Here is a 55,944-nt window from a genome sequence, read left to right as displayed (position 1 = left end):
TACAGTGATCAACATGCTTCCGGTTTGAGGAAGGCGAACGTCTGTTTGGGCGGTTTTGCGTTCCGTGGTCATGCGCACTTGTTCTTGAGTCATTCTCGACGGAGCCAGGCGGTCCTGCCTGCCAGTGGTTATCCACTTTATCCTGAAGCGACTTAAGCCTTGCACGTACGTGAAACGACGCGAAGGTCCACGCTCGAAATTAGCCCCAGTGCAAAGCCGATAGAGGCGTTGAGTGCCCTTTAACCTCGCTCCACCCCCGCGATCTCGCACGTGCGGCCGCTCATGAGCAGCGTCGTCTTGCGAACGGACGATAGCAGCCGCCGGCAAGGTGCTCATCGGAAACGGCCCGGGTGGTCAATTGTATACTTTGGTATTGTCGCCTCAGACAAATGCGGTGCACAGATCGACCTCCGTGCAATGGTCCGGTCCGTCTTTCCTGACTACGCTTGGATAAGACGGAACAGTCGTCTGGAACTGCCGTACGAGAACGGCCAAAACGCGGGAAAGAGTGATGGGCTGGATGTTCGACTACGTCGAACGTTTGATCGCCCGGCTGCAGAAGCCGGCCAATCGGTGTGAGCCCCTCACCTCGGACGATGCAACGACCGCCCTACGCCACACCCTTCAACCCGGTGACGTCCTGCTGGTCGAGGGCAAAGGTCGTATTTCTAGCAGCATCAAATATATCACTCAGTCGACATGGTCGCATTCGGCGTTGTACGTCGGACCGATAGCGGACGTCACAAATGGCGGCGAGCCGCACGTCCTGATTGAAGCCAATATCGACGAAGGCGTCGTGTCGGCTCCTCTGTCGAAGTATTTGCATTGCCAAACCCGCATCTGCCGGCCAGTCGGCCTGAGCGATGCGGACCGCGAACAGGTCTGCCGCTACGCATTCGAGCGCATAGGTTTCAGCTACGATTTCAAGAACGTCATCGACCTCATGCGCTATCTATTCCCTTGTCCCTTCACGCAACGTTGGCGTCGACGAACCATCGCGCTCGGCTCCGGCGATGCGCGTCGGATCATCTGTTCGTCTCTGATTGCGCAGGCATTCGACGCCGTGCGTTACCCGATCCTGCCCAAGATCACGCAAATGGAGAATAAGTCCGGGCGGAGCGACGTCGCCGAGATCCGTCATTCATCTCTCTATGCGCCACGCGATTTCGATCTATCGCCGTACTTCCTCGTGGTGAAGCCCACGCTACCCGCCGGCTTCAACTATAAAAACATGCGCTGGGCCGATCTCCAAGTTGACGCCGCACAGGCCACACTTGCGCCGGAGATAGAACGCACAATCGAAGCAGTGGTATAGCCCGACATTACGTAAGGTGAGGGACAGACTATTAAACTCGAAATCGATTGTGCCGTTGTCATAAGTCGCCATCGTGCTCTTTTGGGGACTTGAACTGCGACACCACTCATCGGCAAATTCTTCACTGCTCTCGAAGCTTCAAAGCCACCAGCGACCAGTTCGAAATAGCGCGCCATGACCAGCGGCTAATGACGCGCCGGCAGCCCTTGACCCGGCGTCCGGTCAACCGGTGGGTGTGGTCTCGCTACCCGACCGTGCTTTCCGCGATGCGGATACAATCACTTGGCTACATCAACACCAAACCAACGATTGTCTCGCGGTTGTAGTCCATTCGAACGGGCCTCCGACCATCTCCAGCCGCTCGCTCTTTCTTCCAATCGGCGGTGGCATGCATACGCTGCCAAGCTCCCGTCCGCTCCGGCCAGCATCTGCGATGCCTACTCACGAGCCCATCGTCAAACGAGCCGAGAAGATCCTTACCACGACACGGATTATTTAGACCGATGACGCTACGCCTTCTCCGAGACCGTGCCGAAAGTCCAAATTACGTGTCCACGAATCCGCGGCCTCTATTTTCTCTTTGACGAACGATTCGCCTGCGCCTCAATTACGGGCCGAGGGCGGAAGAAATATCCCTCGTAGCATCGATTAAGGCACAAGAATTTGCACCAAATCCTAGCGCGAGATCGAGGTTCAGCCCGCCAAGTCTTCCGAACCTTGCGAGATGTGATGTAAAGGAAAGCGGCATGGAGCAGTCTCCCCGGATCGGCGACAGGATCACGGAAAAATCAGAGCAGCCCGATGACAACAATGTCCGGGATTGGGTTGGGGTGAAGGCGTTCGTACATTGGGTCGAGTTGCGGAATTGGATCGGAGCATACTACCCCGGTGTTTTCGCGCCGGATTGGCTATATGGCGGTAAGAAGCGCGGTTGGTCCCTGCGCTACAAGAGGTCCAAGGCATTCTGCACCCTTTTACCAGAATACAGGCGGTTTACCGTCCTGGTGGTCTTAGGGAGAGCAGAGCGAGAGAAGTTTGAGGAGCGGCGCTATGGCTGGCGCTCGCATCTGGTCAACCTCTACGACCAAGCCAAAACATACCCAGATGGGAAATGGCTGGCAGCTGCCATTTCGTCCGCAGCTGATCGACACGATGTGACAGAGCTTTTGGCTATGAAGCGCCCTCCTCCATCACGCGGTTGAACGTCAACGACAAATTACCGAATCGGCAACCAATACGGTCTTCACGAAACGTGTTTCAACTGATCCGGCGACTCTTAACATTGTTATAACCGAGGCTGTTCATGGAGCTCGATTTTGGGTGCAGACGACATTCGCTCGCACCGCAGGCAGGGCCGCGAAGGGTCAGGCACGACAAGCCCTGCGATTAGCCGTGACGTTTCACTCAGTCGACCGGCGAGTCCCGCGAGATCAGGGCTTGCTTGTCAAACAGCTTGTAGGCGCCCCCTGGTGTTCAGAAATATAAGCGGAAGTACCTTGCTTTGGAGTAACGCGGAAGTCGGGATCGAGACAGTCCGGATCTAAGAATCGGCGCTCTCGCCTGAAATCTTTGCGCAGGAATTTTGCAGAACGCCGTTTGTGTCGATGCCGCGCTCTTCCTATGCGCGCGTGTAGATCGCCCCAAGAAGATCGAACATGCTACCGGTCAGTGTCGCCGTCGACTTGTCCGACATCGGAAGCGCTTTCTCAACATAAACTAGATAATTAGGAATATAGCTGAATGCGCACCGCTTCCCCTTGCCGCGCCTAGGGGCGATTTTCCCGAAGGGTCATATCAAGCAAAACTTTTCGCGCCCCAGCTCCTTATCTGAGAGCTGGCATCGTTTTCGCTCCAAGGATTGGGGCGGCTTCGGCCGTTTCGCCCACCTGCGCCGTACGCCGTACGTTGCGGCCGTCCTGGCCCTGATCGCCCTCCTCAGGCTATATACCGGGTGGCCTGAAGATCACCGCCTTGTAGGCTCGCCACTCATTCGATTTTCGCATAGGTTGAATCCTGGACCAAGCTCGAACATAGCCAAACTCTCCGCAGAGACGAGATGACCGATCGCCTCCTTGCTCTAACACTCTTCGTCCGTGTCGCACATACCGGTAGCTTCTCACGGGCCGGCAAGGATCTCGGACTTTCGCAACCTTCGGCGTCCCGACACATTGCGTCGCTCGAACGCGAGGTAGGCGCTGCCCTCTTCGCGAGATCGACAAGGGCGGTTGTGCTCACCGAAGCGGGGGCGGACTACCTCGCGAAGGTCGAGCCCGCGCTTGCCATTCTGGAAGAAGCGACCCAAGCCATTCACGGCAAGGGCGTGCTTCGCGGCGTGCTCCGGATAGGCTTGTCGCCTAGCATGGCGATTCGGGAGGTCATACCGCGACTTCCCGCCTTCATTTCGAAGCACCCTGCACTGCGGATCGATTTGGCGATGGACGACGGTCGCCAAGACCTCATCAGGAGCGCGATCGACGTCGCGATCCGGTCCGGAAAGTTGGAGGATTCTTCCGCGACTCTAAGACGGGTAGGATCAAATCCTCTGCTCATCGCCGCCTCGCCGGCCTACCTGAAACGGGCTGGGTACCCGAAAACGCCGAACGATCTGTCCGGACATCCTGTGTTGATTGGTGTCCCGGGTTCGAATGGCGTCTGTTGCTTCGAGAAGAACGGAAGAACCCTTTCGATAAAGGTGGAAGCTCCTCTGTCGGGGAACATCAACGAAGCGGCCGTGGCTGGCGGCGTCGCGGGAATCGGGATCGTGGCCTGCAGTCTCTGGGGCTGTCGCGCCGAGCTCAAGTCGGGCGCGTTAGTGCAGATCCTCAAGGATTGGGACATGGGTGCCGCCGAGGTCAACGCTATATTCCCGGCCGGACGCGGAGCGAAACTCGCGGCCCGCGCGTTCGTTGAACATTTCGCGAAGAACCTCAAGACCAATCCGTGAGTCCTGCCGAGCGTCGACCGATCGTCGTTCGCATGGAGGGAAATCGTGGAATGTGTCCAGCATCCGATGAGAGCATGTGGCGCATGGGCTCACTGTGACTACTTCAAAAGCCACCTAAATGCGTTGCGCAGCTCAGCGGCGCCGTTTCCGTCGTGCCGCCGGCCGTGCGCGAAGATGATGCGCTCGGGCTCCCAGGACAGCATCCGTCTGGACAGCCGCCTCCAATTCATGTGGGTGCCGCCACGTCAAATCAGCCGCAGATCACGTGACACCCCGCTGTACGGGAGTGCGATGCCGCCGATCGGCGCGTCAATCAACTGACGCGGTCGCGAGCTGCCGGCGGCTGGGCCTGCGCAGGCGCACGGTCGAATGCCGCGCGTCCGGTCCCCGCCCCTAGGGAAACGCCAGGCCGAAAGCTGCCGGATCGGGCTTCTCGCCTTCCCGGGGGACCAAGAAGCGCTCCAGCCCACCCGGCACGAAGCTGACAGCAGCGTCGCCTGGTCGCCGAGCACCTCGATCGTATGAGGCACACCGCGGGGAAGAGCAGCGTAGGCGCCGGGCCCCACCTCGACGCGGGCATCGCCGACCCGCGCGATTAGCTGCCCCTGCACCACGTAGACCAGCTCGTCCTCGCGCGAGTGGGTATGCAGCGGCGGCTCCTCGCCGCCGCGGACCGTCCACAGGACAGCGCCATAGTCACCTCCGGACTGGCGGCTCTCCACTTTCATCTCGACGCTCGAGCCCCCGCTCGAGGTCACCGTCTCGCCGCCGTGGGGCGACGTGAGAACCGGCTGCTGGACTGACATTTGTAGCTCCTAGTGTGTTGAACATGACGAGAATGACATCGCAACGCCCGCCGAGTGAAATCACCTCTCGCCATAGAGTCGATAGAGGACCGTTATTGGCGGCGGGCCGCGTACTGCCGTAGCGAGGAATGCCACCTGCCTCTGCAGAGACTCGTAAAACCCGTGGCCGCCCTCGGTCAATCGAGTTGCGCATGCCAGCGCGCCCCGCCGTCCTCGACTCTGACGCAGCTCCTACGATGGATTTGCCGACTGGGGGTCCGCAGGGTTCTGCCCGCACCTTCAGCGAAGCGTCCCATCCGTATCGCTCCTGCCGGACTGCCTGGAGCATTGGATAAGCGAGGACAACGTGGCCCATGTGACCGATGCGTTCGTTGAAACGCGCGGCCCGGAAGATTGTCTACCAAGGTTTCGTCCGTTTGCGCACGCAAAGACCCATTGCGGAAGTGGTCGGCATTAAGGGGGAGCACCCTAAACCTTCGTATCGTTCCGTGACACCATTTAGATGACGCGACGACTAAACGTTCAATTGAGTTGCTGATCGGCTGTCCTAGCATGCATGCGTTGGAAACGCGCATGACCTCATGAAGTGCGATCGTGAAAACGGATGATCGACGAACAGTGCGATAAAGCCAAGAGGAGAGTACAATGCCCAACTGCTCCGAAAGTCCTCGATCCGGCAGTGCCGCGCGATGCGCAGTTTGTGATGGCAAGTTTGGTCTCCTCCGGCACTACTCGTGGCGAACACCTCTTTGTTCCAAGAAGTGCGTCGATCGCTTCAGAGCTCGCAGGGAAAGTGACCGCAATTGGGTGGGCTGGCTCCAGATCACCCTTAACCAGCTGCCAGAGAACCGAGCGAGGCCCTCGTGATGGTTCAGATCTCACAGCGAGGCAAGACTTATTTAGAAACAGCATGGACTTGGCTCCGCGCAGCCCAAACCATGACCGACTCAGCGATCGCGAGACACCTTAAGGTCCTTGCCGACGATTACGAGCGGCGAGCTGAGAAAGGTTCGCATGCTGATGCGGCCAAACATTCGTCCGATAGGCGGAGCGCATGACTGGGTGCGCAGCTTCAAACATGATCCTCGAATCCTGTGCGTTTGAAAGTCGAACTTGCGCTCCGGCTCACAGGAGCTGGAGGCACTCAACGTCGAGCGTGTGCGCGGCAACTCGTTGGCTATCGGTCCAAGCCTCGTCGGGCGATCTGCATGGATGTCTCCTCAGCGCGTCTGCGACGCCACAGTAAGTCTGTGCGCATTGCGACGTTGAAGGCTCGTCCGCGGCCTAGCTAGCCTCCAGCCTTCGGCCCATAGCAATAGCTCTCTGCCGCGCGGCGGACGTCCTATTTGACAATAAGCCATCCAGCCAACTTGTATCGCGACAACGGCAAGATAGACCAAGAGCTGGATTTGCGTCGGCTGTTCGGTATAGCCGATCAGCGCGTGCAAGGCGCGTCCGGGGACGCTGGCTTATGACAACAGCCAACCCGAGTCCCACAGGACGGTGTCGAGCGACGTTAGCCAATTGGCGCGCTCCAGGAGAGCAACGGCCTGCGCTGCCATGCCCGCCGACGGCCGCCGCGGCCTCATCTACCGTTCACGACGACGTAGCCGAGGAGTTATCGAACGCATTCCAGAAGAGAATTGGCGGTTTGCCGTGGCTCGTCACAGCATGGACGAGAGTTGCCGAAGCCAATGACCCATCAGCAACTCGAGTCCGCGAAAGATCAACACGGTGGAGAAGGCTCTCCACGCCTATTTACGACCTCAATAAGACTTCGGTCGACTTCGGATCGAGGCGCCGGAAGGAAAGGTCGAGACGATTGGCGCAGACTTCTGTGATTGGGTCTTCAATGCAGAACAAGACGGAGTACGGCGAATGCCGACCTACAGGAAAAACCCCGAAGCGGTCTCGAAGTTGACCCCCGAGCAGTACCGCGTCACGCAGACTGACGGGACCGAGCGTCCCTTCGCCAATGAATATTGGGACAACAAGGAGCCTGGTCTCTACGTGGACGTAGTTTCCGGCGAGCCGCTCTTTGCGTCCTTCGACAAGTTCGACAGCGGAACGGGATGGCCGAGTTTCACGCGGCCCCTCGAGGCAGCAAATGTCGCCGAGAACGTTGACAGCTCGCATGGCATGACGCGGACGGAGGTTCGCTCCAAGCACGGCGACAGCCATCTTGGCCACGTCTTCCCAGATGGGCCGCGCGACAAGGGCGGGTTGAGGTACTGTATAAATTCGGCCTCGTTGAGGTTTATCCACCGCGACCAATTAGAACGCGAGGGATACGGCAAGTACTCAACCCTGTTCTCAAAACAGGAGGCCTGACGATGGCAGCGACTACAGAGCCCGCGGTCCTGGCAGGAGGTTGCTTCTGGGGAATGCAGCAGCTGCTCAGGCGCCTGCCCGGTGTCGTCTCGACGCGGGTCGGCTACTCGGGCGGCGACGTCAAGAACGCCACGTATCGCGACCACGGAACGCACGCCGAAGCGCTCGAGATCGTGTTCGACCCGAGTCAGACGAGCTTCCGAGAGTTGCTCAAGTTCTTCTTCCAGATCCACGACCCGACGACGCTCAACCGGCAGGGAAACGACCGAGGCACAAGCTACAGGTCGGCGATTTTCTACACGACCGAGGAGCAGCGCCGCGTCGCCGAGGACACCATCGCCGACGTCGAGGCGTCAGGGCTGTGGCCGGGCAAGGTTGTGACCGAGATTTCACCCGCTGGCGAGTTTTGGGAGGCCGAGCCTGAGCACCAGGATTACCTGGAACGCTATCCGAACGGCTACACCTGCCATTTCGTCCGGCCCCAGTGGAAGTTACCGGTCAGAACTAGGGCCTAAGGAGAATAATTGTATGACTCGCCCGCGATCGCCGAATCTCTTCCTTATACCGCTGGTGCTGCTTCTGTTCGGGACTCTCGGAATAGAAGCACGCGCTTCGGAGCTTGTAGGTCATGTCTACGTGCAGACCAATGAAACCCAGAACCGCATCATGCACTTCGGTCGCAACGCGGATGGGAAACTCAAACTACTCGAGAGTATCCCTACCGGGGGCGCTGGGTCGGGCGTCTTCAAGCCGATCAGCGGTCAAAAGAGCGCGCCCAACGCATTCGAGGGCGCTGGCAGCGTGATCCTGGCCGAATCCAACACCCTGCTGTTCACGACGAACGGCGGCGACAACAGCGTGACGAGCTTCCGAGTGAGTCCAGACGGCAAGCTGACAGTGATCGATCGGCAACCGACTGGCGAGCCCGTAATCGGGCGCAGCGGAACAGCGAAGTCGCTCGCCTACCGCCCCCAAAGTCGAACCCTATACGTGCTCCATGCCTTCGGCCCCAACCACCTACGGTCATACACGGTTGCCGAGGACGGCAAGCTGAAGCTGCGCCCGGAGCGCGCTTCGGTAAATACCGCGACAAAGACCGATCGGGTGTCGACACAAGCTGTCCTGTCGCCCGACGGCCGCTTCCTGCTAGTCGATATCCTCTTCGACGCTCGTCCAGCCGTCAATCCGGACGGGTCGCCAAATCTGGTCGTGGCGAACGCCCCCGATCCAGACGGGCTCGTGATATTCCCGGTGCGCGACGACGGCGCACTCGGTGAGGCTTCCTTCGCCAATGCCGGCAGCGCGGGGCCATTCTACATCGCCTTTCTCAACCGGAGTCGCGATACCTTCCTGAACGGCTTCGCGGTAGGAGACGGCGTGCTAGTGAGCCGCATTAATGGCGAGGGTCGCGTGGTCGACGGCCCGTTGGCCCCGATCGACACCGCGCTCGGGAAGCCATCTGAGCTCTGCTGGCTGCAGGTGACATCTGATGACTCGCTGGTGCTCGCGACCAACTTCGGCTACGGAACGGTCTCCACCTACCGGCTTGAAGAGGGCCGGTTGAGTCTTCTCCAGGACCCGGCCAACAACGCGATACCCGGCGACGGTAGCTTCCGCGCTGTGAACGGCCTCGTCAGCAGCGGACCCAGCGACAGCTGGTTGACTCCCGACGACCAGTACTTCTACCAGATCTTTGGAAATGCCCAGGTGCTTGTCAGCTACTATCTCAACAAGACGAGCGGCAGACTGACGGAGATTGGTCGAAACCCGATCCCCTACAACAGCACCCAGGGCCTCGCGGGATTCTAACCACCGACGGAGAGCGGTCGACCAAGCAAAATCCAGCTACTCACACTGTAATCAGGTCTGGCAGACGCGCGTCTCGTCCCTTCGCAGCCTTGCCGCACAATCAGTCAATCGCAAGATACCGCGGCGCAGGACGCTCGATCTGCTGGAGCTTAACGATCTCTGAGCATCGCGACGGTACCACGGCGCGCTGTGCGCTGACGAGCGAGAGGCCAATGACTACACCCTCGCGAACAGCACCGAGGCAACTTTCAGAAGGGCCGCTACGGCCAGCTTACAAAGGTCGATTTCACTATGATGGCGTAAGAATCCGTGAATGGCCGCTCAAATCCTACGTACCGGTGGCATCCGACAAAAGGAGGTCCGCAGTGCGCCGCCCCCTCCCGCGAAAGCCCGCGCTCCGGTAGGAAGCTTTAGCTTGAGGCTATCGCCTTTGCCCGAGGCTCTAAAGCTTCCGATAAGTGACATGCGCCGTCGCGAACGGAATGCCCGCTCGCCCGGCGCTTCCGCGAGCGATGCACGCGCGATCATCAATCGCATAGAACCAATCATCGAAATTGAGCTTGAACGACTTGCCATCGCCTTGCGGTGTGTCGCGCGTGTACTTCCAATGGAAGGCACACCCCGCTTGCTCGCCCGTAGCTTCACCTTCCACGCGATTTTCGTGCCCGGTGTATTGACCTTCACCCGTTTTATGGATGGTCCAATAGGGTGTCACTGTGACCATCATCAAAGGTGTACGTCTCGGTGAACACAACTGTATCGGTGTCCGCATCCAATTCGCCGTGACCGGATATAGTTGCTCGCTTGAGAAGCCCGCCGACAAGACTTTCGACCACCGCCCATCCTTCTAAGCGACCGGCGAAGAAGGTCTCCGGTAGAAATGGTGGCGTGGTATCTCTGAATGCGTCGATGGCCATAGCGAAATCCCTCGACAACATAAGTCGCCTCTCGGAGCCAAGTTCCTCAGCGCGGAAACATGCTCGGTTCGGTGCGCTCTACCATCCGCAACACACTCTTGCAGGACGGACATTGATAGGACCGGATTTCGTATCGCTTCACGGCTGGCTCGCTACTGATGAACTTTCGCGGCGTGTCGCAAGCGGTGCAGAGGTATTGATTGCGGTCCATGGCAGACCCAAATCGCAGCACGAAAGAGAAAATAAGGCCGCCCGCAACAGTCGAGCGGCCACCGGGACAAAAATCAAGCGGCTGACCTGAGCCCCAGCGCATGGATCATAACTTCGAGGCGGGCGGAGAAGAGTCGGAAATCCGACGCTCCTAGTAGGAATGGCCGAGCTAGTGGCGTCTCAGACACACTGTGCCGCTTCTCCCAACACAGCAGGCGGCAAAATGTCGTGGTCTCGAACTGTCGCAGCCTTTACTTGAGCTAGGTATCCGCAACAGTCACAAATCAGATCGGCGCATTTGAAAATTGTTTTGGAAGGCCCTTCAGCGTCTTCGGCCTTTTACAGTTTGGGCAGCCACACAATTTCGCAACTGCAGCTTCTCCGAAATCTCGGAGCACTTGACGGGCGGTTGCCGTAGATCCCCCCTCTTACATCAAAAGCCTATTGGATTTCCGATTCTGAAGCAGTGGGCTATTAGCGGGGGAAGAGAAATAAGCGAAAGCTCTCGATCTAGTGATGTTTCGTTCTTCGGTTCGTGGAAGGTTTTGCCCGTTTTTGGAAAGAATTTCCGGGCCGAACTAGCCGCGAACGCATCGTGCTCGATGCAGTGCGAAACGGGCCAGTGAAGCATGGTCCATCCTCCAAATTTGGGCGCGTCTTCCAGCGCCTGCTGAAGGCGGCCATCCAATAACAACCTTCGCGGGAGTCAAGCCCCGCTTGCAGGCCGGGCGTCTGAACCGGCAGTGAGGCCGCCCCTGCCCTTCGCAGTTTGATGCGTCGCAGCGAAATGGCTGTCTTGCTGCGGTGCCTCTACGCTCCCGCTCCACAAGGTCGGTATGCAATCACCGTTTTCCTGACGCGAACGCGTATTGAGGAACGCGGCCTCACGAGCTTGCATTGTCGGTTTGATCTTCAATTTTTAGACGAGACCAACAATGCATCCTGTCGTCAGAATGGTCGCGATTGTGACAGTCCCAGCTTGGATCGGATTGTCCCCGGACTCCGCCGCAGCACAGGATTTCAATGACCGATGGTCCATCATTCCAAACGCCCACGCAGATCCGGTCCCTCAGGGACTCGAACAGATGAAGAAGGACGCACCGCAAGCGCAACCTCCGGCTGGACAAGATACATTGAAGGACGCTCGAACTTCCAATCGAGTCTTTTCTGGAAAGGCTTCCTTCTATGCGTATTCCATGAGCAAGACAGCGAGCGGTTCGTCATTCAATCGCAATTTGCTAACGGCCGCCCATCGCAACCTGCCGTTCGGTACCAAGGTTCGCGTAACCCATGGCCGAAGCAGCGTCATCGTCACCATCAATGACCGAGGCCCATTCGTTCGTGGCCGTGTCCTCGACCTTTCGCTCGCCGCTGCGCAAAGCTTAGGAATTACGGAGCTAGGGGTCGTCCAGATTCGTGCTGAGGTGTTGTAGAGAACGACGCCGATGGAGGGCGTGGCCCTTGCAGGCCAGTTGACCTCGGACCACCGCAACGTGACGCACTCCTTCTGACGCATCCCGCTGGCCTATTAGCTTTTCGTCGAACTGATAAGGTTTTGTTAGAAACCTTATCAGTTGACGAACTGGCTCCGTTTACCACCAAAGTCTATCAGTTCAGGGCGACTGCACATCAATCTCCCCAACAGCTCCTGATCAACTACGCATGCAAGGAGATGCGTGTCGGCTCATCGGTAACGTCCGTCTGTTCGCGCCGAACTACCTGCTCGACAGCTAGCTGGACCATCTCTACTGGGACACGAAGCTGGATGCGCTGGCGCGCGTATCACTTTTGTTGTGCGGGGACTCATAAGAGTGTCAAAGGACACAAAAGAGTGTCACGTTTTGTGGCGCTCATGGGCTTACAAATTTGCAACCACACACAGGCCCAGCAGCGAAATCGGCTTAGATCGCTGCGGATTGGCTCTCGCTGCCGACAGATGCCCTCGCTTACTTTCGGACTGGGGCGGGTGCCGCACGATGCCAGCAACGGCGCAGTGTAGGCGCGGAAGATTATGCGATCCTTCGGTCCGGAAGCTCTCGTTTCGCCGCCAATCTGATTAGGCGATCGACCGCGTTTAGAACGGCACGCTCGTTGACCAAGCGCTCTTCGGCCTCTGAGAGACCAATCCGTCCTTCATCGCGCTCGGCGAATGTCTCTCCAGACTTCGCCTGTTCAGCGAAGGCCAAAATGCTTCTTTCCGTCTCGGCGATCTGGGCCTTCATCTCCTCGATGACGCGCGGGCCATCCGCTGCCATCCGTCTGATGCGGTCGATTTCCTCGGCGGTTTGAGCCTGCACCTCCTCGGAGAGTACGTGAGGGGGCAGCAGCGCGCAGAGTTTCTCGAACTCATTGCTTTCGCTCTGGAGTACGATCGAGGAGTAATCGGAAAACACGATGAGGGCCGCGACCAGTTCGTCGGTCTCGTCTCCCCCGAACCTGTAGTCCAGAAAGGCCGCCCCGAGGGCGCTCTGCCGCCCTGTAAGGATCGCTGCGCCTATGCCGGTCAAGGCAGTTCTTCCAAGCGTACGCCCAACGCGCAGCTTCGTTTCAGCGGCGGTTATTGCGACGCATCTCACTTGGTTGGCGGCATTGTAGCGGACCGAATCCGAGCCGGACGACGCGGGCGCCGTCCGCCAAATGCCGATAACCGGGTTCTTGAAGAACACCTTGATAGAATCGGCCGATTCCACCGGGGCTCCATCGCCCTCGAACGAGAATATCTCTGCCTGCAGCACGGGCATCTTCCATCCGGAGCGCAGGTCGTAGTCCGACATGGTTAAAGCGGGATCGCCGGTCGGACTCTTCGCCAGGCCCAGTGCCGAATGCTGTGACATGGAGTCCAGCGCGGACTTTCGCGGACCGATCAGCGCCCACACGAAGAAGCCCAGCCAGCCGAGCACGGTGAATCCAAATACGACGTTCAGGATCGCCAACACCCAAGCGTAGTGGTGCCGAACTTTGAAGGCAATGATGGTTGGCAGAAGGTAAACCGCTAGACCTAGCGGGATGAATCCGACGGGTCCGATGGCCATGCCCATCAACGCGGAAAGCGCGACCAGGACCATGAGAAGTCCTATTCCGAAATGCCGGTGCTCCATAATGTTCGACGAGCGCCTGAAATCGCTCCCCTGTAGTGCCGGGGCCGGAGCGCTCGCATTCGCATCCAATGTGCGGCCCGTCGATGCCGCCTCGGGCAGCGGGATCGGCAAGGCTGGCGGCTCTTCCATTATCGGCGCGGGGCGCTCGGGCTCCTCGGGGTGCAGGGCCTTGTCCTCGGAAGGCGCCATGATCGAGGGTTCTATGGGCTTAAGGTCCATGAGCGCCGGCGCCGGCGCAGCTGCGGGGCTCGAGATCGGTCCAATCTTCTTGCGCCTGTCGAAGAGCAGGAAACCGACAGCGCCGACGAGAATGAGGACGGCCGCGACGAGAGCCCATTGGAGGTAGTTGGTTTCGGGTGCCTTCGCCGTCGGCTGTATCGCAATCGGTGGACCGACCACGCGCGGCGGGGCGGGTTCGTCGGCGGATGGCGCTTCAGTAACCTGTCGACTGACCTCCGCAGGTTGGTTCTGCGCTGGCGGCTCCGTCTGGACTATGACGGCTGGCTTCGGCGATGAAACAGGAGCAACCGTTGCCGGCGCGACTTGGGTCGGGAGCGGCTGAGGCAAGGATTCGGATTTTAAGTTCTCGGGCTGAACTGGTTGTCCAACGACCACCGGCGGGGACACGGCTGTGGTCGACGTCGGCGACGGCTGGAAGGACGGCTGCGGTGCGGGCGGGCTTGGCGGCGCCGGCGCGGCCTTCAAGGACTCACTTGCGGACGGCGGATTTGCAGGCACGCCTGCTTGATTGGACGAAACCTCCTGGCTGACGTCGGGCGGGCTCGGCGCCAGCTTCGAGGCGTCGATGGTCAGGAAGCGAAGCGTACCGCGACCGGCCTGGTCCCAGCTCGCCGCCCAGACGTACCCCGCGCCGCCGGTCACCCGGTAGACCGGCAGACCGATGGTGGCGGAGCGCTGGAAATTGCCGATGTGGTCGACCAGTATGCCGGCCCTGACGTCGCGGCCGGCAGCGAGGTCTGCCAAACGTGCGCGATCGAGCGGCTGGAGAGATACGTCGCCCCAGGTAGCCATCAACGTGCTCGGCCCGACCGAGACCGGCGAGGAGATGTAATGAGGCTCGCCATACTTGGCTGAGAGCCGTCGGACATCGTCCATCGCCTCGGTGCCGGCGAAGAAGGCCGGCTCCAGGTAGCGGTTGACGTAGAGCGCGGTCCCGTCGTTCGAGTGGATGATCGTCGTCGTAGAAGTATACGCCCCTCGAGGGGACGTTTCCTGGCGCCGCTTTTGGCACCAGCTCAGACCTGCGAATTGGTCGCTGGGATTACAGCGGTACTCCAGATAGGAAGGGCTGGCGAGCGAAACGCGGCCACCTAGATGCAAGCCCTCGACCGCGTAAATGGCTTCCGCCACGGGCGTCTGCATCGCGGCCCCAAGTGCTGCAGGCGCCGCTTCCGCATCGGCGATGACGGCACCGCGCCGCTGGAATTGTCGGATGGCGGAAAGCTGGGCGCTCTTGATACAGCCGACGTCGGACTGGCAGGCCCGACGCGCGGCCAGTAGGGGGGCTGCAACGGAGCGGGCGGGCCCTTCCCCGAATAGAGCAACCAGATCCTGGTAGCCTTGACCGATCAGCCGATCGAGGCGAGCGAGTTCTGGATCCTGGCAGACGGCAATCTCATCAGCGAATCTGGCCCGGCGACAATCGAAGCTTGGCCCGGACGCATTCGACTGATTACGGCATTGGTTGCGGAACCCCGACACGCGTGGGTCCGACGGAGATACGCCCTGGCGGATCATTTCGTTGATGGAGGAGCCGCGCTGGCGGAGAGCTCCATCAACGCAAGCGACTTCGGACCCCGGTAAGCGCTCCCAGTCCGCCTGGGTAGCCGCTGCCATTCCAGACCTAATCATGCCTCCGAATAGCTCGAAGATCTCCCGCTGCTGGGCAAAGGCCCCCTGCGGAACGCCGGTCAAAAAAATGAAGAGAATAAACCTGACGAAACGGATCAACGCGGAATCCCCCAGCAATCAGAAGTCGATTATAGCAACCTCTGATTGGTTCATCAGGATAAAAACGTGGATTGAACAGGACTTTTGTAGCTATCCTTACTCACTTGCCGAGGGGGAGTGTTCAACGCGGTTAACCGCGCAATTGTTGGCACTGCGGCGGGGCCTGCTGGAGCTCAAACATAGCTCGACTTGTAGAACCCTGACGACCAATACGCGGCGATCGCGGGCGAGTCACTTCGAACGAAATGACCGCTCTCTCTTCGGCATCGAGTCCGGGGGCATTCAAGGATTCGAAATTGAAGGTTCTCTTCCGAACTATAGACGATTTCTCGTCCTTCAGAACCGGCCCCCAGTAAGCGGCCGCTAGAATTTTAGCGACCTCCGGCCGGACCTTTCAAGGATTCGAATTATCGTGAGCCCATGAGCATCACGATCCACCTCCTGTCCGCACGTCTCGCGCCAACGCCTACGCCGTCTCTCAAAACCTAAGAACGGCGCGCCCAAGAGCGAGCTCCCGAACAGTCTCCTGATCTCATCGAACAAACCGAGGGCGCTCTGGCCTGCGAACGATAATTCTTGTCTGCAGCGGACGACTCGCTCGTCCGGACGCGGGCGCAAGGGAGAGACCATGCGCGTCAGTGCCCCTCAATCCCCGTACAGGGACTGCGATATCGCGATCGTGGTGCCGGAGGATCCGGCGATGCCGGCAAGGATCGTGTGCACCGATGCCGAGACTGGTTTGATCATCGGCAGCCCGTCGATTCTCGCCACGATGTCAAGGATGCGTCAGCCCCGCGCCTACGGCACCCGCCCGGAGTCTGAGGCCTCCGCGCCGGCCATTCATTTTCGGCCCCATTAATCAGACTAACGACGCGTTGACGGTGGATCCTCGAATCTTGCATCAGGAGCTAATTTCCCCTGCGACGCCGATGCGGTCAGTAGTTGGACAATGGGCGAGATGGAGCAAAGACAATGAGAAGCTTGGTGCCTGCGATCATGGCAGCGGTGATCGCCGCCAGTTCTTCCGGGGCGCAATTGGCCTTAGAGCAAGCGAGACGCGGTCCCCTGCGGAACTCGGTTGTCGCGGAGTGTGTGTTGTAGCGTAGAAGCTGCCAGATGTTGCTCCCCGACCCGCCCCAACTGTACGGCACCCTTAACAGACTTGAGCACTACCTGGTCGCCGAGCGCCTTGGTGTGATCGCTGCATCGGGCGATGAGTACGCTGGCCAGGCGAAAACGTTGCTACAGCTCTTGCTCGATGACACCGAATTCGAAACAACGATCTATGCCACCCTGTTTGACCGCTCGTTCGTCGACGCAAAAGGTTGGCGGGCACGCCGGTTGGAAGTCGGCACGCGAGAAAAGAAAAAGCGCATCACCGTGACGGCAGAAATGACCTCGTCCGGCCACCTGTCGGTCCGCATAAGCCCGCGTCGCTACGCCGGCTACGGAAAATGGGGCTGGGCAGGCGAATGGCGCAGCGACCGCTCCTTTGCGTGCGAACAGGCCGGGCAAGGGAACCGCCCAGCTGACGAACTCCTGTTCTTCCGTGACGCACGTGAGCTCATCAAAGATTTCAGCGACGGAATTCGGCTTCGCACCCGGAACGATGATTTCGACGAGATACGACGCCTGCACGCTCAGACGATCGTGTTGCGATTCTGGAAGGCGGCCCTACGACTCGCGTTCCATTTCGAGGTCGCGGTCGAGAGCTACCCAACTGCCGCCCCGAACGGACGCCCGCGCGGACCGGCACTGGAGGTGATCAACGCCGTTGATGCCTATCGCCAGCAAACCGAGGCAAACTTCGAAGCTTTCGAGCGGACGATTGGGCACCCGCCCGACCGCGTTTGGGAGATTTGTGCAAGCCGTCGCTCCGAGCGTGGGCTTTTTTTTCGCGACGAGGCTGCGAGGGCTCTCAACAGCGTCGGCGGTGCCCATCTGCGCCCCATGGAAATCGAGCGGGCATTCAGCCTGCTTTGCACCGCGGCAGGCTTCGGAATTTACGTGCCGCCGGCCAGCCTCACCGAATATGCGCCGCTGATCAAAAGACCTCGACTCGCGGCCACATCTCCTTACAGGCAGATTACACGGCGCCCCATTACTCTGCCAAAGGCGTCGGCATCGTCCGGCCTACTGTCCTATACGCGGATGCGCTTGGCGCCCATCGAGCCAACTCTCGCGGCGGATTTGGATGTAACCTCGACAGCGGATCTGGTCGACAAACTCAACGAGATCTGGAAATCGCGTGGCGAACGGCCATTGCCGCAAGGCAGCTATCCGACCAACAAGGACTCACTAGCCCGGGTGGTGAGGCTTTACCGCAATGAACTCAAGGCCGGTTCCGGCGCGAATCCCATGAGCGCAGCACCCGAAGACATAAACTTTTACGTCCGAAAGAAGTAGCAAGCAGTGTTTGGATTTTTTCGCCGCAGGAAAATCTCGGAATTAGGAATGCGGGCCAGTGCGGCTATCGACAAGTACGGCCGGCTGAAGGCCTCTTGTCCAGGCGCTGCCTACGTGTTTGCCAGCACCCTGCGGAGAACACGTGACCTGGTGGGAGATCAATCGCTCTCATCAGAACAGAAGCTCTTGCTGGTCGAGCGCAATATCGAGGCTGCTACTCCAGATCGCGGAGCCGATGGCGGCATTTCGCTCGCCGCTTTACGGTTTGTACGCCTCGCGCTTGCATCCGACAGCAATCCGGACGGCATAGGCGCCTTAATGGTGAACCGCGCGTATGTGACCATTGCAGACGATGGGAAGAGCTATCGAGACTTGGAAGAGCGCGACCGCCTACCTCCGCAGCATCCTAAGGTGCAGGTACCACTTCAGAAGAGCGGCTTCAGAACCGTCGCCGAACTTGTCGCGGCGATGCGCAATCCAGCCGATAGGATCAGCGACTCCCTTGGCGCCGTGCAAGAAAACATTTGGAATGTACTTGCTATCATGGATTTACGGGAAATGGACCAGGAGGGCTGGACCCTGGTGGGTGAGCTCCAAAGTGCCATTTCAGGACCGTTCGCAGGCGCTTAGACTGTGCCTGCTGACGGCGTGCGTCTTGCTCGCTCAAAGGCCTGCGTTTTCTCGCGGGCGGGTGTTCGGGGATCATTAGCATAGGCCTTAAAGTGCGACTCCCACTCTCGCACGGAAATCGACGCCAGCTCCTTGGGAATAGGCGTCGCATCACCCTTTCGAAGCAGGACGGCGGTCGCCCCTTGGAACGTCCCTGGATTGCCGCCGAAGCCTCCAAGGACATCGGAATCGAAATATCCCAACTGCGCCTGTTGAAGTGCAGGGCCATTGTGATCCAGCCAATCTGGATGGATGATATCGTCTGCTGACAGTAGGACAAATCCACCGGATTTAACGAGCTCGCCCAGGGAAGCAATTAGCCTCGGATGACTAGTCTGCGGCACATGGTGCAGGACGTCTTGGCAGAACACCAAGTCAAAATGAGTTTCACTCTTCCAGGGCAACACAGCCCGAACGAATTCGACATTCGGCAAACCTGACGAAAGCTTCCTCGCGGAATCAATCGCGGCGCCCACGGGATCCAAACCAATGATCCTATTCGAGATGAGCTTGCCCAGAACGTTCGTCGACACTCCAATATGACATCCAGCGTCGAGAACCGGACCGCCGAGCTGGAACCGTTGCAAAATTCCAATTGCCAGTGCGACCCCGTCTAGAATGTAGTGCCGTCTGGCCGAGGCTGCGACCGCAAAGAGGCCTGGGTGGGCCAACAGTCTGAATAGTTCCCGCTCGTCGACGTCTCTGCCGGGTCCGGCCTTTTGTGCAGCCCTCGCGTGAGCATCGTCATACCGTTGGAGAAGGACCTCAGTATCGGGAAATTTGGCGCTGATTGACCCAACGTCAGGTTGGAAGTCCAAGAGCCATTCCTCTCGCAGGATTGCGTCGATGGAACGAACTGTCTCTACATCCGGCCAAAGGGCCGCCGCGTCAAATCGCATCTCAAGTTCCGCTCTTGTCGTCCTAACTGGACCCACTTTGGGATCGCGCCCTTATGTCGTGGGACGAAGAATGGTGTCAAAGAAAATAACCGTGGGGCAGCATCTCGCGTTTCTTCGCGCCCAATGAACAAGCGTTCAGAAGTCCATTAGAATTTTATCGATCTCCCGGACGGACCTTTCAATGGTTCGAATTATCGTGACCCCATGAGCATCACGACCGACCTCGTGTCCGCACGCCCGCCGTCCTAGTGGCGTCGCCCCTCAAGGATTGAGTGTGGCGGCCCGCAGCGCGAGCTCCCCGAACAGCCTCCTGATCTCATCGAACAACCGTGGGCGCCCTCGCCCGCGAATGACAACGCTCGCCTGCAGTGGACGACGTCGCTCGTCCGGACGCTGGCGCCAAGGGAGAAAGATCATGGCAACGGCCCCGCTGCGCGTCAGCGACCCAGCAAGCATGGCCAGGAGAATGATCGGATGCACAATCGGCCAGATACGGTGCCAAACTTTCATGCCTCACCTCCTATTGCGCCTTCGTGCGTTTCCGCGGCGTGCAAAGTTCTTCCGTCGTCCCTGGTGGCGTCTCCGGGCCGCAGCGGGCATTCCCGCATGGTGCCGCAGCAAGCAACGCGTCCACGCAGCGCCCGCCAGAAATCGTCCACCAGGACGCGCCGGCGATGCTCGAAAATGATCGGACAGCCGAGCCCGTTGCCGTGGCAATCCCTCCGGAGCAGAGTGCATCCCCGCCGGTCTTTGCGTCCGCAGATGCAGGTGCTTCGCCCGTTGCGCAGCCTCCCCGTCCGCGCGTTGATCCTGCGCATGCCCAAGGCGATGACGCCCGTGCCGAATGCGACGGCTTCGCGATAGGCGGCTCGCAGCCCCACCTGATCGGCCGCGTTCTCGGCCGCGAGCTCCACTTCGCCGGCTTCGCCATGCGAGAGTTGCGCCTCGCTGGGCCAGAAGCCCGTCTCCTCCGCCGTCTCCTGCCACAGTGCGAAAGCGTGCAGCTTCGTCCACCATGCAGGCGCCGTCTCGTCGGTGATGCCCTCGCCGGCGCGCAGGCCGATGCAGAAAGATCCGCCCGGGTTGATGTGCCGCTCAGGGCAGCACGCCGGTAGCGTGCTTCCGACCGATCGTTCCGACACGATGATCTCACCGCCGAGAGAGACGACCCTCAGCTGGAAGACTCGGGTGAAGGCCTTGCTGCTCCGCACCGCAACGACGTCGATGTCCGCCTCACGGGCGTGGACAGACCGGAACTCCGCCCAGGTCGGACAGCATCGTGCGAGCGCGTCGAGCGACATGATCGGAGATCATCCCCGCGACGGCTTCGGCGATGCCGCGTGGGACCGTGCTGCCGGTTCGCTGCGCAGGATCTGGACCGCGGGGGCCTGCGGCGTCATCAGCAGGTCCGAGGCCGAATCGAAGGACATCAGCCGCCCGGACGAGAAGTGCTTGCGGACGGTGGGATCCGCGATGGCCGCTGCGACCGCACCGAGGCGGATACCGCCATGTTCGATGGCCTGCTGGGTGCGTTCGGCGTTGATCGTGGCGCGACTTGCGGCGCAACGCACGCTGTCGTCACCACGATGGCCCAAGCGCGTCATCGGGGTCGGCCCATACTCGATCCCGACGGCGAGGTCGATCGCAGCATCTGGTTGGACGGCTTCCAGGCAGAGGTCGAAAGACGACCTCATCGCCGAGGCACACAGCGCGGCTTCGCGTACGCTTGCGGCGGCATCGTCGGCGCGTTCGCCTTCGGCTACGCAGCCGTGGATGCAATCCCCGATGAAGCGCACGCGCTTGCCGCCGAAATCATCCTTGAGCACGGAGTTGAGCTCTTCGCGGATGACGTGGACGATCTTGACCGCGTCGCGGATCTTCTCGGAACCGCCCTGAATCGACTGGTCTACGAAATTGGTGAACCCGTCGATGTCCGCGAAGATCGAGGCCATCCCCATGCGGATCGAGTTTGCGGGGGAGAGTTCGCTGAATTTCACGGAGGACAGCGGCAGCGTGGGTCGCTTGAAGCGGAACATCGGCTCCGAGGAATCCGACGCGATGGCCGAGGCGATGCGGTCGATGCTGTCGAAGGCGTACTTTTTCGCGGCGGTCGCGATGTAGGCTTCGTCAAGCGTCATGATACCACCTGCATGCTTGCGGATTGCCGCTGCAGCGATACGCTTTTGGGCCGTTTCGGTGAGGAAGATGCCCTGCTCGGATCCGGATGCGACGAGCTTCGCGGCGTGGTTTGCGGGCCGCCCCAGAAATAGCGTGTCCTTTTCGTGCGCGCCGCGCCCCGTGGTCATCGCCAGGCACTTGCCGTGATCGATGCCGAAGCGGATGCGGGAAGGGAAGCCGTGAGCCTCGCCGACTTTCTGGGCGGCTTCCTTGAGCTTGCGTGCAAGTGCCACGGCGCGCTCGATCTGCGCGGCGGGGTCGCCGACGGGCGAGGCGACGACGGCATGAAGGCGGGCGCCGTGATAGTCGATCCGGTCACCGTCTTCGCCGTCGACGAGGGAATCCCACACCCGATAGTGCATGTTGAGGAAGCGCAGCAGGCGCCGGTGCGCGGCCTCTGTCTCCTGGCCCTGCTCCGTAACCAGGTCCTCGAAGTCGAGAAGCTGGCCGTAGAGATGGGCGCCCTCGACGACGAAGGCTTCCCTGAGCGGCATGCGGCTGAGCAGTCCGCGTTTGGCTAGAACTTGGCTGTCCAGCGCGATTTGGCGATCGACTTCCGGCACCGTTTTCAGATGTTCGCGGATCCTCGATTTCGCGCGGTCTTGATTCCAGGTCATTACCTTCTCCTCAGATGGAATAGACGTCTAATTCGACGCCGTGCTTCGCTTCCACCTTCGTCGGGCCCCGGAAGGTGTCGGGCTCTGCACCCGACCCGACCATGAGGTCGCGCAAGGTCGGGCTGATTCTGATCTCGCCGAGTTCGGGAGATTTCGCTTGTTCGTACCTGGCCGCCGTGTTGACGGCGGCTCCGAGCAGAGTGACGGCGATCCTGTTCTCCGCGCCGAAGTCGCCGAACGCCACGTCGCCGGCGTGCAGGCCGATGCGCAGGCCGAGCGGCAAGCCGTGCTTCTCGAAGTAGGCGCGGCATTCCGAGGCCACTTTAAGCACGCAGGCGAGCACGGCGGCCGGCTCGCATCTCTCGCGGTCGGCGGAATCAACAAACCAGTAAGCCATCGCGCCGTCGCCCATCAGTTTGTCGATCTGACCGCCGCAGTCGCGCACGGCGTTGATCTGGATGGCGGCGAGTTCGGTGAGGTGTTCGGCGACTTCGTTCGATGACCTGGAAGCCGACCAGACGCTGAATCCCGCGATGTCGCTAAAGAAGATGATCGCTCGACGATTCTGGATCGAAGGTCGCCCGCCGCGAGTCGCGATCTTGATGAGGCCGAGCGCATCGCCGTCCGAAAACCGGCGGAGGAGGCGTTCGTGCTGAGTGGCTAGGCTACGCAACTCGGATCGCATCCCCGTAGCCTGCTCGAGCTTGTGGTTGACGACGCCCGCCAGCGTGAGCGTCCAGATGACCTTTTCTTGATCCGCCAGGCGCTCTTGGAAGGAAGCGTCGATGCACAAAAGCTTGGCGGCGCCGGTAGCCTTCAAGTCCGCCGTCCTGGTGCCATCGCGCCCGGAGAGCAGGTGAAGAAGTCCCTGTTCGCCGACGATCTCGCCCTTGCCGCGGAAGGCGATCATCTGGTCGTTGGCACGGATTTCGACTTGGCCGTCGACCACCAGCCAGCATCCCTGCACGCGGTCGCCGCGTTCGCAGATTGGCTCGCCAGGAAGGAAATCGAGGACGGTGGCCAAGAGAGTGCGGTCGAGGGCGCTGCGGATCGCCGACGGATCCGGACAAAATTGCTCAAGAAACAGGCTGAGTACCTTTTCGACGTCGGTTGGCAGGGCCATATCAAGTTCCCATTGATGGAACAGAAAGCTGCAGAAGGTTTTTCCGCTTTCGCACTACATTAAGTATGTCTATTCCGAACTTACTGAGGGCTTTGCCGCCAGTCAAGGACGAGTTATGCTGCTACACCGAACAAACCGCGGAAACGAGGGTGCAGCGCGTGACAGAGACGATCCGGGATCGGATTAAAGCCCTGAGAAAGAAAGAGAAATTGACACTGGATCAGGTCGCCGAGCAGGCTGGATTGAGCAAGTCCTACCTGTGGGAGCTTGAAAATCGGGACCTGCCGCGACCGTCGGCTGAGAAGCTTGGCGGTCTGGCCCGCGTGTTCAATGTGACGATCGATTATCTCTTGGGTGGGGAGCAGTTGGAGTCCGCCGAGGACAAGGCCTTTTTCCGCGAATATCAATCGATGACGCCCGAGGCCAGGGCTCGACTGCGCCGCATGGCGAAAGCGCTGGACGAATGAGATGAACTTCGACGGGTGGGGGCTTCAGAGGTGGGCAAACCACTTCAATCAGATGCTGAATCTGGCGAACCCACCCGACAGGTACCGCTTTGACGTCGGTCGCCTCGCGATGGAAACGAGTGCCCAGTTGTTTCCGGGCGATCCAATCTCGAAGGTCGAAGAACAGGACCTAGAGGGCTTCGCCGGCGCTCTCGTCCCGGCCGAATCCAGAAAGCGCTGGGGCATCGCCTACGGCAAGGGTCAGTCGCCTGGAAGATGTAGGTTCACCGTGGCCCACGAATTCGGCCACTATCTGCTGCACAGGAAGAAGTATCCTGACGGCATCCAGTCGAGCGAAGCCGACGTGGACGGCCGCACGAAGCTGCAAGTCGAGCGCGAGGCTAACGAGTTCGCGTCGTGGCTCCTGATGCCGTTGGACGATTTCCGGAAGCAGATCTCGCCTACTGACAAGCCTGACTTCGATGCCATCGGCGCCTGCGCCAGTCGTTACGAAGTTTCGCTGGTCGCTGCGGTTCTGAGGTGGCTCAGATACACGGACAGGCGGTCGGTCTTCGTCAAGTCAGTGGACGGCTACGTCGATTGGGCGTGGTCCAGCGAAGCGGCTTTTAAGACCGGCGTCTTCATCCGCACCAGCCGTGGACCGGTCGAACTTCCGGCCGGATCGGCGGTTGCGCAGGCACAGTTCACGCCCGAAGTCCGTAGCGGCGTCGATCACTCGGCGGGAGTGTGGTTCAACCAGCGAGTTAGAGAGCACTCGTTCCGGAGCGAGAAGTACGACACCGCCTATACCCTGCTGCATCTGCCGGATGCGGAGCCTAAATCGTGGTCCGAAGGAAAACCGCTCGAGGACACGTACGAACGTTTCGTTCGCCGCGGATGAGATCACGCGTCGCTTCGTTATCGCTCACCCCACCCACGTGAAAGCCTCTGCTTGACGTCGTGGCGCGCCAGCACCTTCTCGCAGAGCTCCCAGCGCTCGCCCTTCGGGACGACGTCGCCGGCGTAGCGGAGGTCGAACGCGTTGGCCCGGGCGCGACGGTTGCGCATGAAGCCGGCCGACTTCTTCCGTTTCCGCAGCACTTTGGTGAACTTGTCCGCCGCCTCATAGGCCATGTCGAAGGCATGGGAGGTTCCGAGCCCAAGGCCGCTGAACATCGGCGGCATGTGCGATCCTGGCAACGGATGGATGTCGACCGGGATCCTGGGGATCAACCCCATCCGCTCCAGCGTCGACCGCTTCCGGAGCACCACGTGGCGCACCACCGGATTGTTGCGCTGGAAGAAGCCCAAATCCTCCTTCGGCGTCAGCACGTCGTCAACGAACTGGTCACGGCAGAACGCGTCGTTGATGTCGCTGAAGCTGGTCTGGGTGACGAACCGGGTGGCAGGCAGCTGGATCGCTTCGCGAACGAAGCCAAAGATCACCTCGTTCTCGGCTGCAGCGGGGAGCGGGTTGCGGAACAGCGACCAAGCCTCCCGTTCCGTGGTGACCTTCTGCTTGCCGGTAATCACTGGGACGGCCTTCTCGGTGGTCCGCCATTCGCTCCAGGCATCGCCGATTACCTGTTCGGCTCCCATCCCGAGAATCTTGAGCAGGTCCCACATGTCCTCGACGTTCGTCTGGATCGGCGTAGCCGTCCCCAGCAGAACGTGTCGCGCCCGCTTGGCGATCTCGAACATGAAAGACAGAAGATTGTTGGCGGCCCGCTCCTTTTCCTCCGGATCCTCCTTGCCGCGAGCCCGGTGAGCCTCGTCCAGGATCACCATGCCCAGCGACCTGGACATGAGATGCTTCCGCTCTTCCGTGTTGTGGAAGATGAGGCCGGTCGAGACGATCGCGATCTGGCGTGGGCATTTGACGACGCCCGCAGCTCCGATCGATGGCATCGGTATCTCGTCCGGATCCAGCCGCCATGCCTTTTCGGTCGAGAGCCACACCGCCGAGGGCATGTTGAGCCGGTCCTTGAGTTCGATCTGCCACTGCGTGGTGAGCGTCGCCGGGCAGAGGATGAGAACGGGCCCATCCCCTAGCAGGGCCGAGACCAAGGCGGCGCCGGCGAGCGACAGGGTCTTTCCGACCCCGACCTCGTCGGCCAGCAGCAGGCGGACGCCGCCGTACGTTTCACGGTGCTCCAGGAACAGTGCGACGAAGGCTCGCTGTCAGGGCATCAACTCCTCGCCCTTGCGGTAGATGTCGGCTTCCACCAAAGCCGCGGGCGCCACCTCCGTCGGCTTCAGATCTGTCAGTTGGACCTCAACCCGGCGGGCGCTGCGGCCGATCTCCTCGATGATTGCGTCCGGAAGAGGTTTGCCGAGCGTCCAAAGGTACTCGAACTCGTCCTCCACCCAGGCGACTCCGTCGGCGGAGGTATCTTCCCAGACGAATTCGTAGTTAGCCGACCAGCCTTCGCGGGTCTCGTTAAGGCTGCCCATGAAGGCCGACGACGTCCCGTCCGGGCGGTAGATGACCCCCGCCTTGCCGTGCACGAAGGGCGCGTGCTTGCGGGAAACCACCCGGATTTCCACGTTCCCGCGAGTGGGTATGTCGTAAAGCCGCTGGTATCGTGGCCGGCGATCTGCGCAGCCACCTCGGCCTTCACCTCTTGGACGATCTCATCCTTGTAACCGGATGCGCTTGCGGAGCGCTTCCTCAACACAAGTATTACCGTTCCTTGAACGTAGCCGCCCTTCTTCAAGTCGGAAGTGGTTTCCGTTGCAATGTACCAAGCCGCCATAACTTGTAGACCAGCGCCCCAAAATATCTGAGCCATGTCGGCCCAAACCGACGCTGACTGATGCGTGAACATGATGATCTGAATGCCATTGTCAGGCATGTGATTGGCCATCGCCGTGTAGGCGTCGACCATGTTGCGGCGGAACTCGTCTCCCACCCCTTTGATTGCAATTTGACGGCGCGAGTCCCAACTCCACGCGTCAAAAGGAGCAGGCGGATTTCTGCGAAGCCATGCGATAAAGAACTCGGTGATCTCTTCGTAGTTTACGGCGTCGGCGTACGGAGGGTCCGTAATGTAAAGGTCGGCCTCGACACCCACCATTTTTGCCTCATGGGTAGCAACGACTGCGTGGTCGTTTGTTTGAAAGTGGGGCGGACGAAGACTCCCCGACTTCAAAATCGATAGCGATCCTCGGACCCCATAATTCAGTAGGGTGTTTAGCGCCTGATTGTAGAACACCTGCGCAAATTTCACCGCGCCGCCCTGCTCTGCCGTACTGTCAATCCGACAGAGCTTGGAAGTTATGTTCAGCATCCCGCAAAAGTCCAGGCACGCCTCGGCTCCTTCCATTTTCTCTCGAATCAAACCAAGGACGAGTAGATGTCGGGGAGGAAAGAGATGATGCCAATAAGTCCATCCTCGTTCCCGGATGGGCTGCGATGTGTTGTCTCCAGGCTCGATGCGCATGTCAGGAATGAGACCCGATGCCTGCCACGAAGATAGACGTTTCTGAACAAACGCCTCCACCTTCCGCTCACGCTCGATATCTAGATGGGTGGGCGCCGCGAAGAACGTTTCTTGGCGCCCCTTCTTCAGCGAATCCTTAGTAATCCATTGAATGCAGTAGAGTCGTTCTTGGAAGATATCGCCGGGCGCAGGACGAAAGTCGTCCTTCGCCCAAGCACGCAAATTGCTTGCATTCGATCCGTCAGGGGCCTTTCGGTCGCCCCTAATGGACTTGATGGATGTGGTGTATCGCTCGCCATCAAGCTCGTAGGTCAACGCGCCGTCGTGAACTGTGCCGTTGGCAGCTCGCTTCAGCTCCGCCGCGGATACATTTTCATCGATCTCGACATCAAACCGCTTGTGCGAATGATTTGGCTTGAGTCGGACGATCGTCTTCTTGTTCTTTGAAATTATCAGGGTCGGCAGCAGCGGGACTCGCCAACCGGATTGTGGGCATTTTGTTTCAAGGCAGTATAGAAAGGCCTTAGCGCGATTCCCCTGCTCGTCATGCTCAAAGCCGAGCTCGGTGATCTTGTCGTCGATCTGTTTGACGAGTCGCTGTTGCGAGGCTTGTATCTCGCTGCGCCTGCCTTCACTTGAGCCGATCACATTGAGAGCGCCCCAACTGAGCATTGCCGCGATTGGATTCAGATCACTTGCGTATACTTCGCAGCCTAATCGAGCGGCGGCAAATGGGATCGAGTCGCCGCCACAAAAAGTATCGGCAACCTTAGGCGTATGACCAAAGCGCATGATGCCCAGTTGATTAACGAGCTCGACCATCGTAGTTGCATTGGTTCCGAGGCGCGCATTGATCTTGGGCAATCTAGCTTGGATCAAAAGATTAGGGCTTACCTCTTCAGGACGGCTCAACGCCGATACGCGCTCTGCATAAGGCATGCGCGCAAAGATGAATGCGGCAGCCGACTTGCGAGCTTCGCGCGGAAGCGACCGCAGCCTTTCTTTTATTTCGCCCTCGTCCTCATATTGTTCGATGAGCTCTGCACGCTGCTCGGCACTTGCATATTTCTTCACCTGCTCCAACGTCGGACCGGCTTTCAGCCGGTCGGCGATCTGATCCTCAGTCATCCCGAGCAGAGTTTCTAAGATCTCAAGATCGGCAGCATCGTCTCCCGTTGCTGGAAGTAGCGCACCCCACAAACAGGCCTCCGCGAGGAACAGTGGCTTTCTTCCCTTCCAGTAAGAACCCAAAGAAGTGAGCGTTTGGCCTTGACCAGCCTTCCGTTCCTTCTGTGCCTCGACCGAGATTTTTTGAGCGGGCCACACTCGCTCGATCAATGAGGGAGCGTCCTTCAGCGAAAAAGGCACGATCTTTGGGTTCGCGACCTTGGCGTCCATGCTCACACTCTTCACTTCATGCGCTCAAAGAGAGGAAGCTGGGGGCGCTCCTCGGTTTTCGTCGGCCGCTTGGCACGGATGGCCACGACCTCTTCACCGGTCGGATTCTCGGTCAGCGCCACACGTAGTGCCTTCCGCCAACCGATATCGACGTCCTGCGAGGTCCCGGTCATCAAGGCCGCCATGGCGAACAGCCACCAGCGTTCTTCGGGCTTGAGCCCGCTCCAGTTGCGGACGGCGTTGGGAATCGTCTCCTTTGGCGCGGCCTCGATCGCCCACAGCAAGACGCAGAGTTCGCGGCCGAGAAGCCGCTCCACCTGGTTCTTGCCGCTCTTCCAGTGGCTGGTCGTAAGCTTCTTCTCCTTGAGGCGCTCGTTCAGCACGCGCTCAAGTTCCTTGCGGACCGCGTTCCAGACGTCCTGACCAAGCCGGCACCGCTCGAGCGAATCCGGCATGCCGTTGGACCCGCCGGCCAGGCCGAACTGCTCGGTAATGACGACCGGGTTGGCGCGCGCAGCGGGGATATCGACGACGAAGTGATGCGGGTCGATATCGTTCGGGAAGCCGAAGCCTGTCGTCTTACGTTCGCTCACGCTTGTTCAACCTCATCCGGCCCGACGGCCCATCCGACGGTCGCTATGAACTCTTCCATCTCCCGGCCCGTTTCAAAGTGAACCTCCGTAAAGCCGATCTCGGCCTCCGCCGTGTCGTTGCCGAGCGCGCTGCGGCCCGCGCCGAGGAATGCCTCCACGGCGTCGGGCGCGAGCGTGGTCTGCGGCCCGAAGCGGGTCGTTGCGTTGACGTCGCCCTGTCCGACCGTGACGGCCAGGCTGCCTTTCAGTTTCGCATGGGCAACCTTGAGCGCCTTGAGCGTCGAAAATACGTCCGCCGTCGAAGCTATTTTCTGCCGTTTCCGGATGATCACCGGCTTGTCCAGATCGAGTTGGATAGCACCCGCCTTCGCCGGCCTGATCGTGAAGACCTTCGACGTCTCGACGCCCTCGTCCTCGGCGTAAGCGTACACCTTGACCTCGTCGTCGCCTTCGATGGGGACCGGGCCGGTGTAGGGCTTTCCCTCGCGAGCGTTGGTGCCGTCGGTATTCCAGCGGATGGCGCCGCGCGGCTTGACGGTCAGCGCCACCGTGCGTTTGCCCATCACTTCCTTTGGTTCGTAGGTCAGCGTCAACGTGTTGGCCCACTTCACCGGCTCGCCGACTTCGTGCTTGCCGTCGGGATCGACCGCCAAGAACCAAAGAACCGTTTCGTCGCGCTCGATGATGAGATCTGGGACCACGGGCGATTTCGCCGACACGTCCGCGGTCGCGGCCCAGTGGACCCGCCCGTTCTCGCAGAGCACGTGCTTTCCGATCGCAGCCGACCGGAGGACGTATTCCTTGTGCATCGAGTTCGGCAGAACGATGTAGACGGCTTTGACGTTTCCCTTTCGCGCAATCGCTCGAGGTCATCATAGCCGACCCACCCCTTGTTCGACGCGTCGACAGAGGACCGGGCGAAGCCGCCGACCTGAGCAGTCGCTTCTCCTCCCAAGAGGTGGAATATTGTAGGAATTAGTAAATCTAGCGCTCAAGACGGGCTTGTGAGCGTCGAAGACATCGAACGTTGACTGCTCCGCTATCGAGGGAATACTCGATACGGATTTCCGCAATCTGGGAAGTTGGCCGGATTTCCATCCCATCCGTATATTCTCTTGTAAGCGTCTTTTGCAACGCCAAGCTTCCTCACAGCTTGCACTAAGCTGTCTGCCCCTTCGCCGGTTAAGTTATAGCCGGCTTCTATCTGCCATTTCCCCCCGTTCGGACTCTCTGATCCAAGCAGCGCAAAATTCGTGTTGGGAAACTTGCTGCACAATTGGAGAAGCTTTTGCTTGGCAGCGTCAATTGAATCAAAAGAGGCAACCACCACACCGTATCGGCTTCCGCTTATGGGCGAATTAGTGCCGGGAGCAGGCTGCAGGTAAAATTTGGTCCATTGGCTGCGATCGACTGGTGTGCTGGGCTGCGCGAACGTGTCCGAGTCCTCCACCTCGACCTCAGGCGGCGTCCTCGGGCCCTCGGCTGAGTTCTTGGGGAAGAGAACCTGAAGTTGGCCAATCACCAACGGAACGTATCCTGCCGAATACTGGGTCCTCTCGGGCGTACTATATACTCCGCTCGCAACACCTAGGAGCTGACCGTTGCGACGATCGAGCCAAGCCCCCCCACTCTCACCGTGACGCGACGGTAAGCTTGTCTCGAACACTCCTGAGGATTTTGGTACACCAGATGTAGACTGCCAAGGAGCACTAAGCTCCCGTCGGCCTTTCTGAAAGCCCAACAACATTACGTCATATGCGGTGTTAAAATTGAGCTTCGGCTTTGGAAGGAGGACGGCTGAGTAACCTCGTTGAGGAATGCTCAAGACCGCGATGTCGATACCGTCTGGAAATTGAACCGGCAACACATCAGCATCTTGGTTGAGGACCCCTAAGGCACCTTTCGAATCCAATCCTTCGACCTGTATCTTCCTGGCAATCTTACCGTTATCTACCATCCAATCTGGGTTACTCGTTTTCGAATTCGATCCGATCACGTGCGCAGCGGTCAAGATCAGTGTGAAGTTTTTAGAATAGATAATTACACCAGAACCTTCCGCGGGATCTTTCTCGCGATTATTGATTCCCTTACCGGTGACGGTGACCTTCACTATGGCCTGCTCATAGCGATGAAAGAGGTCTTGCTCCGTTGCCGAGTGGGATGGCGCGACTTGTCCAATCAAGCAGAAAGTCAGCAGAGACTTCAGCAACAACTTTGAATCGAAACGGACCACGACCCAACCGCCTATTGTCGTTCCAAAATTAAAATTGGTTCGTCGAATGCCGCAAAACCAGGGAGGTCGAAGACAATTTTCCCCGATCCTGGTCCCGGTGGTACCGTGAAAGAGAAGACAATCTTTCGAACAACATTTGCATTACCTTGCGCTTCGTCTGACTTCACGATCGAGGCACGATAATTGCCGTCCGCGTCGATGATTGTCACGTTCAGGTGCGATAGTTCGGCCTGACGGAGCCGCTCATCGCCGAAGAGCGTCACGGCGAATTCATTGGTCGAATCAACCTCGACCAAGCGCGACGAAGCGCTAAAATCGAGCCCCGAGAGGGTGTATTTTCGCCGAGATGCATCCTCCAGCAAAACCGGAGATCGCTTTGATGCCGATGTCCAGTCGCGGTCACTCAGCGCCGTCTCTAGCTTCTTCTCCGGATCTTGACCTACGAACAGTTCGTCATGCTCCCTGTGGGAAGGGAAAAAATTGTCGGGATCACCATTCGCCGCACTTTTGAGCAAGACTCTCTTGTCGCCCTCAACTTCTGTGTGGTCGAAAATTATTCCTGATGTCGCATCGAAATAGAGCCTCGACCACGTACTAATGTATGCGTTGGCAATGAAGATTGGTTGCGCGTGATTGACATCGCTAAAAATCGGCTTGGCAGCGAGTCGCGTCATTTCCTCTGCCTCTGACAAACGCCGCTCAATCAAAGCGAAGCCTGGTCTGTTTCTAATGTCCGGCGGCAGCCAGGAAAATCGCATCCATGCTGACGGATCGTGAGCAAGGAATTCGTCAGACTTGTTGTTCTTTCTATCCTTGAACGTACAGCAATGCTCATATGTCGGGAGAAGTTCATAAGTACTTTGGAAGGAGAGAATCGTCCGCTGAATTTCAGAAAGACCTCCAGCAAACGAGTCTGGCCAACTTTCTAGGCCCTCCGTCAGCCTTCGAAAGATCTCAACCGAGCCCTGATGAGGCGTCCCGAGAAAAATCAGCTTATGCACCCGGGGGGCGCCGCCGAAAGCTTGAACATAAGCGCGCGCGACAAGACCACCGGCACTATGGGCAACTATATCGACCGTCTTTCCAGGGAATAGTTCATCCATACACTTCTTGAGTAACTCCGCATTCCTAATAGAGGAAAGGCGCCAGTCGTAGCCGAAATCTATGAGGTTGAATTCCCCTTTGCTCGGAGACGAGCAATCGCCACCAGATCGATAGCCCAATGAGCGGAATTGAGTGCGAAGTGGAAGATATACGTTACTTTCCCAAAAGAGTGGGATTATGCTTACCTGATCCAGGACCCCACACGGAACGATAGCCAGATTTTTGGGATCGAACGAAATAGGCAACCGCAACAATTTGAGACGGTTCGCTGTGTAAGAATAGCGATCACCCCATATAGTGGCACCAGCGATATCGCAGAGCCTAGTCCCCATCAGGCCTGGGATGAATATTAACGGCCGATGCTCCGCCGCGGCCGTGTTCACATTGAACATCGCCCCCATAATCAAAAACGGAAATAGCCTCACAAGAAATCGGATCGTCATTGGCGCGGATCAATGCAAACAACCTATGTTAGAATCACAATTTCGTTTCCGCAAGGCGATTGTTGGTCATATCATCTGCAAAACTGGCGATGGATAGAGCCGTGGGTCAAAGCATCTATTCCTTGAAGCAGTTTAAGCGAATTGGAAATCGCTACTCCAACGCACCAAGTTACTGGGAAGGCCCGCCAACAAAGGAGGTCCCCTAAGCTCAGACAGAGCCAGGATTGAGCGCCCATTGCCCGCGTCGATCTTCTCTGGACAGGGCGAAGTTTGAGGTGCTGCCCCTAGCGCTGCGCCGGCGGGCTACGACCCAGGCGGCGGTCTACGGGCGAGCGCGTCGCAAGGTGATCACTTACTTGCCAGAAGAGAGCTGTCGAAGCAGGCGAACAGCCCGGCGGGGCCGGTATATATTTCTGCGCAACCGGCCCGGCGCAGCGTCTCCTCAGTGAACCCGCCGCATAGAACGCCGATCGCGGCGATCCCGGCTTTTCCGGCCGCGATAGCGTCGTACGGTGTGTCTCCGATTGCCATGGCATCGCTGGCTTTGATCCCGAGTTTGTTGAGTGCGATTTCGAAGACGTCCGGGGCGGGCTTAGACTGCTCGACGTCGTCGGAAGAGGTGGCCACGTCCACCAGATCGGTGATGCCTGCGATATCGAGGTACGTCGCTAGTTCATCCTTCTTGGCGTGGCGAATCCGGCGCAACAAGTCTGGGACTGCCAAAAACGGGCGGACAAGCGGCAGATGTGCGGTCTTGAAGCGATTGCCGCGCCACTCCTCCATTTCTTTGCCGTGGTCTCGCTGCTCGTCGGCAGACAGAAAGACTGGATTGAGCTGGTCTCCTCCCTTGCCGATCTGGCTGCGAGCCTGCTCGAAGCTGACGTCGGAACTTCACCATTGCTTTGTGCCAGGCGAGGGCATGAAGATCGACCGAGTCGATCAATGTGCCGTCGATATCGAAAACCGCGGCTTTCAGCATTCAGAACCCTCCTTGGCGCGAGCGGGTGACTCCCGCATACCAGTCGGCATAGTGCGTGTTCTTCGCCATGTGGCGGTTGAAATCGGGGGTGCCATCGGTCCACCAGACTGGTCCGCGCTCGCCCAGAGCGCGCTTCGCGGCATCAACATTTCGGTGGGCTGCTGCTTCCGCTTGCGGATCGGCAGCGACCTTGGCGTTGCGAACTGCCCTCCTGGCAGCCATCAGGCGCTTCACCAGCTCGGACCTTTCCTGCTCGCCAAGGTCCCGTCTAGCCATCCGCCACAGGCGTCCGCGTACGACGAAGTACCTGCCGTCGGGCGTCACCGGATGTTTCACGTTCTTCACGCGGACTTTCGGCGCGCTCCGGTCGCGGGTTTCTTCGCCGCTTCCCTCGCGGGATTCTTGCCTGCGATCGGCATCAACATCTCCTTCTGGCCAGCGGCCTCCTTCTTGGCTTTTTTGGAGCACTCTAGCGTACGGCCTCTTCCAGTTCTCCCTTTGAGCTTGCGGAGCTTTTTCCATCGCCTTTCGCTTTCGGCAGCGGCGGCAGCTTCGTCCACCTGAATTCCTCAAGCGCGCTGACCACGTTCTGAAGCAGAATGTCGCCGTAGTTGGTGATTAACCGCGCGCATACGGTCGCCGCAATGCCGCCGTTCGAAGCCGTGTAGAAAATGAGCTTCGGCTGGCTCGGTTGCATATAGGCCTTTCGGGTGACCTCATCCGTTGCAAGCCATTCCGCGAAAGCGAACCCCACCCGGGGCGACCGATTTTGTGACGCGCTGAACTCCGCCGGGCTGCCTTTCCATTCGACGCCATAGGGCACCTGACTGAACGTCACCGGGCATTTTTCCAGAGAGCCCGGCCCAGCGATACTACTCACGTTGCTGATGATGAGATCATAAGGCTCGCCATCAACGACAGCCTGCTTCGCCAGCCGCTGCGCATCCTCCAGGGAAAGCGATCGCTGCACGGCGATGTTCATGGCTTCGAGGGCCTGCCGTTCGATGACGTTGTTCGAGAGGTTGGTGTCCAGCCACAGAATGCGTGCGCCGGAAACCGCTTCCCCAACACGTGCGGCCCGCGCCACCGCACCTTGCGCGAAGCTCCTGCCCAGCTGCGAGACCGTCTTCAGCTCGCTGACCTTCTGTTCGGCGACAGCCCTGTCGAACTTGATGCCGAAGGCTTCGCCATGCGTGATGGTCGACAGCCACTGTGACAGATCGGCCCAGTGGAAGGCCACATACGCAAAAGCCATGAACAGGAAACCGACCCTGACGAGGCCGGTGCCGTAGCGGAGTCCCCGGTCCAATGCGGTCTCAGGCGAACTTGGCGTTCCGGAAGTTTCGTCCTTCATGTTTTCCCCCTCGGGCCGTATCGGAAACCTGGTGAAAGGGTACCGAGCCCATCCTCTTTTCCGCTGCCCCACGTCACACACCCTCTATCTGCAGGCGAGCTGCCGCGCGCCAAGGCGAGCTTTAATTTTTTACGCTCAGGCTGATCGTGGTCAGGTCCACCTTTTTGCCCGTCTGTTCAATCTTGCCGCTTTCATACGCCAGCGTCAGGCCGATGTTGTCGGTGAAGTTGTAGGTCAGCGAGGGATTGAAGTGATCGAAGGTACGCCCGCTGTAGAAGTCGCGATACCAGCTGTAGGTGAGGTTAAATAGCCATTTGGGCGCTGGAGGCGGCTTGTTCGGATCGACGTCCCTGTCATCCTGCGGCACGAAGTTGAGTGAAATGACCGGGCCGGCGCGCAAGACCTGATCGCGAGTGTCGAAGATCGGATCCTTCGCCAGCTTGCTGGCGCGCTCGAAATACTGGGCCCGCAGCAGCGGAACCAAAAGTAGCCGATCTGCCCGACCGGGATGTTGCTGCCGATGCTGTACGTGTCACTGAGCGGCTCTATCTCCGCCGTGGCGGAATAAGATTTGGTCAGACCGCTAAAATCTGAAATCACATTGGCGCGGGCCCGCGTATAGACCTGCCAGATCCCGTTGCCGAGGTCGGGGATACGGGCGAACAGCGCCTCGCTGGAGAACCCGTACGTCAGCACGTTGGCGTTCTGTGCGGCCAGGGCGGAATTGCTGTTCGTCACCCTCTGGAAGGTCACCGTCGGCGCGACGGCGAAAAGGTTCATATAGGGCCCGCTCGGGAGCGGATCCGGATTGATCCAGATGAGCTTTTCCGCCATTGCGCCTTTCGCCGCCCATTGATCATTGAACGCGACCCGGTCCCGCGCCCAGGAGAACTGCGCTCCCTTGGCGAGGGCGCCATTGCAGTTTGTCGTGTCGAGGAAATTCAGGTCGTTGAAGCTGTCGCCAATGGAAAGATGGGCGTTCCAGCCGTCGTGGCAGGCTTTCGATTCGAGCGGGTTGGACAGCAGACGTAGCGCGGCGAAAGCGGGTGCTGGTGGTGGCGGCGGCGGTGATATCAAGACGACTTTGGTCGACTTCTTCTCCCGCTTCTTGCTGGCAGAGACATCGAGCGGCTTGGCCTCTTCCTCGAAGCTCGCCCGTTCACCACCGTCCTTCTCGCAAGCCGGGTAGTAGCGCTTGACTTTGTGCCCCGGCAGGACACACACCGCGTCAATTGTCGTTTTTGCCGAAGATTCCCTGGTAGACACACCAATGATGATCGTGGCCGCCAGCGGCAGCCACACATAACGGCTCCTGTCCATGTCGCCTCCGTCAGGTGTCCGCGCGTTCGCTATCGAGTGCAAGAAATCCCGCTCTGCCGGTCCGCTGGCTGGCCTTGTAATTCGCCATTCGCCGCCGTGAGCTGACCAGGACGTCCGCGATCTGGGCCACGGTCGCGAGACGATCCATGTCGGTTGCGCGCAAACCATAGCCGAACGCGTGGATGTGAGGCAGAAACGAGATCGTGTCCGCGAGCAGACGCCAACCCGCCAGATTGAAATCGTATCCGCACAGATGGCGGACGTTCGAGGTCTGGTTTTTGATCAGGTTGGCGTTGGTGCAGCGGCTGCGGAAGAAATTCAGTAGATCCTGGACAACAAAGTCCCTGTTCGAAACGGGCATGTGGCTCCCCCAAGCCGTTGAAATGCACCATTTTGATCAAATCAGCGGGACGGTTGCAACTTGATTCTTGCGCAACTCCCGCTCCGGGTGCGTCGCAAGCGAGCGGCTCTACGCGCGATGCGCGCCGGGCCGAGGTCCCGGCCTCCGGTGACGATCCCGCTCGCGGGGCTCCGCCCCCGCCGCCCGCAAGGGATGCTGCGCTCGCCGTGGCCGTCTCCCCGGCCCTCCGCGCTGCGCTTGTGCCGGCCCGGTGATCCCCCTCGGCAATGGCGCCCCTGCGGACGCCAACCCGCTCTTCGAGGGCTCGGCAAGACCTTTCAGCGCGTAGTCTGCGCTGAACGTCAACACCGAGAAGGAGAATGGACATGCCCAAGAAAACCCAACCAAAGACGTCGCGGAATTCACCGTGCCGCTGAACAGGTTGAAGAAGTCGCCGAAGAACGTGCCGCATCTGTTGCGCCGCACGCAACCTGTGGATCACACCATCCCTGGTTGAAATTCCGCCGTCAGCTGTTACGCTCCAATCTTTCATCTCGATGTTTTCAGCCCCTGGGCGCCAAGAGACTCTTTCGATGGCCGTGAAATTCCTGAAGGACTACAAGACGTATCCCCGGATGGTGCATTGGTTTAATCCCATCCTTCTCGTCAAGCTCCTGAACAATGTGATCACCTCGGCGATGTTCGGCCAGTACGCCGACCGCCGCCTGATGGTGGCCGCCCTGGATAGCGTACCGCCCGAGGTGCATCTGACGCGCGCCACGGCATTCGTAGACGGTCTGAGCCCGACGCAAGACGGACCCGTATGGCTGGACTTTGTCGCCGATCTCGGCGACGGCTTTGACAGCACTTTCGCCGTCGCGTGCCTCCTGGCGCGGAAGGAGCTGGATCTGGATGGCGTGAAGCTTCCGAGGGGGCAAATGCTCATCATGGGCGGCGATGAGGTCTATCCTCTCGCCAATGCCCAGACCTATAAGAACCAGCTCCGACAGCCTTACCAGTGGGCGTCACCCGACCACGACCGGAAAGACGTTCGCGGCGTTCCCCTCTTCGCCATACCAGGCAACCATGATTGGTACGACGGGCTGGTGCAATTCCTCGCCTACTTCACGCGCCCGACCCCCACACACTTTGGCACCTGGCGAACCCAACAACGGCGGAGCTATTTCGCGATCCAGCTGACAAAAAGCTGGTGGCTCTGGGCGATGGACATCCAGCTGGCCGAAGACATGGATCAGCCACAGGCCGACTATTTCAACCTCATAGCGCAGTCAAACCAGCTGCTACCGGGTTCGAAGATCATCCTGTGCACCGCCGAGCCCGGCTGGCTCTACACGGACACCAACACGAAGTCCTGGGAGATCGTCGACTATGCGCTCTACCTTGCCAACAGGGCGAACAAGAAACTGACGATCCCACTTTTGCTTTCAGGCGACACCCACCACTACAGCCGCTATCAGGCCACCGACGGTGCCCAGTTCGTGACGTCCGGCGGCGGCGGCGCGTTCCTTCATCCAACGCACCAACTGGAGAAGGACGTCAGCGTCAGGTGGAACGGCAGAAAGGTACCACTCACTCTCGCGAACAAGGACCAGACGGAGGAGCCGGCGGTCTACCTGCCAATGGAGACAAGCCGGCGGCTGCTTTGGCGCAATCTGTGGTTTGCCCTCACGAACTGGGATTTCTCGGTGTTCATGGCGTTGGTCTATTTCTCGGTCGGCGTCCTTGTCGGCCTGCGGGACGAGATCGACATCTATATCCTCGTCGCACTGGCCCTTGGCAGCGGCATCATCGGATACACTACGACCCAGGAAAACGTTTCCCTGTCCGACATCTATCGAAAATGGCGCAGGCGCCGGATCAACCCAGGCGACTTCGACGCGCTCGCCGGCGAAAAGCTCTGGCTTCAGTTCAAAAAGGCGACGGTAGTCGTCGGCTCGAGCCTGATACACGTGGCCGCGCACGTCGGGACGGCCATCGTCACGGCGCGCTGGTTTGCCTCATTCAATGCCGGTCACTTCGTTCTGTCGGGTTCGTGGTACAGCGTCTGGAAGTGGCTCGGTATCCTCAGCGTTGAAATGGGCGTCGTCGGCTTCGCGCTCGGCAGTACCTACTTCGGCCTCAACATGCTTCTAACGTGCCGCTGGTTGCGGATGAACCGCAATGATGCGTTCAGCGCGTTGCGCATCGGCCATTTCAATAACTTCCTACGCCTCTGCATCCAGGGTGATGACGTGCAAGTTCATGCGGTCGGCCTGGAAAACGTCCCGAAGCGCGGCGACTGGAACGACAATCCCCATTACAAAGTCGGCAACCCGGCGGAGCCGCGGTGGGTGCCGTCGACACCCTTACTGCCGCACCTCATCGAAACGTTCACCGTCTCGGGCAGGTCCGGCCCGGCCTGATCCTGCCCTGCGGGGAAACAACTTGGCGACCGCCCACAGCCTTACCCGCGACCAGTCTGGTCCATATCTGAGAAGCCATTGCGGAGTGACAAATGCGATTCTGCCTTGTCCTGTTCCTGGCTGCCTTTTTTAGCTGTACGGCTGCCGACAAAGCGACCGCTCAGGGCCCAGCCAACCAAGGTCAAACGCCTCCTCAAGCACTCCCTTTGCCTACCCCCCTGCGGAAGCGGATGCTCCCTTGCAACCCCCTCCGACTGCCAAGAAAAAGCACGACCCCAGGGACCTCTGCATCACGCCGGAGGATGCCGCCTCTGAACTGCTCAACAAGCGGCGCCAGGTCGGTGGCCGGATCATTCTTGATACTTTCCTGCTGCCGACCGGAGGAACCGTCGACGTCGGACTCGACGAGCCCTTCTCGGATACCGATTACTACTTCGGCGCCCTCGATATCGGCACATCGGCGCCAGTGATCATGGACCGGCCCGACGTCAAGGCCCGTCAGGCGGCCGAAACCGATCCGATCATCAAGAAAGGCTTGCTGAAGAAAGACCGCACCATCATCAATCTGCGTATCCCGGATGTTTTGGCTGCTCCGTGGGGACAGGCCCAGCTCTATGTCTTCACCTGCCAAGGCGGATCGCCATTCAAGGTGTCCGAGACGGCCGTGCGGGTGAGCCCGAGCCTGTACAGTTCGATGCTCGCCTGCCTCATCGTCTTCCTAGGCTATCTCATTGCCGCGTTCGCGTTCAGGACGAGCCGCCCCCCTCAGGTGCTCGCCTATCTCGACCCAATCGCGATGAGCGCCGGAGTCGACGGCAAGGCCAGCCTGGGCAAGCTACAGATTCTGATGTTCTCGCTGATCGTGTTCGGGTTGATCACCTACTTCCTCCTCCGCACCGGCGTGCTCACCGATATCTCAAGCACGGTCCTGCTGCTTCTCGGCATCGCGGGCATCGGCTCGACGGTGGCCAAGGGAGCCGACAACTCCCGCACCACCATCACCCCAGAGAACAAGGCTTGGCTGTTGCGCAAGCAATGGCTTCCCTCGACCCTCAATCCCAACAGCATTGATGCGCACTGGCGCGACCTGTTCACGACCGACGGCGAGTTTGACGTATACCGATACCAGAGCTTCATCTTCAGCGTCGTCGTGGCCGGAGCCCTGATCATTGGCGGCGTTACCCAGCTCTCGTCCTTCGAGATCCCGCAGACGCTGCTTGGAATCTTGGGACTTAGCCAGGTCGTGTACATCGGTGGCAAGCTGGTGACGCCATCCGCCGACCACGTTTGTCCACGACCTAGCGAGCCGGCTTCGCTGCAGCAAATGCGCCAAGGCCAATCGCCGACCTGCTGCCACGCCGCTACAGTTGGCGCAGCGCCCTCGCCAGGCCGCTCCGGAGACCTGACGATATGCAATTTGTATTCGATTACTGCCAACCAGGCCGCCATCAGCGCGCTGTTCCGCGTCGTCAACCGCTACGTCGGCAATCTCGCGCCGATGCCAGGCGTCTTTCCCGACTACACGGCGCCGATCGTCCGCAATGGCGCTGCGGGTCGGGAGCTCGCCACGGCCCGATGGGGTATGCCGTCGTCGTCGAAGGCGCTCATGGACGCGACGAAGAAGCGGGCCGAGAAACTGCAGGCCAGGGGCAAGACGGTCGACTTCAAGGAGCTGCTGCGGATGGAGCCGGACAGCGGCACCACAAACATCCGGAACGTGAAGTCGAAGCACTGGACGCGCTGGCTCGGCGTCGAGAATAGATGCGTGGTGCCGTTCAACTCGTTCAGCGAGTTCAACAAGGCCGAGGGCGGCGACATCTGGTTCGCGTTCGACGAGACCCGCCCGCTCGCCTGCTTCGCCGGCATCTGGACCAACTGGACATCGGTCAGGAAGGTCAAAGAAGGCGAGACTACCAACGACCTCTACGCATTCCTGACGACGGAGGCCAACGCCGAAGGCTTCGCCATCCATCCGAAGGCGATGCCGGTGATCCTCACGACGCGGGACGAGGTCGAAACCTGGATGACGGCACCCGCCGAGGAGGCCCTGAAGCTGCAGCGGCCGCTTCCGGAGGGGGCGCTGCGTATCGTCGCGCGGGGCGTGAAGGAAGACGCAGCGCCGGCGAGAGCCGAAGTATGCGGAAGTGGTCGCCTGTAGCCGTCGAGCCCCTTGACTCTGAGGACGGCGTTAGAACAGAAATAGAACGAACGATTCCTTCCGCGAAGGTCCGCTTGGCCAAACTGCCTCAACTGCCCGTCTACTATTACCTGGACCACTTCGCCGAAATGCTGGGGTTCGTGCAGCGGACGTACGCCTCCGTGCTTGGTCCGGAACATCACGCGTTCATAGCGCGGTTCGAGGCCCTTCCGAGAGATGCGCGATGCCTGCTGGTCCGGATGATCAACCGGCGTGGCGCCATATTCAACCGATCCCTATTCAACTACACCGAGATCGATGACGTCGAGCGGGCGGCATCCGATCTGACCGCGGCCGGTCACGCACGGGCGCTTGGCGAAGAGGACTATGCGGCCTTCGTCTCATGCCTGCCGAAGGACGTCCTTGTGACTGGTGCGCAGGCGGCAGGGCGAGGAGACGTCCGGAAGTCCTGGTCAAAGCCGGTTCATTGACTACTACCTTGAGCGCATCCCCTTTTCGGTCGCCGCCCAGCACTGCGGCGCCCACAATTTCATCGCGCTCGACGGGACGCGGCCGATCGAGTTCCTGCTATACCTGTATTTCGGCAAGACCGAGGTAGATCTGAAAAACTTCGCGCTGCGCGACCTGGGGATCCTCCGCACCAATCGCGAGACCTCGTTCAGCGCACGCTTCACCGATGCCGAGGAGGCGCTCGCTTCGTTCCATTACAGTCGGGTCCTGGCCAGCCTGGAGGACGGATCGGAAGCTGTTCACAAACAGGCCGCCGTCGACGTGCTGGCAGGGCCTGCCTGCACGACCGAGTTCGCCGCCGATCTCCGCAGTCGAGCCGCGCATCAGTCGGGGCTTTTCTTCGAGAAAGCGGGCGAGAGCGATCTCGCCCGGCAGCTCTATCGTGCCGGGCCTTCCCCCGACTGCAACGAGCGCTTGGTTCGTCTGCTCTACAACACGGGCGACAAGGGCGAGGCCGAAGCGCTGCTGCAGCGGATGATCGATGATCCCGCCAGCGATGGCGAACACCTCTTCGCCACGGACTTTTATGCCCGTAAGTTCGGCGGCAGGCGTACAGGGCTCTACACCGAACTTCTGCGGTCCGGCCGCACGATCACCGTCGACGACACCCATCGAGGCAATCCCGAAGCGGGCGTCGCCGGCGTGCTGCGGCGCGAGGGCGCGAAGGTTTTCTTCACCGAGAACGTGTTGTGGCACACTCTGTTCGGCCTGCTCTTCTGGGACGAGCTGTTTGAGAGCACCCGCATGCCCAGCGGGTTCGATTGGCTGCCTCACTGCCTGAAGGACCGCAGCTTCCGTCGGCTTTTCGCCGCGACGATCGACGAGAAACTAGCAGCCATCGCGTCCGGATCAGCCCTCCGTTGATCCTCCGCACTGTTGCTGGAAAATGGGGCCGGCCGAACGGGATCTTCAGTTGGGATCATGTGCAGGTGGAGACGCTGCGCGCGCTGCTGGAAGGGGTCGACCCGGCCGGCATCGCCAGAATCCTCGGCAGCATGTCCGACGATTTCCGCATGATGCGAGACGGCTTCCCCGACCTCATGCTGGTGCAAGCCGGCAAGGCGTCGTTCATGGAGGTCAAGGCGGAAGGCGATGTGATCCGCCGCAACCAACTGACCCGTCTCCGTCAGCTCGGCGAAGCCGGCATCGTGGCTGAGATCGGGCGGGTCGACTATCGGTTCGACCCCGAGCAGGATTACGTGGTGGTCGACGTCGAGACCACCGGCTCATGGTCGAACGGCGACCGTATCACCGAGATCGGCGCGGTGAAGGTACGCAACCACCGCGTCGTGGGCGAGTGGCACTCTCTGCTCAACCCGCAGCGTGCCATTCCGGCAAAAATCGTCCAACTGACCGGCATCACGAACGAGATGGCTCGGGATGCACCGTTGTTCGCCGAGGTTGCCGACCCATTAATGGAGTTCATGGGGGACGGCATCTTCGTCGCTCACAACGTCAGCTTCGACTACGGATTCATTGCCCACGAATTCGAGCGGATCGGGCGGCGCTTTAGATTCCCGAAGCTCTGCACGTGTGCGGGGATGCGGCGGCGCTATCCGGGACACAAGTCCTTCGGACTCGGGAAGCTTTGCGAAATCTACGGAATTGAGCTCAAGCATCATCATCGTGCTCTGTGCGATGCCCGAGCATCGGTGCATCTGTTGAATCTTATAAATCAGAAGCGGATCAACGAAGCTGTGCCGAGCGCGGAGGCTGCCTAGAGTTCAGGAAGATCGGGGCTAGGATCGTTCGCGGTCCTTGAGCCTTTCGACGACGGCCGAACTCTCGACGACCTTGCCGTCGCGGCTGAGCGGCACGTATGCCGCCTTCCTGCCCTCGGCGTCGGTGACTTCGATGACCTGCGGTATCGTGTCGGGGTACTCGCCGGCGTGCTCTCGCGTCTCTACGCAGTAGCCCTTGACGCGCATGTCGCTGCCGTCCATGCCCGGATCCTGCGGCCGGTTTTCGGGTGGCATCGGCGGCAGGTCGGGATCGACCGCATCCAGGGCGGACAGCTCCAAGAAGGCGGACTTCGATCGAGAAGGCGCCGAAGCTCGTCGACGGCCTCACCGTGCCGTTCGAGCTCATTGACGGCGGCGACGACTTCGTCGCGATCGAGAATGTCGAGAAGATCGTTGATCGTGCGCTCGCAATCCCGCTCGCCCGGTTCCAAGTAGCGCGCCAGGATGGCCTGGGCCCGCTCGACGGCTTCCTGCACCAGCTTCTCCGCGGTCATCGGCCAACTCCACGCAACTCACATTCGCCGATTCAATAGGCGCACGGACGCCTTGTTCCTCGGTCAGCACAGCGGGGAACACGTGGAAAGCGCAGTCCCCGCGATTTTCGAATCCCTGGGCTGTGGTAGCAGCGCGGAACGCATGGTGGCCGACAAGGATTCGGTCGAAGGCGAAGGAGAGATTTCGATGCTGATGTTCAAGGAGAGGCGGCCCACGATCCGGACGCTGCGCGGCTGGGCGATCTCGGTGCTGCAGGAGGCAGGCGCCATCCGCGAATGCGAGGAGCACGGCTGGATGCAGGACCGGGCCGACCCCCATGCCCGCCAGAGAGCAGTCGACCTCGCCTGCAAATATCCGCCGGCATGCGGCTCGACCGATAATTTCGTCGCGGCGATCCTCGAAGTGCTCGATTCCATCGGAGACAGGTGCCCGGAGTGCCCCGCGAGCGAAAGGGGTCTCGAGGACTGAGCGAAGCGGTCCGACAACTCGGAACGGACTTCACCTTAGCGCCGGCGCGCGACCCAGACTCCACCAAAAAGGCGGCCAAGAGCGATCGCAGCGGAGCATTCATCGCTGTCTCGCGCAAGCGATCGGCCAAGCGCAGGGCGACTTCTTGAGATGGGCGCGGTCGTCGCAAGTCGGCGGCCGTTTTCGCTTCAGCATTCAGCCTGGCCGCAACAGCCAACTCCGAGCCTTCTGGGTCGTTCACCAGGCCAGAGGCTTCCGTCATCGCTGAGGCTTCCTTCATGTCCATGCGGCTCTCCTACGGTTGGGTCAGGCCGACTTGCGCTGCGGCCTGGCCGCTGGCTTTTTGGCCGCCGCCTCCTTCGCCGACTTCTTGCCGGCGATGGGCATCAGCATCTCCTTCTGGCCGGCCGACGCCTTCTTCGGCTTCTTGGCCGGCTTGGCCGCGTTCGCTGGCGCGGCCTCATTGCCGACTGACCGGCGCAGCGCCTCCATCAGATCGACGACGTTGCCCGCCGCCGGCTTGGACTTTGGCGTGATCGGCTTGCCGGCACGCTTCTGGTTGATGAGATCGATCAGCGCGCTCTCATAGTGGTCTTCGAACTTCTCGGGATCGAACCGCCCCGCCTTCTGGTTCACGATGTGCTTGGCAAGGTCGAGCATGTCCTTGGTGACCTTCACGTCCTGGATCTCGTCGAAATACTCCTGCTCGCTGCGCACCTCATAAGGATAGCGCAGCAGCGTGCCGACGAGGCCCCTGTCCATCGGCTCCAGCGCGATGATATGCTCGCGATTGGTCAGCACGACGCGCCCGATCGCGACCTTGTCCATCTCGCGGATGGTCTCGCGGATCACCGCGAAGGCGTCGTGGCCGACCTTGCCGTCGGGGCGGATGTAGTACGGTCGGATCAAGTAGCGCGGGTCGATATCGGTCTTGTCGACGAACTCGTCGATCTCGATGGTGCGCGTCGATTCCAGCGCGATTTCCTCTAGCTCCTCTTTCGAGACTTCGATGTACTGTCCCTTGTCGAGCTCGTAGCCCTTGACGATGCCCTCGTTCGGCACCTCGTCGCCAGTGTCCGCATCGACCTTCAGGTACTTGATGCGATGGCCGGTCTGCCGGTTGAGTTGGTTGAACGAGATCTTCTCGGACTCCGAGGTGGCCGGGTAGAGCGCCACGGGGCAGGTGACGAGGGAGAGACGCAGGAAGCCTTTCCAGTTGGCACGCGGGGCCATGTTACGCAGAACTCCGTTGGGGTGCCTGGATTCAAGACGAACGGCAGATGCCAGTTCCGACAGGCCAGCCTCTCCGGGCGAAGATTCATCCGGACGGTCCCTCGCCGCCAGCGGAAACCAACGGATGCCCGTTGACTTCGATGGAACAAATGAAGAACATGTTAGCATGTCCGCCGCTTCTGACCCTGCTGCCCCCGCCCAGGGCGATCTTGAGCTCGCCGCCGATCAGGCCATCGAAGCCTGCGGCGGAGATCCGCGGGAGGCGGTCAAGGCGTTGTTGATCGCCATCGACTTTCTCGAGGCCGAGGCCAACGAGCTGCGCGCGGCGGTTTCGAAAGGATATTCGCGCGGGAGGCATGGCCCGCAGCGCGAACGCAAGGAGTGACTGCGATGGACGTCACCTACTACGTGGCACTGCCGTTCGTCATGGCCGACGACGGCGTCGCGCCGGGCGAGGCGGTAGAATGCCTGAGCGCCAACGCCGCCGTCATGCGCGCCGAAACGCTCTCGCGGAAATCAGGCTGCGCGGGTGCGGTCGCCTTTTCGCGGACCGGGGACCCGTCCAGCGGCGGTTTCAGCGACGCCAAGCTGATCCGGAAGTTCGGCGAGGTACCTGACGACCTGAGCACGCTGTGACCAGCGACTTCGGTTCACTCGTCGCTTGGACCGATCGCATCTCTCGGATCGAGCAGGCTCAGCGCCGTCTCGATCTGGGCGATCAGCGCCTGGATTTCCTCCCGCTCGTTCGGCCCAGGATCACTCTCCAGTCGCTCCATGAGCGCCTGCTTCCGCGCGAGCAGCTTTGCGACCGTCGACATCGCGCCTCCCCATGTTTGGCATCTACAAACGAGTTGGTGCACCCACGACGAACTTGCCAGTCCTGGCTCTGCGAGGCCTGGACGAGCCCGGGCCGGTTACTTCCGGACAACTATTTAGCCGGCGGCCGTAGTGGACCGTCCACCCACTTCCGGGCGGCGGGATCGTGCAGCGGATCGTCGTCGCAATCGGGGCAGACGTAGCGCTCCCCGCCTCGGGCGCCCTCGTCGCGCACGAGCTTCATCGCCCGCCCACAGTGCGGGCACGGCTTCCGGATTGGATGCTGCAGCGACATTTGGCTTCCCCCGCCACGATCAAACTAGTGCCGTTTGGCCGGCGGGCACAAGCGATCTCTTGACGCGAGCATCGCAGACCATCGAAGATCGGCCTTCGGTGATGTTGTGGGTGGCGTCATGGAAGAGTTCTACAGTGGCTTCGCGCTGCGGGCGCGCGATCTGGCGGAGAAGGCCGACCCGTTCACTCGGCGGCGCCTTCTCGATCTGGCCAAGAGGTACGATGCGAAGAGCAAACCGTCCGGAAGCACCCGACCGCTGCCGCCACCGCGCACCACCCCGCCCTCGACGCTCTTCTCCGGCTCGGGTGAAGCGTGAGGAAGGGTGGTTCGGCCGAGATCAAATGCGACGCCTGCGGCGGCACCGGTCATCAGCCGGCGCGCGACGCCGAGCCCGTCCGCAGGATCTTTCCAGGCCTCTGCACGAAGTGCGGCGGCAAGGGGCGCCTAATAGCCAGTGAATAGCCCGGCCCCCCGCTTGCCACCGCAACTCCCGTGCGTGGCGCGCTTGGGGGCCACGCCATGCTTCGACATGGCGCCGTCGCAGCGATGTCGGTCACCCCTCGCGACACCTTGGTGAGACAGACTGCTCCCGCACCCCTATGGCGTGCAGCGCCGCCCTAATCGACAGCGCGGCGATCGCGGGATCGTAGAACCCCGAGCGAGGTCTGGTAGGTCTTGAGTGCCTCTGCTCCCGCTCGATCCGGCTCTCGTGGCTGACGTGGAAGCGGGTCTTGTTCATGTCATGCTCGGCGGGGTGCCCACCGGCAGTCGTGGCCGGCACCCAGGCGCAGCGGCCGGACTCTCGCGGCTGCCATCGCGGCGGTGAGAGCTGCCTTCCATCTCGGCCGTGACGGCCGCCCTGATCTTCTGCAGGACGCGGCGTTCGATCTGACGCACCCGCTCGCGCGAGATGCGCAGATTCCGACCGAGTTCGTCGAGCGTCGACGGCGGTTCGGCCATGAATCGCGCCTCGATAATGCGCCGTTCGCGCTCAGACAAAGCAGCCAAAGCGCGGCTGACGGCGGCGCGGGCGCGTTGCCGGTCCTCCGCTTCGGCTATCAGCGTCTCCGGATCCTGGGAATCGTCGCTGACCAGGTCGAGCATCTGCTCTGGAGAGCCATCCTCAGTGACGGGCACATTCAGCGACATGTCACCCCGCATCCGGCCGTTCATCTCGACGACGTCGCGATCAGAGACTCCGAGATCCTGAGCGACATAATCGACCTGGTCGGCCGTCAACTCGGCGTCGTCCCGGACGCCGAGCCGGCTCTTGAGCTTGCGCAGGTTGAAGAAGAGCTTCTTTTGTGCGGGCGTGGTACCCATCCTCACCAAGGACCAGGACCTCAGGACGTATTCCTGCACGGTCGCCTTGATCCACCAGATCGCGTAAGCGGCGAGCCGGACCCCTTTGTCGGGATCGAACCTCTTGACCGCCTGCATGAGACCGACGTTCGCTTCCGAGATCAGGTCGCCAACGGGCAGGCCATAGCCGCGGTAGCGAAGCGCAATCTTGGCCGCCAGTCGGAGATGACTTGTGACGAGGCGATAGGCCGCTTCGCGATCTCCATGTTCGCGCCACCGACGCGCATACATCGTTTCTTCGGCGGGTTCGAGGAGCGGAAGTTCGCGGATCGCAGTCAGATAGCGAGAAAGCCCAGCCTCCGAACGGACGGTGTGAACTTGTGACAGAAGCGACAGAGTGCTCATAGCCAATCCTCCAAGGAGCAATTCTGGTTCGAGCTCCGCCAGCGAATCCTTGGGCCCTGTTTCGGCGCCCGCGATGTCGTTCCGACGGCGAACGCAAAATTGCGAAAGAACCGAATTGTTCCGCGTGATCCTTCCGCGCCGTGCACGCCGTCCATTTTTTTTCGACAGCATCTTGAAACGCTTTTGCGCTTTTCTAGTTTTTTTCTTGCCGCGAGAGCGGTGTGCCGGATGCCAGCTCGGGTCCGGCGCGGGCGCCGGTCTGGAATTCGGACCCCTCTGGATTTCCGCCCCGCGCTCCTTCGTACCCATCTTGCTCTTTGGAGGACTTGGTTATGAGGACTACGTTTGACTTCGCGCCCCTGTGGCGCTCCACCATCGGCTTCGACCATCTGGCCGACCTCGTCGACAGCACGCTGCGGCAGACGAACGAGGACAACTATCCCCCCTACAACATCGAACGCTCCAGTGAGGATCACTACCGGATAACGTTGGCCGTCGCAGGCTTCGGCGCGGACGACATCGCGGTGACGGCTGAGCAGAATGCGCTCACCATCGAAGGCAGGAAGCCGGAGAAGCTGGCCGGCGAATATCTCTTCCAGGGGATCGCCGCACGTCCATTCCGGCGCGTTTTCAACCTGGCCGACTACGTCCAGGTGAAGGAGGCTTCCTTCCGCGACGGCCTGCTGATCATCGACCTCGTCCGCGAGGTGCCGGAGGCGATGAAGCCGCGCCGGATCCAGATCGCCGGCGGCGGTTCTTCTTCGGCGCAGATCGAGCAGAAAAAGGCAGCCTGACGTCAATTCGACGTTCGACTGGGAACGCGGCGCGGACAAGCGCGACCGCGCTCCCTGCCGCACCTGATGAAGGAGAACAATAAATGGCAATTCGTGATCTCATTCCCTGGTCGAGAAACCAGGATCTCGCGCCGGCGCGCGGCGGCTACGATCCGTTCATGACGCTGCATCGCGAGATGAACCGTCTGTTCGACGATGCCTTCCGCGGCTTCGGCGGCATGGGCCTGTCACCGCTGATGGAAGGGCAATTCGGCTGGCCCAAGCTCGAGCTCAGCGAGACCGACAAGGTGCTGACGGTGTCGGCCGAGCTGCCGGGCATGACGGAAAAGGACGTCAACGTCGAAATCAACAATGGCGTCCTCACCATCCGCGGCGAGAAGAAGAACGAACGCAAAGACGAAGGGAAATACTTCACCGAGCGCTACTACGGCGCCTTCGAGCGTCAGATCCCGCTGCAGGACGTCGAGGAAGACAAGGCCGAGGCGTCGTTCAAGGACGGCGTCCTGACAGTATCGCTGCCGAAGTCCGAGAACCCGCGGGCGGGCGTCAAACGCATCGCGATCAACACACAGTAGCGACATCCGGGCGGCGGCCCGCCGCCGCCCGGCACGCAATCGAAACCGTCCCGAAGAAAGGAGCGTAGGGAGGCAACCGATGAGCAACGCCAACACGATCACCGGCAATCTCGATCCCCTCTTTCATCCGGCCGCGCATTATGCGTCTCCGGACGACGTGCTGAACGACGGTGACCTCTCCGTCCCGGAGAAGAGGATCATCCTGTCGTCCTGGGCATCCGACATGTTCGCGGTCGAATCCTGTCCCGCCCTGCGAGAAATCCCGGGCATGGGCCACACCCTTCGCCTGGCGGACATTCTCGCCGCGTTGCGGCGGCTGGACGGAGAGGACGACGATCCGCCCCGCCCCGGCGGCGTCCCCATGCGGCTGCGGCGGCCTTGGGCCGCCGCGCAGCGGCAGTTCGCATGATGTTTACACCGACCATTCTCACGATGGTGTTGTTCGGGCACGCAACCGCAGCCTTCGCCATTCCATTTGTCGCGTGCCTGAACGGACGAGGTCGCACTACGGGACTCAACGCAGCACCACCCGCCGGAGCACCCTGATCCGCAGGGCCGCTCACATACCAACATCGTATGAAGACTAACTCGCGCCATTCTCTCAATTCAGGGGGCACCTGGGACCGGACCTACCTCGAGTCGCTGATCCGTGAGGATTTCGAGCGATGCCATCCCGGTGAGACACTGGAAGATCTCAAGCGGCGAGCGTCGTTTTCGAGAGAGGACAGAGGCCTGCTGCGGGACTGGATGACGGTCGCCGCTGGCCGCGCCGCGGCCGCGCGCACGGTCAAAGAACGCTAACGATCAGCCGCCACTCTTACGGGCTGGATCGAAGGATCGGAAACTCACAACGGCCGGTTCAAGCGGGTGAGGTCCCGGTATCGAGTAGCTGCGAGACAGCTGCAGCCAATTGCGCTGGCGCAAATGGCTTCTGGATCAGGACGCTGCCGTCGACGCCCTGCGATTGCCAGTCAGGCGCGCTGGCGCTCGTCATGTAGACCACAGGAAAGCCAGGCGTGATTTCCCTGATCTGCCGCGCCAGCTCCCAGCCGCTGATGCCGTCCCCTAGGTTGATGTCCGTCAGCAGGACCCGACATCCCTCGCGGCCATCGCAAAAGGTGCACATGGCCTCCTCCCCCGAATGGACCGAGCAGGCCTCGAAACCGCCGTCGGACAAGGCGTCCTCGACGAAGCTTGCGATGAGAGCTTCATCCTCCACGACCAGAACACGAACGGCATCACTCACTTTCAAATCTCCTCGGCGACCGAGCCGGGTCGTCTCGCGTGTGGCAGTGCGCTGGTCCGCAGTCCGGCGGAAGAGCGACCTCCGCCGTCAGCCAGCCAGGCACCGTAACGCGCCGTGTCAAGCCACCGGAACACCGTAATAGGCGTTCACGGAGCGGGTGGTCGCCGGGTCGCTCCAATTCCAACTGCTCTCGTCGGCGTATTTGGGGGCGCCGCGGAGTTGGTCCTGGGTGATGCCCGTGACGTAGCCGCCGAGGTTGGTGTCGTATTTCAGCGCCTGCCAGGGCAGCGGATAGTGATCGTCGCCGATGCCGAGCAGGCCGCCGAAGCTGAGCACCGCATACGACACCTTGCCGCTGACCTTGTCGATCATGACGCGCTCGATGTAGCCGACCTTTTCCCCGTCGGCCCCGTACACGTTCGTGCCCTCCACCTTGTCACTGCCGATCAGGCTGAATGTCTCGCGATCTTCCATGGCCATGGTTGACCTCCTGGATGTTGTCTTCGGAAATCAACAGTGCGACGATGCCTCCGTTCCTGGCACAATCCGCGGCGGAACGTTGATTTCCCAGGGATGAAGCGGCCGGATCGGATGACGCGCCGCAACGTGCCGGACGAAGTCGGCGAGCGGAGCTAGAGCATGGAGCTGACCGATCTGGAGCGCGATTTTCTGAGGAAGCTCCTCGGCGAATCCTGGGTCAGCCCGCCGACGTTCGACCACGAAATCGTGGCGCGGCTCGTGGAGCTCGGTCTCGTGGAAACCGAACCGCTTCCATCCGGAGATATCGAGTATCGCATCACCGACGCCGGACGGGCGGCGGCTACCGCGTGAACCACAGATCGGCGAACCGCGGGCAGATCGGAGGAACGATAACCTTGCCACCCTATTGGACTGCAGGGACCGTCGCCCGCCGTTGAACTACGGCGCCTGTCGCGGATAGCCAAAGGTCTCACGACCCGCTATTCAGAACTAGCGCTCGCGAGGATAGCCAAAGGCGGCGGCCTCTCCGGTACCTCGGTATTCTCGCAGCTATGCGGCTTGGCGCCCTCGCCGACAGGCGCAATCTCCATCCCGCACCCGCCTTATCTGCCCCTCAGCGATAGACTGATCCGCGTTACGATGTCGTCCCACTCGCGCTCTTCGCTCGCCGGGTAGTTGATCAGGACGCAGTGGATCAATCCGCTCGAGAAGTTGCACCGGTTGTACCAGACCTTGTCGCTCTTGTAGCTGGACACCGCAAAGAATCGAGCCGTCGTTCGCTTGTACTGAATGCGCGCGGGCGGATGCTTCTTTGCGAGAAATGCAGCGGGTGAATCGTTCGAGACGTTGGGTGCGGCTTGTATCGTGATGTTGGCTCGGCCGTCAGCCGTCCGAAATCGCTGTCCGTACCCGTCCGGACGGCCGGCTTCTTCGGTAAAGATCGAGGCCGGGAAATCGACAGAGGTGCCTGTCTGCGGGATGGAATACGTCGTCCATCTCACCGGTTGCGCCGAGATCGTGGAGCTCGAGGCGACAAAGCCGAAAACGAGTGCTGACACCATCCATTTCATCGCGTCTCCTTCCGGGAATCACGAAGACCCAACAAGGGCGTCTCGGCTTCGATCATCCTGGTGCCGTCGGTCGGATCGGCCAGGCAGCGTCACGACCAACCGCCCGTTGCTCGGAAGGTCACTTCTGGCCCGACGGCGCGTGAGCATTCGAATCGTTCGGGCTCTTCTTGTTCGCCTCATGATGGCCGATCACGCAGCCGGCGGCAGCGCCGAGCTTGCCGTGCCCCGCCATGTGGCCGGCGACGCCCCCGACGATGGCGCCCTTGATGCAACCCTTCGCGTCCGCGGCGGAGGCCGATGCCAGCGCCATTGCAGCCACGCATGCCGCCGTGAAAATCGATTTCATGAGCTTTCTCCCGGCTCGGTTTCCGCGAGATCAATTCGATCCGGAGGCGGTCGTTCCGCTGCGGGCACGTTCCTGACGGCAGCTCCGCGATTTCGCTATCGGCAGCGGAGCCGGCCTGAGCCGCCACCCAGCCATCGCGTCCAGGAGCAAGTGGCTGGCCTCCGAGTTTCCCATCTGCTGGAGCGAAGTCGTTCATGCATGGAGAGGTCGTGCGCGCGGTCAGGGAGAGCAAACGGTCCAGGAGGTCCCGTTTCCTCCGCGACGCGATGGTCGACGTGCAGATTGCCGGCCGCGGCATTCGCAGCAGGCGGGTCCTGCTGGCGATGCGGCAGGTCCCCCGCGAAATCTTCCTCGATCGGCGATTCGCGGAAGCCGCATACGAAGACAGCGCGGTCCCGATTCAGAAAGGGCAGACCATCTCTCAGCCCTATATCGTCGCCAGGATGCTCGAGGCTGCCGCGATCGCCAAGTCGGACCGGGTTCTCGAGATCGGCGCGGGGTCGGGTTATCTGGCGGCACTCGCCGCCAAGCTCGGGCAGGAGGTTTGTGCGCTCGAGCGCCATGAGGCATTGGTGCAGCGCGCCCGGTCGCGCCTTCGGCATCTCGGCTGCCGCAATGTGGATCTTCGTCATGGCGACGGGACCGCAGGATGGCCGGAAGGCGGCGAGTTCGACGTGATCCTGGTGTCGGCAGCCGGCGCGCAGACGCCCGCGGTCCTCAAGGCTCAACTAGCTCCGTCGGAACGACTGCTCATCCCGCTCGGCGATCCTGACGGTGTGCAGTGGCTAACGAAGCTGACACGAGGACCGGACAATCGTTTCGTCGAGGAAAGGATAGAGGAGGTCCGCTTTGTTCCTCTGGTCTCCGGCTGAAAGCCCGCTCGCCGTCTCAATTGGCGCAAAAAAGCCGCGCGGAGGCGGCTAGTTTTTGATCTTCGCTTCTTGTGCTTACTTCTTGAGGGCGTCAGCGGCGTCCCGCGCCGCATCTTTCACGTCCCCCGCGGCGTTGTGGGCGGATCCCTTGGCCTTATCGATCTTGCCTTCGGCTTCCATGTCCTTGTCGCCGGTGAGCTTGCCGGCACCTTCTTTGATCGCGCCTTTTGCCTTGTCGGCGGCGCCCTTCACATGTTCGCGGTCCATAATCGTATCCTTTGCTGTCCGGAAGATCAGCACAACGAAAGTGTTGCCCAGGGGTTCCTCGCAGAACAAAGCAGGGTGTTTTCAACGAACACTCTGAACGAGCCCTTGGCCGTGCAAACTGGGGCATTGCAATGTCGGCTCTTGGCGGCAGGCCGGACGCGCGGCCATGCATCCTAATCGCCACCCGCGCTGACGATCAGCCGCGGCTGCGACCGGGCGCCCCCTGTCGAACCCACAACGACCGAAAAGCCCGTGAATTGCTTGTTTTTCAGGTACCTTATCGCGGGTGCTGCGGATATTCTGCGGTGAGCCAGCCGACCGGTTCTGGTAGCCTTTTCGAGCAGAGATGTTACAGGACACGACCGATCTGGCTGCCATGGCCGAGACCTTGAGCCGGTCGCCCGACTACCGGGTCCTGCGGCGTCTGGTCGCCAGGCCCAGGTACGTGCCGATGCTCGGGCAGGACGTCAGGACCGGCGTCCTGCTGGATACCGAGACGACCGGCCTCGATCATGCCAAGGACGAGATCATCGAGCTCGGGATGGTCAAATTCGACTACTTGGCTGATGGCCGTATCGTCGGCGTCCGTGACACGTTCTCAGCCTTCAACGAGCCGAGTGTCGCGATTTCCGCGGAGGTCACGGCGCTCACCGGAATAACTGACGAGATGGTCGCGGGCCACCGCATCGACGATGCGGCCGCCACGGACTTCGTCGGGGGCTCAGTCATCACAATCGCACACAATAGTGGTTTCGACAGAAGGTTCGTCGAGCGATACTGGCCCGCATTCGAGCACAAGGCCTGGGCCTGCAGCATGAGCGAAATCGACTGGCGCAAACAGGGCTTCGCAGGCTCGCAGCTCGGCTATCTCCTGAACGGAGTCGGCTACTTCCACCAGGCGCACCGGGCAGTAGACGACTGCCACGCTTTGTTGGAGATCCTGGACTTCGTGCTGCCAGCGACCGGTGCGTCGGCACTCGCGCTCCTGCTCGAGACCGCCCGCAAGCCGACGCTGCGGATCTGGGCGGAGCAGACCGCATTCGAACTCAAGGACTCGTTGAAGCGCAGGGGCTACCGGTGGAACGACGGCAGCGACGGGCGACCCAAGTCCTGGTTCGTAGACATCGGCGAGACCGCCCTCGACGACGAGATCGCGTTCCTGCGGACCCAGATCTACATGCAGGACGTCGAGCCAACAGTGCAGAGGCTGACCGCGTTCACAAGGTTCTCCGGCCGGATTTGAAGCGGCCTAGCGGCCGAGACGCTTCTCGACGCGCTTGCGGGAATTGCCGACTTTCTTGACGGCTTTCTTCACCGCCGATGCCGAACGGCCGGTCTTCTTCGCTTCGTCACGGACTTCGTAGTCCTGTCCTTTGGCCACCCGGGCTCGGTCCTGTTTGCGTCCACGCGCGGTCTTCTTCTTCGCTACCGCCATCGGCTCCTCCTCTTGCGAACTGATGGCGATGCAACGCCGCAAGGATTCGGGGGTTCCGGAAACGAA

General features: G+C 60.5%; 57 protein-coding genes and 2 pseudogenes. 28 read left to right on the top strand and 31 right to left on the bottom strand.

The genetic code is table 11. The annotated features are described in order from the left end of the window. Positions 1-511 precede the first annotated feature (511 nt). From RAD10_RS14760 to RAD10_RS14750, 3 genes are all read left to right on the top strand, one after another. The gene (locus RAD10_RS14760) at positions 512-1,315 is read left to right on the top strand and encodes a YiiX/YebB-like N1pC/P60 family cysteine hydrolase (protein WP_461618069.1); all 804 of its coding nucleotides are present in this window, start codon (positions 512-514) and stop codon (positions 1,313-1,315) included. Positions 1,316-2,061: 746 nt separating this feature from the next. Then, positions 2,062-2,517, top strand: coding sequence for a DUF3788 domain-containing protein (locus RAD10_RS14755; protein ID WP_461618068.1), 456 nt, complete (start codon positions 2,062-2,064; stop codon positions 2,515-2,517). An 854-nt stretch (positions 2,518-3,371) separates the two neighbouring features. Further along, on the top strand, positions 3,372-4,259 hold the full coding sequence (locus RAD10_RS14750; RefSeq protein WP_461618067.1) for a LysR family transcriptional regulator: 888 nt from the start codon (positions 3,372-3,374) through the stop codon (positions 4,257-4,259). Positions 4,260-4,504: 245 nt separating this feature from the next. Here RAD10_RS14750 and RAD10_RS14745 read toward each other — a convergent pair whose 3' ends face one another. Further along, the gene (locus RAD10_RS14745; RefSeq protein ID WP_461618066.1) at positions 4,505-5,065 is read right to left on the bottom strand and encodes a cupin domain-containing protein; all 561 of its coding nucleotides are present in this window, start codon (positions 5,063-5,065) and stop codon (positions 4,505-4,507) included. Positions 5,066-6,943: 1,878 nt separating this feature from the next. Between RAD10_RS14745 and msrB the strand changes: the two genes are divergently transcribed. The 3 genes from msrB to RAD10_RS14730 are packed head-to-tail and all read left to right on the top strand — an operon-like array spanning position 6,944 to position 9,205. Further along, on the top strand, positions 6,944-7,396 hold the full coding sequence (gene msrB / locus RAD10_RS14740; protein WP_461618065.1) for a peptide-methionine (R)-S-oxide reductase MsrB: 453 nt from the start codon (positions 6,944-6,946) through the stop codon (positions 7,394-7,396). A 2-nt stretch (positions 7,397-7,398) separates the two neighbouring features. After that, positions 7,399-7,911, top strand: a complete 513-nt coding sequence (gene msrA / locus RAD10_RS14735) for a peptide-methionine (S)-S-oxide reductase MsrA (protein ID WP_461618064.1) — start codon at positions 7,399-7,401, stop codon at positions 7,909-7,911. A gap of 13 nt (positions 7,912-7,924) precedes the next feature. Beyond that, positions 7,925-9,205, top strand: coding sequence for a lactonase family protein (locus RAD10_RS14730; protein WP_461618063.1), 1,281 nt, complete (start codon positions 7,925-7,927; stop codon positions 9,203-9,205). Between the two features lie 442 nt (positions 9,206-9,647). Here the strand turns inward: RAD10_RS14730 and RAD10_RS14725 are convergent, their stop codons facing one another. Together RAD10_RS14725 and RAD10_RS14720 are read right to left on the bottom strand one after the other, a co-directional pair. Beyond that, a complete protein-coding gene (locus RAD10_RS14725) occupies positions 9,648-9,920 on the bottom strand; it encodes a DUF3833 family protein (protein ID WP_461618062.1) in 273 nt (90 codons plus the stop codon). Further along, a complete protein-coding gene (locus tag RAD10_RS14720; protein WP_461618061.1) occupies positions 9,895-10,122 on the bottom strand; it encodes a DUF3833 family protein in 228 nt (75 codons plus the stop codon). Before RAD10_RS14720 ends, RAD10_RS14725 begins: the two co-directional genes overlap by 26 nt. A 1,295-nt stretch (positions 10,123-11,417) precedes the next feature. Between RAD10_RS14720 and RAD10_RS14715 the strand changes: the two genes are divergently transcribed. Next, positions 11,418-11,765 carry a septal ring lytic transglycosylase RlpA family protein gene (locus RAD10_RS14715; protein WP_461618060.1) on the top strand — a complete coding sequence of 116 codons (348 nt, stop codon included), beginning with the start codon at positions 11,418-11,420 and terminating at the stop codon, positions 11,763-11,765. A gap of 576 nt (positions 11,766-12,341) precedes the next feature. Here RAD10_RS14715 and RAD10_RS14710 read toward each other — a convergent pair. Next, complete coding sequence (locus tag RAD10_RS14710) at positions 12,342-15,401, bottom strand: superinfection immunity protein (RefSeq protein WP_461618059.1); 3,060 nt, start codon at positions 15,399-15,401, stop codon at positions 12,342-12,344. 628 nt (positions 15,402-16,029) lie between these two features. Here RAD10_RS14710 and RAD10_RS14705 point away from each other — a divergent pair. From RAD10_RS14705 to RAD10_RS14695, 3 genes are all read left to right on the top strand, one after another. Next, the gene (locus tag RAD10_RS14705; protein ID WP_461618058.1) at positions 16,030-16,260 is read left to right on the top strand and encodes a hypothetical protein; all 231 of its coding nucleotides are present in this window, start codon (positions 16,030-16,032) and stop codon (positions 16,258-16,260) included. Positions 16,261-16,517: 257 nt separating this feature from the next. Next, positions 16,518-17,807: a hypothetical protein gene (locus RAD10_RS14700; protein WP_461618057.1), complete on the top strand. Its 1,290-nt coding sequence runs from the start codon at positions 16,518-16,520 to the stop codon at positions 17,805-17,807. 6 nt (positions 17,808-17,813) lie between these two features. Continuing rightward, positions 17,814-18,437 (top strand): hypothetical protein, encoded by a 624-nt coding sequence (locus RAD10_RS14695; RefSeq protein ID WP_461618056.1) that lies wholly within the window; start codon positions 17,814-17,816, stop codon positions 18,435-18,437. On the opposite strand, the gene RAD10_RS14690 is transcribed toward RAD10_RS14695, so the two are convergent. From RAD10_RS14690 to RAD10_RS14670, 5 genes are all read right to left on the bottom strand, one after another. Further along, entirely contained in the window at positions 18,434-19,375 is a 942-nt protein-coding gene (locus tag RAD10_RS14690; protein ID WP_461618055.1) for a class I SAM-dependent methyltransferase, read from the bottom strand. The genes RAD10_RS14695 and RAD10_RS14690 overlap by 4 nt on opposite strands. A gap of 261 nt (positions 19,376-19,636) precedes the next feature. Next, entirely contained in the window at positions 19,637-19,885 is a 249-nt protein-coding gene (locus RAD10_RS14685) for a hypothetical protein (protein ID WP_461618054.1), read from the bottom strand. Continuing rightward, on the bottom strand, positions 19,882-20,676 hold the full coding sequence (locus RAD10_RS14680) for an E2 domain-containing protein (protein WP_461618053.1): 795 nt from the start codon (positions 20,674-20,676) through the stop codon (positions 19,882-19,884). Before RAD10_RS14680 ends, RAD10_RS14685 begins: the two co-directional genes overlap by 4 nt. Before the next feature lie 9 nt (positions 20,677-20,685). Then, the gene (locus RAD10_RS14675; protein ID WP_461618052.1) at positions 20,686-22,170 is read right to left on the bottom strand and encodes an adenylate/guanylate cyclase domain-containing protein; all 1,485 of its coding nucleotides are present in this window, start codon (positions 22,168-22,170) and stop codon (positions 20,686-20,688) included. Positions 22,171-22,180: 10 nt separating this feature from the next. Continuing rightward, entirely contained in the window at positions 22,181-23,293 is a 1,113-nt protein-coding gene (locus RAD10_RS14670; RefSeq protein ID WP_461618051.1) for an adenylate/guanylate cyclase domain-containing protein, read from the bottom strand. A gap of 158 nt (positions 23,294-23,451) precedes the next feature. Here RAD10_RS14670 and RAD10_RS14665 point away from each other — a divergent pair, with 158 nt between their 5' ends. After that, on the top strand, positions 23,452-23,760 hold the full coding sequence (locus RAD10_RS14665; RefSeq protein ID WP_461618050.1) for a helix-turn-helix domain-containing protein: 309 nt from the start codon (positions 23,452-23,454) through the stop codon (positions 23,758-23,760). 1 nt (position 23,761) lies between these two features. Next, entirely contained in the window at positions 23,762-24,640 is an 879-nt protein-coding gene (locus RAD10_RS14660) for an ImmA/IrrE family metallo-endopeptidase (protein ID WP_461618049.1), read from the top strand. A 17-nt stretch (positions 24,641-24,657) separates the two neighbouring features. Here the strand turns inward: RAD10_RS14660 and RAD10_RS14655 are convergent, their stop codons facing one another. From RAD10_RS14655 to RAD10_RS14600, 12 genes and pseudogenes are all read right to left on the bottom strand, one after another. Next, complete coding sequence (locus tag RAD10_RS14655) at positions 24,658-25,896, bottom strand: DEAD/DEAH box helicase (RefSeq protein ID WP_461618244.1); 1,239 nt, start codon at positions 25,894-25,896, stop codon at positions 24,658-24,660. Between the two features lie 24 nt (positions 25,897-25,920). Further along, positions 25,921-26,274 carry a phospholipase D-like domain-containing protein gene (locus tag RAD10_RS14650; protein ID WP_461618048.1) on the bottom strand — a complete coding sequence of 118 codons (354 nt, stop codon included), beginning with the start codon at positions 26,272-26,274 and terminating at the stop codon, positions 25,921-25,923. Between the two features lie 116 nt (positions 26,275-26,390). After that, positions 26,391-28,580: pseudogene (locus tag RAD10_RS14645) on the bottom strand (anti-phage-associated DUF1156 domain-containing protein); the annotation flags it as partial. 11 nt (positions 28,581-28,591) lie between these two features. Continuing rightward, positions 28,592-29,173, bottom strand: a complete 582-nt coding sequence (locus RAD10_RS14640; RefSeq protein ID WP_461618047.1) for an anti-phage-associated DUF3780 domain-containing protein — start codon at positions 29,171-29,173, stop codon at positions 28,592-28,594. Then, positions 29,170-29,937: a chitobiase/beta-hexosaminidase C-terminal domain-containing protein gene (locus RAD10_RS14635; protein ID WP_461618046.1), complete on the bottom strand. Its 768-nt coding sequence runs from the start codon at positions 29,935-29,937 to the stop codon at positions 29,170-29,172. The genes RAD10_RS14640 and RAD10_RS14635 overlap by 4 nt, the downstream gene beginning before the upstream one ends. Positions 29,938-30,212: 275 nt before the next feature. Beyond that, positions 30,213-31,406, bottom strand: coding sequence for a S1 family peptidase (locus RAD10_RS14630; RefSeq protein WP_461618045.1), 1,194 nt, complete (start codon positions 31,404-31,406; stop codon positions 30,213-30,215). An 11-nt stretch (positions 31,407-31,417) separates the two neighbouring features. Next, positions 31,418-32,842: an alpha/beta fold hydrolase gene (locus RAD10_RS14625; RefSeq protein ID WP_461618243.1), complete on the bottom strand. Its 1,425-nt coding sequence runs from the start codon at positions 32,840-32,842 to the stop codon at positions 31,418-31,420. 459 nt (positions 32,843-33,301) lie between these two features. Further along, positions 33,302-33,932, bottom strand: a pseudogene (locus tag RAD10_RS14620) (HAD family hydrolase). Then, positions 33,933-34,268, bottom strand: coding sequence for a hypothetical protein (locus RAD10_RS14615; protein ID WP_461618242.1), 336 nt, complete (start codon positions 34,266-34,268; stop codon positions 33,933-33,935). A 133-nt stretch (positions 34,269-34,401) separates the two neighbouring features. Beyond that, positions 34,402-35,286: a response regulator receiver protein gene (locus tag RAD10_RS14610; RefSeq protein ID WP_461618044.1), complete on the bottom strand. Its 885-nt coding sequence runs from the start codon at positions 35,284-35,286 to the stop codon at positions 34,402-34,404. A gap of 234 nt (positions 35,287-35,520) precedes the next feature. Next, complete coding sequence (locus RAD10_RS14605; RefSeq protein ID WP_461618043.1) at positions 35,521-36,606, bottom strand: hypothetical protein; 1,086 nt, start codon at positions 36,604-36,606, stop codon at positions 35,521-35,523. A 10-nt stretch (positions 36,607-36,616) separates the two neighbouring features. Further along, the gene (locus tag RAD10_RS14600) at positions 36,617-36,967 is read right to left on the bottom strand and encodes a hypothetical protein (protein ID WP_461618042.1); all 351 of its coding nucleotides are present in this window, start codon (positions 36,965-36,967) and stop codon (positions 36,617-36,619) included. A gap of 572 nt (positions 36,968-37,539) precedes the next feature. Here RAD10_RS14600 and RAD10_RS14595 point away from each other — a divergent pair. The 5 genes from RAD10_RS14595 (at position 37,540) to RAD10_RS14575 (ending at position 43,758) form a co-directional block, all read left to right on the top strand. Then, positions 37,540-39,369 carry a metallophosphoesterase gene (locus RAD10_RS14595; protein WP_461618041.1) on the top strand — a complete coding sequence of 610 codons (1,830 nt, stop codon included), beginning with the start codon at positions 37,540-37,542 and terminating at the stop codon, positions 39,367-39,369. A 1,408-nt stretch (positions 39,370-40,777) separates the two neighbouring features. Further along, a complete protein-coding gene (locus RAD10_RS14590; protein WP_461618241.1) occupies positions 40,778-41,527 on the top strand; it encodes an SOS response-associated peptidase in 750 nt (249 codons plus the stop codon). Positions 41,528-41,601: 74 nt separating this feature from the next. Then, positions 41,602-41,997: a hypothetical protein gene (locus tag RAD10_RS14585; RefSeq protein WP_461618040.1), complete on the top strand. Its 396-nt coding sequence runs from the start codon at positions 41,602-41,604 to the stop codon at positions 41,995-41,997. Next, entirely contained in the window at positions 41,939-42,901 is a 963-nt protein-coding gene (locus RAD10_RS14580) for a hypothetical protein (protein WP_461618039.1), read from the top strand. The genes RAD10_RS14585 and RAD10_RS14580 overlap by 59 nt, the downstream gene beginning before the upstream one ends. After that, on the top strand, positions 42,898-43,758 hold the full coding sequence (locus RAD10_RS14575) for an exonuclease domain-containing protein (RefSeq protein ID WP_461618038.1): 861 nt from the start codon (positions 42,898-42,900) through the stop codon (positions 43,756-43,758). The genes RAD10_RS14580 and RAD10_RS14575 overlap by 4 nt, the downstream gene beginning before the upstream one ends. A gap of 18 nt (positions 43,759-43,776) precedes the next feature. Here the strand turns inward: RAD10_RS14575 and RAD10_RS14570 are convergent, their stop codons facing one another. Next, positions 43,777-44,058, bottom strand: coding sequence for a hypothetical protein (locus tag RAD10_RS14570; RefSeq protein WP_461618037.1), 282 nt, complete (start codon positions 44,056-44,058; stop codon positions 43,777-43,779). Positions 44,059-44,108: 50 nt separating this feature from the next. Between RAD10_RS14570 and RAD10_RS14565 the strand changes: the two genes are divergently transcribed. Both RAD10_RS14565 and RAD10_RS14560 read left to right on the top strand, forming a co-directional pair. Continuing rightward, positions 44,109-44,312, top strand: coding sequence for a hypothetical protein (locus RAD10_RS14565; RefSeq protein ID WP_461618036.1), 204 nt, complete (start codon positions 44,109-44,111; stop codon positions 44,310-44,312). A 148-nt stretch (positions 44,313-44,460) separates the two neighbouring features. After that, the gene (locus tag RAD10_RS14560) at positions 44,461-44,742 is read left to right on the top strand and encodes a hypothetical protein (RefSeq protein WP_461618240.1); all 282 of its coding nucleotides are present in this window, start codon (positions 44,461-44,463) and stop codon (positions 44,740-44,742) included. A 306-nt stretch (positions 44,743-45,048) separates the two neighbouring features. On the opposite strand, the gene ku is transcribed toward RAD10_RS14560, so the two are convergent. Further along, on the bottom strand, positions 45,049-45,975 hold the full coding sequence (ku, locus tag RAD10_RS14555) for a non-homologous end joining protein Ku (RefSeq protein WP_461618035.1): 927 nt from the start codon (positions 45,973-45,975) through the stop codon (positions 45,049-45,051). A 124-nt stretch (positions 45,976-46,099) separates the two neighbouring features. Between ku and RAD10_RS14550 the strand changes: the two genes are divergently transcribed. After that, positions 46,100-46,360: a hypothetical protein gene (locus tag RAD10_RS14550; RefSeq protein WP_461618034.1), complete on the top strand. Its 261-nt coding sequence runs from the start codon at positions 46,100-46,102 to the stop codon at positions 46,358-46,360. Between the two features lie 5 nt (positions 46,361-46,365). Beyond that, positions 46,366-46,611 carry a hypothetical protein gene (locus RAD10_RS14545; protein ID WP_461618033.1) on the top strand — a complete coding sequence of 82 codons (246 nt, stop codon included), beginning with the start codon at positions 46,366-46,368 and terminating at the stop codon, positions 46,609-46,611. A gap of 14 nt (positions 46,612-46,625) precedes the next feature. Here the strand turns inward: RAD10_RS14545 and RAD10_RS14540 are convergent, their stop codons facing one another. After that, positions 46,626-46,793, bottom strand: a complete 168-nt coding sequence (locus tag RAD10_RS14540; RefSeq protein WP_461618032.1) for a hypothetical protein — start codon at positions 46,791-46,793, stop codon at positions 46,626-46,628. Between the two features lie 411 nt (positions 46,794-47,204). Here RAD10_RS14540 and RAD10_RS14535 point away from each other — a divergent pair, with 411 nt between their 5' ends. Then, positions 47,205-47,402 carry a hypothetical protein gene (locus tag RAD10_RS14535; protein ID WP_461618031.1) on the top strand — a complete coding sequence of 66 codons (198 nt, stop codon included), beginning with the start codon at positions 47,205-47,207 and terminating at the stop codon, positions 47,400-47,402. A 419-nt stretch (positions 47,403-47,821) separates the two neighbouring features. Here RAD10_RS14535 and rpoH read toward each other — a convergent pair whose 3' ends face one another. Beyond that, positions 47,822-48,784: an RNA polymerase sigma factor RpoH gene (gene rpoH, locus RAD10_RS14530; protein WP_461618239.1), complete on the bottom strand. Its 963-nt coding sequence runs from the start codon at positions 48,782-48,784 to the stop codon at positions 47,822-47,824. A gap of 341 nt (positions 48,785-49,125) precedes the next feature. Here rpoH and RAD10_RS14525 point away from each other — a divergent pair, with 341 nt between their 5' ends. The 3 genes from RAD10_RS14525 (at position 49,126) to RAD10_RS14515 (ending at position 50,571) form a co-directional block, all read left to right on the top strand. Continuing rightward, on the top strand, positions 49,126-49,587 hold the full coding sequence (locus RAD10_RS14525; RefSeq protein WP_461618030.1) for an Hsp20 family protein: 462 nt from the start codon (positions 49,126-49,128) through the stop codon (positions 49,585-49,587). Positions 49,588-49,670: 83 nt separating this feature from the next. Beyond that, the gene (locus tag RAD10_RS14520) at positions 49,671-50,162 is read left to right on the top strand and encodes an Hsp20/alpha crystallin family protein (RefSeq protein ID WP_461618029.1); all 492 of its coding nucleotides are present in this window, start codon (positions 49,671-49,673) and stop codon (positions 50,160-50,162) included. 79 nt (positions 50,163-50,241) lie between these two features. Next, a complete protein-coding gene (locus RAD10_RS14515; RefSeq protein WP_461618028.1) occupies positions 50,242-50,571 on the top strand; it encodes a hypothetical protein in 330 nt (109 codons plus the stop codon). 450 nt (positions 50,572-51,021) lie between these two features. Here RAD10_RS14515 and RAD10_RS14510 read toward each other — a convergent pair whose 3' ends face one another. Both RAD10_RS14510 and RAD10_RS14505 read right to left on the bottom strand, forming a co-directional pair. Then, positions 51,022-51,408, bottom strand: a complete 387-nt coding sequence (locus RAD10_RS14510) for a response regulator (protein WP_461618027.1) — start codon at positions 51,406-51,408, stop codon at positions 51,022-51,024. 117 nt (positions 51,409-51,525) lie between these two features. Further along, positions 51,526-51,888, bottom strand: coding sequence for a PRC-barrel domain-containing protein (locus RAD10_RS14505; protein ID WP_027574697.1), 363 nt, complete (start codon positions 51,886-51,888; stop codon positions 51,526-51,528). A 159-nt stretch (positions 51,889-52,047) separates the two neighbouring features. On the opposite strand from RAD10_RS14505, the gene RAD10_RS14500 reads away from it, so the two are divergent. Next, positions 52,048-52,239 carry a hypothetical protein gene (locus RAD10_RS14500; protein ID WP_028150789.1) on the top strand — a complete coding sequence of 64 codons (192 nt, stop codon included), beginning with the start codon at positions 52,048-52,050 and terminating at the stop codon, positions 52,237-52,239. A 251-nt stretch (positions 52,240-52,490) separates the two neighbouring features. Here the strand turns inward: RAD10_RS14500 and RAD10_RS14495 are convergent, their stop codons facing one another. Both RAD10_RS14495 and RAD10_RS14490 read right to left on the bottom strand, forming a co-directional pair. Next, the gene (locus RAD10_RS14495) at positions 52,491-52,958 is read right to left on the bottom strand and encodes a hypothetical protein (protein ID WP_461618026.1); all 468 of its coding nucleotides are present in this window, start codon (positions 52,956-52,958) and stop codon (positions 52,491-52,493) included. A gap of 118 nt (positions 52,959-53,076) precedes the next feature. Further along, positions 53,077-53,304, bottom strand: a complete 228-nt coding sequence (locus RAD10_RS14490) for a hypothetical protein (protein WP_461618025.1) — start codon at positions 53,302-53,304, stop codon at positions 53,077-53,079. A gap of 266 nt (positions 53,305-53,570) precedes the next feature. On the opposite strand from RAD10_RS14490, the gene RAD10_RS14485 reads away from it, so the two are divergent. Beyond that, a complete protein-coding gene (locus RAD10_RS14485; RefSeq protein ID WP_461618024.1) occupies positions 53,571-54,176 on the top strand; it encodes a protein-L-isoaspartate(D-aspartate) O-methyltransferase in 606 nt (201 codons plus the stop codon). Between the two features lie 75 nt (positions 54,177-54,251). Here the strand turns inward: RAD10_RS14485 and RAD10_RS14480 are convergent, their stop codons facing one another. Then, entirely contained in the window at positions 54,252-54,443 is a 192-nt protein-coding gene (locus tag RAD10_RS14480) for a CsbD family protein (protein ID WP_028170261.1), read from the bottom strand. Positions 54,444-54,789: 346 nt separating this feature from the next. Here RAD10_RS14480 and RAD10_RS14475 point away from each other — a divergent pair, with 346 nt between their 5' ends. After that, the gene (locus tag RAD10_RS14475; RefSeq protein ID WP_461618023.1) at positions 54,790-55,686 is read left to right on the top strand and encodes a 3'-5' exonuclease; all 897 of its coding nucleotides are present in this window, start codon (positions 54,790-54,792) and stop codon (positions 55,684-55,686) included. A 6-nt stretch (positions 55,687-55,692) separates the two neighbouring features. Here RAD10_RS14475 and RAD10_RS14470 read toward each other — a convergent pair whose 3' ends face one another. Beyond that, positions 55,693-55,878 (bottom strand): DUF3606 domain-containing protein, encoded by a 186-nt coding sequence (locus RAD10_RS14470; protein ID WP_461618022.1) that lies wholly within the window; start codon positions 55,876-55,878, stop codon positions 55,693-55,695. Between the last annotated feature and the right edge of the window lie 66 nt (positions 55,879-55,944).

It is taken from the genome of Bradyrhizobium sp. 23AC (genome assembly GCF_054863025.1).
Note: the sequence above shows the minus strand (reverse complement) of the source record. Positions and strands in the feature narration are given on the sequence as shown.

What these genes read in the sequence shown, in the direction of transcription:
- RAD10_RS14480 (WP_028170261.1), bottom strand. Translation starts at nt 54,443, where the DNA reads ATGGACCGCGAACATGTGAAGGGCGCCGCCGACAAGGCAAAAGGCGCG.
- RAD10_RS14505 (WP_027574697.1), bottom strand. Translation starts at nt 51,888, where the DNA reads ATGGCCATGGAAGATCGCGAGACATTCAGCCTGATCGGCAGTGACAAG.
- RAD10_RS14660 (WP_461618049.1), top strand. Translation starts at nt 23,762, where the DNA reads ATGAACTTCGACGGGTGGGGGCTTCAGAGGTGGGCAAACCACTTCAAT.
- RAD10_RS14495 (WP_461618026.1), bottom strand. Translation starts at nt 52,958, where the DNA reads ATGAAATGGATGGTGTCAGCACTCGTTTTCGGCTTTGTCGCCTCGAGC.
- ku (WP_461618035.1), bottom strand. Translation starts at nt 45,975, where the DNA reads ATGGCCCCGCGTGCCAACTGGAAAGGCTTCCTGCGTCTCTCCCTCGTC.
- RAD10_RS14680 (WP_461618053.1), bottom strand. Translation starts at nt 20,676, where the DNA reads ATGTCGCTCGACGCGCTCGCACGATGCTGTCCGACCTGGGCGGAGTTC.
- RAD10_RS14600 (WP_461618042.1), bottom strand. Translation starts at nt 36,967, where the DNA reads ATGCCCGTTTCGAACAGGGACTTTGTTGTCCAGGATCTACTGAATTTC.
- RAD10_RS14690 (WP_461618055.1), bottom strand. Translation starts at nt 19,375, where the DNA reads ATGCGATTTGACGCGGCGGCCCTTTGGCCGGATGTAGAGACAGTTCGT.
- RAD10_RS14520 (WP_461618029.1), top strand. Translation starts at nt 49,671, where the DNA reads ATGGCAATTCGTGATCTCATTCCCTGGTCGAGAAACCAGGATCTCGCG.
- RAD10_RS14760 (WP_461618069.1), top strand. Translation starts at nt 512, where the DNA reads ATGGGCTGGATGTTCGACTACGTCGAACGTTTGATCGCCCGGCTGCAG.
- msrB (WP_461618065.1), top strand. Translation starts at nt 6,944, where the DNA reads ATGCCGACCTACAGGAAAAACCCCGAAGCGGTCTCGAAGTTGACCCCC.
- RAD10_RS14540 (WP_461618032.1), bottom strand. Translation starts at nt 46,793, where the DNA reads ATGTCGACGGTCGCAAAGCTGCTCGCGCGGAAGCAGGCGCTCATGGAG.
- RAD10_RS14545 (WP_461618033.1), top strand. Translation starts at nt 46,366, where the DNA reads ATGGACGTCACCTACTACGTGGCACTGCCGTTCGTCATGGCCGACGAC.
- RAD10_RS14670 (WP_461618051.1), bottom strand. Translation starts at nt 23,293, where the DNA reads ATGGCCCTGCCAACCGACGTCGAAAAGGTACTCAGCCTGTTTCTTGAG.
- RAD10_RS14610 (WP_461618044.1), bottom strand. Translation starts at nt 35,286, where the DNA reads ATGAAGGACGAAACTTCCGGAACGCCAAGTTCGCCTGAGACCGCATTG.
- RAD10_RS14470 (WP_461618022.1), bottom strand. Translation starts at nt 55,878, where the DNA reads ATGGCGGTAGCGAAGAAGAAGACCGCGCGTGGACGCAAACAGGACCGA.
- RAD10_RS14475 (WP_461618023.1), top strand. Translation starts at nt 54,790, where the DNA reads ATGTTACAGGACACGACCGATCTGGCTGCCATGGCCGAGACCTTGAGC.
- RAD10_RS14560 (WP_461618240.1), top strand. Translation starts at nt 44,461, where the DNA reads ATGCTGATGTTCAAGGAGAGGCGGCCCACGATCCGGACGCTGCGCGGC.
- RAD10_RS14685 (WP_461618054.1), bottom strand. Translation starts at nt 19,885, where the DNA reads ATGAAAGTTTGGCACCGTATCTGGCCGATTGTGCATCCGATCATTCTC.
- RAD10_RS14595 (WP_461618041.1), top strand. Translation starts at nt 37,540, where the DNA reads ATGGCCGTGAAATTCCTGAAGGACTACAAGACGTATCCCCGGATGGTG.
- RAD10_RS14525 (WP_461618030.1), top strand. Translation starts at nt 49,126, where the DNA reads ATGAGGACTACGTTTGACTTCGCGCCCCTGTGGCGCTCCACCATCGGC.
- RAD10_RS14705 (WP_461618058.1), top strand. Translation starts at nt 16,030, where the DNA reads ATGCGCGTCAGTGCCCCTCAATCCCCGTACAGGGACTGCGATATCGCG.
- RAD10_RS14675 (WP_461618052.1), bottom strand. Translation starts at nt 22,170, where the DNA reads ATGACCTGGAATCAAGACCGCGCGAAATCGAGGATCCGCGAACATCTG.
- RAD10_RS14745 (WP_461618066.1), bottom strand. Translation starts at nt 5,065, where the DNA reads ATGTCAGTCCAGCAGCCGGTTCTCACGTCGCCCCACGGCGGCGAGACG.
- RAD10_RS14750 (WP_461618067.1), top strand. Translation starts at nt 3,372, where the DNA reads ATGACCGATCGCCTCCTTGCTCTAACACTCTTCGTCCGTGTCGCACAT.
- RAD10_RS14550 (WP_461618034.1), top strand. Translation starts at nt 46,100, where the DNA reads ATGCCCGTTGACTTCGATGGAACAAATGAAGAACATGTTAGCATGTCC.
- msrA (WP_461618064.1), top strand. Translation starts at nt 7,399, where the DNA reads ATGGCAGCGACTACAGAGCCCGCGGTCCTGGCAGGAGGTTGCTTCTGG.
- RAD10_RS14500 (WP_028150789.1), top strand. Translation starts at nt 52,048, where the DNA reads ATGGAGCTGACCGATCTGGAGCGCGATTTTCTGAGGAAGCTCCTCGGC.
- RAD10_RS14715 (WP_461618060.1), top strand. Translation starts at nt 11,418, where the DNA reads ATGAAGAAGGACGCACCGCAAGCGCAACCTCCGGCTGGACAAGATACA.
- RAD10_RS14490 (WP_461618025.1), bottom strand. Translation starts at nt 53,304, where the DNA reads ATGAAATCGATTTTCACGGCGGCATGCGTGGCTGCAATGGCGCTGGCA.
- RAD10_RS14700 (WP_461618057.1), top strand. Translation starts at nt 16,518, where the DNA reads ATGTTGCTCCCCGACCCGCCCCAACTGTACGGCACCCTTAACAGACTT.
- RAD10_RS14730 (WP_461618063.1), top strand. Translation starts at nt 7,925, where the DNA reads ATGACTCGCCCGCGATCGCCGAATCTCTTCCTTATACCGCTGGTGCTG.
- RAD10_RS14720 (WP_461618061.1), bottom strand. Translation starts at nt 10,122, where the DNA reads ATGGCCATCGACGCATTCAGAGATACCACGCCACCATTTCTACCGGAG.
- RAD10_RS14755 (WP_461618068.1), top strand. Translation starts at nt 2,062, where the DNA reads ATGGAGCAGTCTCCCCGGATCGGCGACAGGATCACGGAAAAATCAGAG.
- RAD10_RS14515 (WP_461618028.1), top strand. Translation starts at nt 50,242, where the DNA reads ATGAGCAACGCCAACACGATCACCGGCAATCTCGATCCCCTCTTTCAT.
- RAD10_RS14605 (WP_461618043.1), bottom strand. Translation starts at nt 36,606, where the DNA reads ATGGACAGGAGCCGTTATGTGTGGCTGCCGCTGGCGGCCACGATCATC.
- RAD10_RS14485 (WP_461618024.1), top strand. Translation starts at nt 53,571, where the DNA reads ATGGTCGACGTGCAGATTGCCGGCCGCGGCATTCGCAGCAGGCGGGTC.
- RAD10_RS14535 (WP_461618031.1), top strand. Translation starts at nt 47,205, where the DNA reads ATGGAAGAGTTCTACAGTGGCTTCGCGCTGCGGGCGCGCGATCTGGCG.
- RAD10_RS14625 (WP_461618243.1), bottom strand. Translation starts at nt 32,842, where the DNA reads ATGGGGACTAGGCTCTGCGATATCGCTGGTGCCACTATATGGGGTGAT.